Origin of the sequence: Acinetobacter sp. COS3 (assembly GCF_000475335.1) — a bacterium.
Taxonomy (GTDB): domain Bacteria; phylum Pseudomonadota; class Gammaproteobacteria; order Pseudomonadales; family Moraxellaceae; genus Acinetobacter; species Acinetobacter venetianus.
On the sequence record NZ_AXCD01000012.1, the window covers coordinates 1 to 57,671 of the forward strand.

Annotated in this window: 52 protein-coding genes and 4 tRNA genes (1 of these 56 running past the window's edge); 40 read left to right on the top strand and 16 right to left on the bottom strand. The window is 39.9% G+C overall.

Features of this window, described 5'->3' with window-relative positions:
- The first annotated feature begins 72 nt into the window (after positions 1 to 72).
- The 10 genes from IO68_RS23380 (at position 73) to IO68_RS23425 (ending at position 12,878) form a co-directional block, all read left to right on the top strand.
- A tRNA-Trp gene (locus tag IO68_RS23380) sits at positions 73 to 148 on the top strand.
- Positions 149 to 224: 76 nt separating this feature from the next.
- Positions 225 to 665 carry a preprotein translocase subunit SecE gene (secE, locus tag IO68_RS23385; RefSeq protein ID WP_004876411.1) on the top strand — a complete coding sequence of 147 codons (441 nt, stop codon included), beginning with the start codon at positions 225 to 227 and terminating at the stop codon, positions 663 to 665.
- Positions 666 to 672: 7 nt separating this feature from the next.
- Entirely contained in the window at positions 673 to 1,206 is a 534-nt protein-coding gene (gene nusG / locus IO68_RS23390; RefSeq protein ID WP_004876413.1) for a transcription termination/antitermination protein NusG, read from the top strand.
- Positions 1,207 to 1,318: 112 nt separating this feature from the next.
- Positions 1,319 to 1,747 carry a 50S ribosomal protein L11 gene (gene rplK / locus IO68_RS23395; RefSeq protein ID WP_004637639.1) on the top strand — a complete coding sequence of 143 codons (429 nt, stop codon included), beginning with the start codon at positions 1,319 to 1,321 and terminating at the stop codon, positions 1,745 to 1,747.
- 3 nt (positions 1,748 to 1,750) lie between these two features.
- Positions 1,751 to 2,446, top strand: a complete 696-nt coding sequence (rplA, locus tag IO68_RS23400; RefSeq protein ID WP_004876415.1) for a 50S ribosomal protein L1 — start codon at positions 1,751 to 1,753, stop codon at positions 2,444 to 2,446.
- Positions 2,447 to 2,691: 245 nt separating this feature from the next.
- Positions 2,692 to 3,198 carry a 50S ribosomal protein L10 gene (rplJ, locus tag IO68_RS23405; protein ID WP_004876417.1) on the top strand — a complete coding sequence of 169 codons (507 nt, stop codon included), beginning with the start codon at positions 2,692 to 2,694 and terminating at the stop codon, positions 3,196 to 3,198.
- Between the two features lie 42 nt (positions 3,199 to 3,240).
- Positions 3,241 to 3,612 (top strand): 50S ribosomal protein L7/L12, encoded by a 372-nt coding sequence (gene rplL, locus IO68_RS23410; RefSeq protein ID WP_004774018.1) that lies wholly within the window; start codon positions 3,241 to 3,243, stop codon positions 3,610 to 3,612.
- A 309-nt stretch (positions 3,613 to 3,921) separates the two neighbouring features.
- A complete protein-coding gene (rpoB, locus tag IO68_RS23415) occupies positions 3,922 to 8,010 on the top strand; it encodes a DNA-directed RNA polymerase subunit beta (protein WP_007480163.1) in 4,089 nt (1,362 codons plus the stop codon).
- A 142-nt stretch (positions 8,011 to 8,152) separates the two neighbouring features.
- Positions 8,153 to 12,346 carry a DNA-directed RNA polymerase subunit beta' gene (gene rpoC, locus IO68_RS23420; RefSeq protein WP_031234770.1) on the top strand — a complete coding sequence of 1,398 codons (4,194 nt, stop codon included), beginning with the start codon at positions 8,153 to 8,155 and terminating at the stop codon, positions 12,344 to 12,346.
- 175 nt (positions 12,347 to 12,521) lie between these two features.
- Complete coding sequence (locus tag IO68_RS23425; RefSeq protein ID WP_023013121.1) at positions 12,522 to 12,878, top strand: hypothetical protein; 357 nt, start codon at positions 12,522 to 12,524, stop codon at positions 12,876 to 12,878.
- Between the two features lie 47 nt (positions 12,879 to 12,925).
- On the opposite strand, the gene IO68_RS23430 is transcribed toward IO68_RS23425, so the two are convergent.
- Complete coding sequence (locus IO68_RS23430; RefSeq protein WP_007480159.1) at positions 12,926 to 13,432, bottom strand: DUF4442 domain-containing protein; 507 nt, start codon at positions 13,430 to 13,432, stop codon at positions 12,926 to 12,928.
- Positions 13,433 to 13,524: 92 nt separating this feature from the next.
- Between IO68_RS23430 and IO68_RS23435 the strand changes: the two genes are divergently transcribed.
- The 5 genes from IO68_RS23435 to htpG all read left to right on the top strand — a co-directional run bounded on the left by IO68_RS23435 (position 13,525) and on the right by htpG (position 19,395).
- Positions 13,525 to 14,397 (top strand): alpha/beta fold hydrolase, encoded by an 873-nt coding sequence (locus tag IO68_RS23435; protein WP_007480158.1) that lies wholly within the window; start codon positions 13,525 to 13,527, stop codon positions 14,395 to 14,397.
- Positions 14,398 to 14,473: 76 nt separating this feature from the next.
- Complete coding sequence (locus IO68_RS23440) at positions 14,474 to 15,838, top strand: Na+/H+ antiporter family protein (RefSeq protein ID WP_007480157.1); 1,365 nt, start codon at positions 14,474 to 14,476, stop codon at positions 15,836 to 15,838.
- A gap of 458 nt (positions 15,839 to 16,296) precedes the next feature.
- The gene (locus IO68_RS23445; RefSeq protein ID WP_004876427.1) at positions 16,297 to 16,881 is read left to right on the top strand and encodes an OmpW/AlkL family protein; all 585 of its coding nucleotides are present in this window, start codon (positions 16,297 to 16,299) and stop codon (positions 16,879 to 16,881) included.
- 128 nt (positions 16,882 to 17,009) lie between these two features.
- Positions 17,010 to 17,363, top strand: a complete 354-nt coding sequence (locus tag IO68_RS23450; RefSeq protein ID WP_007480156.1) for a lysozyme inhibitor LprI family protein — start codon at positions 17,010 to 17,012, stop codon at positions 17,361 to 17,363.
- A 112-nt stretch (positions 17,364 to 17,475) separates the two neighbouring features.
- Positions 17,476 to 19,395: a molecular chaperone HtpG gene (gene htpG, locus IO68_RS23455; protein WP_007480155.1), complete on the top strand. Its 1,920-nt coding sequence runs from the start codon at positions 17,476 to 17,478 to the stop codon at positions 19,393 to 19,395.
- An 82-nt stretch (positions 19,396 to 19,477) separates the two neighbouring features.
- On the opposite strand, the gene IO68_RS23460 is transcribed toward htpG, so the two are convergent.
- The 4 genes from IO68_RS23460 to IO68_RS23480 form a co-directional block, all read right to left on the bottom strand.
- Positions 19,478 to 20,608, bottom strand: a complete 1,131-nt coding sequence (locus tag IO68_RS23460; RefSeq protein WP_007480154.1) for a hypothetical protein — start codon at positions 20,606 to 20,608, stop codon at positions 19,478 to 19,480.
- A gap of 177 nt (positions 20,609 to 20,785) precedes the next feature.
- A complete protein-coding gene (locus IO68_RS23470) occupies positions 20,786 to 22,201 on the bottom strand; it encodes a hypothetical protein (RefSeq protein ID WP_007480152.1) in 1,416 nt (471 codons plus the stop codon).
- Between the two features lie 11 nt (positions 22,202 to 22,212).
- On the bottom strand, positions 22,213 to 22,398 hold the full coding sequence (locus IO68_RS23475; protein WP_004876437.1) for a hypothetical protein: 186 nt from the start codon (positions 22,396 to 22,398) through the stop codon (positions 22,213 to 22,215).
- Positions 22,399 to 22,781: 383 nt separating this feature from the next.
- Entirely contained in the window at positions 22,782 to 23,474 is a 693-nt protein-coding gene (locus tag IO68_RS23480) for a DsbA family oxidoreductase (protein ID WP_007480151.1), read from the bottom strand.
- 175 nt (positions 23,475 to 23,649) lie between these two features.
- On the opposite strand from IO68_RS23480, the gene IO68_RS23485 reads away from it, so the two are divergent.
- Positions 23,650 to 24,399: a hypothetical protein gene (locus tag IO68_RS23485; RefSeq protein ID WP_007480150.1), complete on the top strand. Its 750-nt coding sequence runs from the start codon at positions 23,650 to 23,652 to the stop codon at positions 24,397 to 24,399.
- A 53-nt stretch (positions 24,400 to 24,452) separates the two neighbouring features.
- Here IO68_RS23485 and IO68_RS23490 read toward each other — a convergent pair whose 3' ends face one another.
- The gene (locus IO68_RS23490; protein WP_007480148.1) at positions 24,453 to 25,151 is read right to left on the bottom strand and encodes a hypothetical protein; all 699 of its coding nucleotides are present in this window, start codon (positions 25,149 to 25,151) and stop codon (positions 24,453 to 24,455) included.
- Positions 25,152 to 25,462: 311 nt separating this feature from the next.
- Here IO68_RS23490 and IO68_RS23495 point away from each other — a divergent pair, with 311 nt between their 5' ends.
- Positions 25,463 to 25,981: a hypothetical protein gene (locus tag IO68_RS23495; RefSeq protein ID WP_007480146.1), complete on the top strand. Its 519-nt coding sequence runs from the start codon at positions 25,463 to 25,465 to the stop codon at positions 25,979 to 25,981.
- A gap of 62 nt (positions 25,982 to 26,043) precedes the next feature.
- Here the strand turns inward: IO68_RS23495 and fadA are convergent, their stop codons facing one another.
- Positions 26,044 to 27,216: an acetyl-CoA C-acyltransferase FadA gene (gene fadA, locus IO68_RS23500; protein WP_004876444.1), complete on the bottom strand. Its 1,173-nt coding sequence runs from the start codon at positions 27,214 to 27,216 to the stop codon at positions 26,044 to 26,046.
- A gap of 12 nt (positions 27,217 to 27,228) precedes the next feature.
- Entirely contained in the window at positions 27,229 to 29,382 is a 2,154-nt protein-coding gene (fadB, locus tag IO68_RS23505) for a fatty acid oxidation complex subunit alpha FadB (RefSeq protein WP_004876445.1), read from the bottom strand.
- 649 nt (positions 29,383 to 30,031) lie between these two features.
- Between fadB and IO68_RS23510 the strand changes: the two genes are divergently transcribed.
- The 8 genes from IO68_RS23510 (at position 30,032) to IO68_RS23545 (ending at position 38,415) form a co-directional block, all read left to right on the top strand.
- Positions 30,032 to 31,090 carry a diguanylate cyclase domain-containing protein gene (locus IO68_RS23510; RefSeq protein WP_007480143.1) on the top strand — a complete coding sequence of 353 codons (1,059 nt, stop codon included), beginning with the start codon at positions 30,032 to 30,034 and terminating at the stop codon, positions 31,088 to 31,090.
- Positions 31,091 to 31,240: 150 nt separating this feature from the next.
- Positions 31,241 to 32,158: a lipid A hydroxylase LpxO gene (lpxO, locus tag IO68_RS23515; RefSeq protein WP_004876448.1), complete on the top strand. Its 918-nt coding sequence runs from the start codon at positions 31,241 to 31,243 to the stop codon at positions 32,156 to 32,158.
- An 88-nt stretch (positions 32,159 to 32,246) separates the two neighbouring features.
- Positions 32,247 to 32,663, top strand: coding sequence for a PH domain-containing protein (locus tag IO68_RS23520; protein WP_004876449.1), 417 nt, complete (start codon positions 32,247 to 32,249; stop codon positions 32,661 to 32,663).
- Between the two features lie 108 nt (positions 32,664 to 32,771).
- A complete protein-coding gene (locus IO68_RS23525; RefSeq protein WP_007480138.1) occupies positions 32,772 to 33,635 on the top strand; it encodes a hypothetical protein in 864 nt (287 codons plus the stop codon).
- 108 nt (positions 33,636 to 33,743) lie between these two features.
- The gene (gene uvrC, locus IO68_RS23530) at positions 33,744 to 35,543 is read left to right on the top strand and encodes an excinuclease ABC subunit UvrC (RefSeq protein WP_007480137.1); all 1,800 of its coding nucleotides are present in this window, start codon (positions 33,744 to 33,746) and stop codon (positions 35,541 to 35,543) included.
- Between the two features lie 104 nt (positions 35,544 to 35,647).
- On the top strand, positions 35,648 to 36,445 hold the full coding sequence (locus tag IO68_RS23535; protein ID WP_007480136.1) for a thioesterase family protein: 798 nt from the start codon (positions 35,648 to 35,650) through the stop codon (positions 36,443 to 36,445).
- 105 nt (positions 36,446 to 36,550) lie between these two features.
- Positions 36,551 to 37,138: a CDP-diacylglycerol--glycerol-3-phosphate 3-phosphatidyltransferase gene (gene pgsA, locus IO68_RS23540; protein ID WP_004876453.1), complete on the top strand. Its 588-nt coding sequence runs from the start codon at positions 36,551 to 36,553 to the stop codon at positions 37,136 to 37,138.
- 116 nt (positions 37,139 to 37,254) lie between these two features.
- A complete protein-coding gene (locus IO68_RS23545; protein WP_031234772.1) occupies positions 37,255 to 38,415 on the top strand; it encodes a hypothetical protein in 1,161 nt (386 codons plus the stop codon).
- A gap of 201 nt (positions 38,416 to 38,616) precedes the next feature.
- On the opposite strand, the gene IO68_RS23550 is transcribed toward IO68_RS23545, so the two are convergent.
- A complete protein-coding gene (locus IO68_RS23550) occupies positions 38,617 to 39,396 on the bottom strand; it encodes an IclR family transcriptional regulator (protein WP_007480130.1) in 780 nt (259 codons plus the stop codon).
- A gap of 411 nt (positions 39,397 to 39,807) precedes the next feature.
- On the opposite strand from IO68_RS23550, the gene IO68_RS23555 reads away from it, so the two are divergent.
- The 3 genes from IO68_RS23555 (at position 39,808) to IO68_RS23565 (ending at position 43,164) form a co-directional block, all read left to right on the top strand.
- Positions 39,808 to 41,901 carry an FUSC family protein gene (locus tag IO68_RS23555; RefSeq protein ID WP_023013124.1) on the top strand — a complete coding sequence of 698 codons (2,094 nt, stop codon included), beginning with the start codon at positions 39,808 to 39,810 and terminating at the stop codon, positions 41,899 to 41,901.
- Positions 41,894 to 42,100, top strand: coding sequence for a DUF1656 domain-containing protein (locus tag IO68_RS23560; RefSeq protein ID WP_023013125.1), 207 nt, complete (start codon positions 41,894 to 41,896; stop codon positions 42,098 to 42,100). Before IO68_RS23555 ends, IO68_RS23560 begins: the two co-directional genes overlap by 8 nt.
- 62 nt (positions 42,101 to 42,162) lie before the next feature.
- Positions 42,163 to 43,164 (top strand): HlyD family secretion protein, encoded by a 1,002-nt coding sequence (locus IO68_RS23565; RefSeq protein ID WP_023013126.1) that lies wholly within the window; start codon positions 42,163 to 42,165, stop codon positions 43,162 to 43,164.
- Positions 43,165 to 43,259: 95 nt separating this feature from the next.
- Here the strand turns inward: IO68_RS23565 and ruvX are convergent, their stop codons facing one another.
- From ruvX to recN, 3 genes are all read right to left on the bottom strand, one after another.
- Positions 43,260 to 43,703, bottom strand: coding sequence for a Holliday junction resolvase RuvX (ruvX, locus tag IO68_RS23570; RefSeq protein ID WP_004876467.1), 444 nt, complete (start codon positions 43,701 to 43,703; stop codon positions 43,260 to 43,262).
- Positions 43,696 to 44,250, bottom strand: a complete 555-nt coding sequence (locus tag IO68_RS23575) for a YqgE/AlgH family protein (protein WP_004876469.1) — start codon at positions 44,248 to 44,250, stop codon at positions 43,696 to 43,698. Before IO68_RS23575 ends, ruvX begins: the two co-directional genes overlap by 8 nt.
- A gap of 114 nt (positions 44,251 to 44,364) precedes the next feature.
- Positions 44,365 to 46,026: a DNA repair protein RecN gene (recN, locus tag IO68_RS23580; RefSeq protein WP_023013127.1), complete on the bottom strand. Its 1,662-nt coding sequence runs from the start codon at positions 46,024 to 46,026 to the stop codon at positions 44,365 to 44,367.
- Between the two features lie 241 nt (positions 46,027 to 46,267).
- On the opposite strand from recN, the gene IO68_RS34135 reads away from it, so the two are divergent.
- The 4 genes from IO68_RS34135 (at position 46,268) to IO68_RS23600 (ending at position 48,861) form a co-directional block, all read left to right on the top strand.
- Entirely contained in the window at positions 46,268 to 46,567 is a 300-nt protein-coding gene (locus tag IO68_RS34135) for a hypothetical protein (protein ID WP_023013128.1), read from the top strand.
- Positions 46,568 to 46,673: 106 nt separating this feature from the next.
- Positions 46,674 to 47,000, top strand: coding sequence for a pyrimidine/purine nucleoside phosphorylase (locus IO68_RS23590; RefSeq protein WP_023013129.1), 327 nt, complete (start codon positions 46,674 to 46,676; stop codon positions 46,998 to 47,000).
- A gap of 168 nt (positions 47,001 to 47,168) precedes the next feature.
- The gene (gene rlmB, locus IO68_RS23595) at positions 47,169 to 47,918 is read left to right on the top strand and encodes a 23S rRNA (guanosine(2251)-2'-O)-methyltransferase RlmB (RefSeq protein WP_004876476.1); all 750 of its coding nucleotides are present in this window, start codon (positions 47,169 to 47,171) and stop codon (positions 47,916 to 47,918) included.
- Positions 47,919 to 47,949: 31 nt separating this feature from the next.
- Complete coding sequence (locus tag IO68_RS23600) at positions 47,950 to 48,861, top strand: DMT family transporter (protein ID WP_007480121.1); 912 nt, start codon at positions 47,950 to 47,952, stop codon at positions 48,859 to 48,861.
- On the opposite strand, the gene coaE is transcribed toward IO68_RS23600, so the two are convergent.
- From coaE to pilB, 4 genes are read right to left on the bottom strand one after another with little or no spacing between them, the layout of a single operon-like run.
- A complete protein-coding gene (coaE, locus tag IO68_RS23605) occupies positions 48,858 to 49,463 on the bottom strand; it encodes a dephospho-CoA kinase (RefSeq protein ID WP_023013130.1) in 606 nt (201 codons plus the stop codon). The two genes, IO68_RS23600 and coaE, sit on opposite strands and share 4 nt — an antisense overlap.
- A 1-nt stretch (position 49,464) precedes the next feature.
- Positions 49,465 to 50,325, bottom strand: a complete 861-nt coding sequence (locus IO68_RS34280) for a prepilin peptidase (protein WP_023013131.1) — start codon at positions 50,323 to 50,325, stop codon at positions 49,465 to 49,467.
- Positions 50,326 to 50,337: 12 nt separating this feature from the next.
- On the bottom strand, positions 50,338 to 51,567 hold the full coding sequence (locus IO68_RS23615; RefSeq protein WP_023013132.1) for a type II secretion system F family protein: 1,230 nt from the start codon (positions 51,565 to 51,567) through the stop codon (positions 50,338 to 50,340).
- 24 nt (positions 51,568 to 51,591) lie between these two features.
- Positions 51,592 to 53,313, bottom strand: a complete 1,722-nt coding sequence (gene pilB / locus IO68_RS23620) for a type IV-A pilus assembly ATPase PilB (protein WP_023013133.1) — start codon at positions 53,311 to 53,313, stop codon at positions 51,592 to 51,594.
- Between the two features lie 358 nt (positions 53,314 to 53,671).
- Between pilB and tpiA the strand changes: the two genes are divergently transcribed.
- From tpiA to infB, 8 genes are all read left to right on the top strand, one after another.
- Positions 53,672 to 54,463: a triose-phosphate isomerase gene (tpiA, locus tag IO68_RS23625; protein WP_023013134.1), complete on the top strand. Its 792-nt coding sequence runs from the start codon at positions 53,672 to 53,674 to the stop codon at positions 54,461 to 54,463.
- Between the two features lie 12 nt (positions 54,464 to 54,475).
- On the top strand, positions 54,476 to 54,805 hold the full coding sequence (gene secG / locus IO68_RS23630) for a preprotein translocase subunit SecG (RefSeq protein ID WP_023013135.1): 330 nt from the start codon (positions 54,476 to 54,478) through the stop codon (positions 54,803 to 54,805).
- A gap of 57 nt (positions 54,806 to 54,862) precedes the next feature.
- A tRNA-Leu gene (locus IO68_RS23635) sits at positions 54,863 to 54,947 on the top strand.
- 42 nt (positions 54,948 to 54,989) lie between these two features.
- A tRNA-Met gene (locus IO68_RS23640) sits at positions 54,990 to 55,066 on the top strand.
- Positions 55,067 to 55,151: 85 nt separating this feature from the next.
- A tRNA-Met gene (locus IO68_RS23645) sits at positions 55,152 to 55,228 on the top strand.
- A 198-nt stretch (positions 55,229 to 55,426) separates the two neighbouring features.
- Positions 55,427 to 55,951, top strand: coding sequence for a ribosome maturation factor RimP (gene rimP / locus IO68_RS23650; RefSeq protein ID WP_004876492.1), 525 nt, complete (start codon positions 55,427 to 55,429; stop codon positions 55,949 to 55,951).
- A gap of 37 nt (positions 55,952 to 55,988) precedes the next feature.
- The gene (gene nusA / locus IO68_RS23655) at positions 55,989 to 57,473 is read left to right on the top strand and encodes a transcription termination factor NusA (RefSeq protein ID WP_023013136.1); all 1,485 of its coding nucleotides are present in this window, start codon (positions 55,989 to 55,991) and stop codon (positions 57,471 to 57,473) included.
- Positions 57,474 to 57,483: 10 nt separating this feature from the next.
- A protein-coding gene (gene infB / locus IO68_RS23660; RefSeq protein WP_007480110.1) for a translation initiation factor IF-2 crosses the window boundary here: on the top strand, positions 57,484 to 57,671 show its start. The gene runs 2,518 nt beyond the window's last position; 188 of the gene's 2,706 nt are visible here — the first part of the coding sequence; the start codon lies at positions 57,484 to 57,486; the stop codon falls past the right edge of the window.

The window sequence follows — 57,671 nt, forward strand, 5'->3', positions numbered from 1 at the left end:
GCTAAAGTAACTGCATAAGCCCAATACTGTGTTACACTCAAATCGGAAGCTTCGGCTTTCGATTTGCATAATAGGCTAGTAGTTCAATTGGTAGAGCGTCGGTCTCCAAAACCGAATGTTGGGGGTTCGAGTCCCTCCTGGCCTGCCACTTTTTTTTTATAAAAAAGCTTAATTCTGGCTGAGTTGTCATATAATAAGTCGCGAATTCTACGACGAGTAAAAAAATGTCGAATGATAAATCGCGTGACGCATTAAGCGACGCGCCAATCCCTCAAAGAAATAATGCTGCGGAAGTTGTAAGTTCAGGTTCTCCACTTGATGCTGTTTTGTGGTTGATTGCTATAGCTTTATTCATCGGTTCAGCATTGGTAAATCAGCATTTACCAGCCTATTGGGCGCCTGCAAATGATATTTGGGTGCGCATTGGGGTAATTTTGGCTTGTATCGTCGTCGCTTTAGGTTTATTATACGCCACCCATCAAGGTAAAGGCTTTGTGCGCTTGTTGCAAGATGCACGAATTGAACTGCGTCGAGTGACTTGGCCTACAAAACAAGAGACGATCACGACATCGTGGCAGGTTCTTTTGGTTGTGGTTGTAGCATCATTAGTGTTGTGGTGCTTCGATTACGGGTTAGGTTGGTTTATTAAGTTAATTATCGGGTAAGAGCGCCATGAAACGTTGGTATATTATTCATGCCTATTCAGGTTTTGAAAAACAAGTGATGCGTTCACTTAATGAACGAATTCAACGTAGCACGGTAGCTGATAGCTTTGGTGAAGTCCTTGTTCCTACTGAAGAAGTAGTAGAAATGAAGGATGGGAAGAAGCGCAAATCTGAACGTAAATTCTTTCCAGGCTATGTATTAGTCGAAATGGAAATGAATGATGATACTTGGCACATTGTAAAAGAATGTCCAAAGGTTCTAGGTTTTATTGGTGGAACACCAGAGAAACCAGCACCAATTTCACAGCGTGAAGCAGATGCGATTCTTGCTCGTGTACGTAATACTGGTGAAGCACCTCGTCCTAAGACGATGTTTGAGCCAGGTGAAGAATTGCTCGTTATTGATGGTCCGTTCACAGACTTTAAAGGGGTCGTGGAGGAAGTACAATACGATAAGTCACGTTTAACGTTGACGATTAATGTATTTAATCGACCAACTCAAGTTGAACTCGAATTTCGTCAAGTCGAAAAAACGATTTAATTTGAATTGGTTGAAAAGCGCCCGATTTGATCGGGCATTGTTGTTCTAACACTTCGGTGTTGTTTAATTTTTTGGGGAGCCTAGCGGCGTCTGTACCCAGAGGAAATTTTCAATGGCTAAGAAGATTGACGGCTATATCAAGCTGCAAGTTCCAGCTGGTAAAGCAAATCCATCTCCACCAATTGGTCCTGCTTTAGGTCAACGTGGTGTAAACATCATGGCTTTCTGTAAAGAATTCAATGCTGCTACACAAAAACTTGAAGTTGGTTTGCCAATTCCTGTCGTGATCACTGTGTACAACGATAAGTCGTTCACTTTCATCATGAAAACTCCACCTGCATCTATTCTTCTTAAGAAAGCTGCTGGTATTCAAAAGGGTTCTTCTGTACCTAACAAAACTAAAGTTGGTAAGTTGACTCGTGCTCAATTAGAAGAAATAGCGACTACTAAAGAACCAGACTTAACTGGTGCTGATTTAGACGCTCGTGTTCGTACCATCGCTGGTTCTGCACGTTCTATGGGCTTGGAAGTGGAGCTATAAGACATGGCAAAGTTAACTAAACGTCAAAAAGCCATCGCTGCTGCTGTAGAAGCAAACAAAGTTTACACTTTGGAAGAAGCAGTACAAGTTCTTAACAGCCTTCCAGCTGCGAAGTTCAAAGAATCTTTAGACATCTCTGTAAACCTTGGTGTAGATCCACGTAAATCTGACCAAGTTGTTCGTGGTGCGACTACTTTACCTGCTGGTACTGGTAAAACTGTACGTGTTGCAGTATTTGCTCAAGGTGCTGCTGCTGAAGCTGCAAAAGAAGCTGGTGCTGACATCGTTGGTTTTGATGACCTTGCTGAAAGCATTCAAGGTGGAAATCTTGATTTCGACGTAGTGATTGCTGCTCCTGATGCAATGCGCGTTGTTGGTAAGTTAGGTACGATTCTTGGTCCACGTGGCTTAATGCCAAACCCTAAAGTGGGTACAGTAACTCCTGACGTTGCTGGTGCGGTTAAGAATGCTAAATCTGGTCAAGCACGTTACCGTGTAGACAAAGCGGGTATCATCCACGCTGCGATTGGTCAGTTAGGCTTCAGCGAAGATGCTGTTCGTCAAAACGTTGAAACTTTAATTGCAGATTTGAAACGTTTAAAACCTGCAACTTCTAAAGGTGTATACGTTAAAAAGATCACTTTGAGCTCAACTATGGGTCCTGGTCTTGCAATTGACGTAAACAACGTTTCTAAGTAATTAGAAAGAATTTTAAAGCCTCAGATTCTTTTATAAGAATCTGAGCAAACTTTGAATTGATAAATGAATATTTATCAGCGTCAAAGACCTCAGGCGAGAGATATTTTCGAATATTTTTCTTAATAAACCAGTCTGAGTAGACGTGGTGGTGTGATTTGTTCCTCCTCCACGTGTAGGTCGAAAGGCTTACGAATTGGGAGTGTACTCATATTTGAGTGCATAAATCACCGTTAGGAGGTTTTACAATGGCTCTTCTTATCGAAGACAAAAAACAGATCGTTGCAGAAGTAAACGAAGTTGCTTCTAAAGCGTTCTCTGCCGTTGTTGCTGACTACCAAGGCTTAACTGTAGAGCAATTAACAACACTTCGTGTTGAAGCTCGTAAGTTAGGTGTTACTACACGTATCGTGCGTAACACTTTGGCTAAGCGTTCATTCGAAGGTACTCAATTCGATATCTTGAATGACGACCTTGTTGGTCCAACAATTCTCGGTTTCTCTACTTCTGAAGACGACATGGGTGCAGCTGCACGCTTGTTCGAAGAATTTGCGAAAACTAACAAAGCATTTGAACTTAAAGCTGCTGCATTTGATGGCAAACTTTATAAAGGTGCAGAAGTTAGCGTTATTGCAAACCTTCCGAACCAAGAGAAAGCGCTTACTATGCTTGCCTCTGTTCTTCAAGCTCCTATTTCGAAATTGGGTCGCCTTATTACAGCACTCAAAGAGAAAAACGAGTCAGAAGCGGCTTAATCCTATTTTCACACCATTCAATATCCATTTGGAGTTATTCTCATGGCTTTAACTAACGAAGAAATCTTAAACGCAGTTGCTGAAAAAACAGTTCTTGAACTTGTTGAATTAATTTCTGCTTTCGAAGAAAAATTTAACGTATCTGCTGCTGCTGTAGCTGTTGCTGCTGCTCCAGGTGCTGGCGCTGCTGCTGCTGAAGAACAAACTGAATTCAACGTTGAGTTGACTTCTTTCGGTGCTAACAAAGTTGCTGTAATTAAAGCAGTTCGTGAAGCTACTGGTCTTGGTCTTAAAGAAGCTAAAGATATGGTTGAAGGCGCTCCTGCTGTTCTTAAAGAAGGCGTTTCTAAAGAAGAAGGCGAAGAACTTAAGAAGAAGCTTGAAGAAGCTGGTGCTACAGTTACACTTAAGTAATTCTGTAGGGAGTCGGTTTTTTGATAATCGGCTCCAAAAAATGGCTGATGGCTCTTGGGTCATCAGCCTTTTTGCGTTACAATAATCGGCTCGTTTTTTGTTAGTTTTGCTTGTAATACGTGCGTAATTAGAATAAACGACTGAATATCAAACGCTTACCAATATTTTTTTGCTTATAAAAATATTGTTAAGCGTTTTAATACCACTAAAAATTGCAGCATTTGTAAACAGTGGTGGCCATATCGGCCTGCGTAATTCCTTCCAAACCCGTTCTGCAGGCGGGTTTGGTTTACTTTCCGAGGACTCCAGATGGCATACTCATATACCGAAAAGAAACGGATCCGTAAGAATTTTGGTAAATTGCCCCAAGTAATGGATGCACCGTACTTGCTTTCGATTCAAGTCGATTCGTATCGTACATTCTTGCAAGACGGTAAAACTCCAAAAAATCGCGAAGATATCGGTCTCCAAGCCGCATTTCGTTCAGTTTTTCCTATTGAAAGTTATTCTGGCAATGCTGCTTTAGAATTTGTTGAGTATAGTCTTGGTAAGCCTGAGTTTGACGTACGTGAATGTATTTTGCGTGGTTCAACTTATGCAGCACCAATGCGCGTAAAAATTCGTTTGATCATCAAAGATCGTGAAACGAAATCAATTAAAGACGTTCGTGAACAAGAAGTTTACATGGGTGAAATGCCACTCATGACCGATAACGGTACATTCGTTATCAACGGTACAGAGCGTGTAATCGTATCTCAATTACACCGTTCACCAGGCGTATTCTTTGACCATGACAAAGGTAAAACCCACTCAAGCGGTAAAGTGTTGTATTCAGCACGTATTATTCCTTACCGTGGTTCATGGTTAGATTTTGAATTTGATGCTAAAGATTTAGTATTCGTACGTATTGACCGTCGTCGTAAATTGTTGGCGACTGTGATTTTACGTGCCTTGAATTATACCAATGAACAAATCTTGAATTTGTTTTACGAAAAAGTACCTGTATATCTAGATATGGGTAGCTATCAAATTGACCTCGTTCCAGATCGTTTACGTGGTGAAATGGCGCAATTTGATATCTTGGATAACGATGGTAAAACAATCGTAGAACAAGGCAAACGTATTAATGCACGTCACGTACGTCAAATGGAAGCTGCAAACTTAGCGAAGCTTTCTGTACCTGATGAATATTTATATGAGCGTATTACAGCTGAAGACATCACACTGAAAAACGGTGATGTGATTCCTGCAAATACGGTGCTTAGCCATGAAATCATGGTGAAGATCGCTGAAGGTGGTGTTAAGCAGTTTAACATTCTGTTTACAAATGACATCGACCGTGGTCCTTTCGTTGCGGATACATTACGTGCAGATACAACAACAGGTCGTGAAGAAGCACTTGTTGAAATCTATAAAGTAATGCGTCCAGGTGAACCACCGACGAAAGAAGCTGCTGAGAACTTATTCAATAACTTATTCTTCTCTTCTGAGCGCTATGATCTTTCTCCAGTAGGTCGTATGAAGTTTAACCGTCGTTTGGGTCGTCCTTACGAAGTGGGTACTGATCAGAAGTCACGTGAAGTTGAAGGAATTTTATCGCACGAAGATATCATTGATGTACTGCGTACATTGGTTGAAATTCGTAACGGTAAAGGTGAAGTTGATGATATCGATCACTTAGGTAACCGTCGTGTGCGTTCTGTTGGTGAAATGACAGAAAACCAATTCCGTGTTGGTTTAGTTCGTGTTGAACGTGCTGTTAAAGAACGTTTAAGCCAAGCAGAAACAGATAACTTGTCTCCGCAAGATTTAATCAACGCAAAACCAGTTGCTGCTGCAATCAAAGAATTCTTTGGTTCAAGCCAATTATCTCAGTTCATGGACCAAAACAACCCATTGTCTGAGATTACACACAAACGTCGTGTATCTGCGCTTGGTCCTGGTGGTTTGACTCGTGAACGTGCGGGCTTCGAAGTACGTGACGTACATCAAACTCACTATGGTCGTGTTTGTCCTATTGAAACGCCTGAAGGTCCAAACATTGGTTTGATCAACTCGCTTTCTGTATATGCTAAAGCAAACGACTTTGGCTTCTTGGAAACACCGTATCGTAAAGTTGTAGATGGTCGCGTAACTGACGATGTTGAATATTTATCTGCAATTGAAGAAGTGGGTACTGTCATTGCACAGGCCGATTCTGCTGTTGATAAAGATGGCAACTTGACTGAAGAAATGGTTTCTGTACGTCATCAAGGTGAATTCGTACGTATGTCGCCTGAGCGCGTAACTCATATGGACGTTTCTGCACAGCAGGTTGTTTCTGTTGCAGCATCATTGATTCCATTCCTTGAACACGATGATGCGAACCGTGCATTAATGGGTTCAAACATGCAACGTCAGGCTGTTCCAACTTTACGTGCTGACAAGCCGCTTGTTGGTACGGGTATGGAAGCAAACGTAGCACGTGATTCTGGTGTGTGTGTGATCGCCGATCGTGGTGGTGCAATTGAATATGTTGATGCATCTCGTATCGTTATTCGTGTAAACGAAGATGAAATGATCGCAGGTGAGGCGGGTGTAGATATCTATAACCTCATCAAATATACACGTTCAAACCAAAATACATGTATTAACCAAAATGTTATCGTGAAATTAGGCGACAAAGTTGCTCGTGGTGACATCTTGGCTGACGGTCCATCGACTGACATGGGTGAACTTGCACTTGGTCAAAACATGCGTGTCGCGTTCATGACATGGAATGGTTATAACTACGAAGACTCGATCTTATTATCTGAGCGTGTACTTCAAGAAGACCGTTTAACGTCGATTCACATTCAAGAATTGTCATGTGTGGCACGTGATACTAAGTTAGGTGCAGAGGAAATTACTGCCGATATTCCTAACGTAGGTGAAGCTGCACTGTCTAAATTGGATGAGTCAGGTATCGTGTATATCGGTGCTGAAGTGACTGCGGGTGATATCCTTGTTGGTAAGGTAACGCCTAAAGGCGAAACTCAATTAACACCTGAAGAAAAATTACTTCGTGCAATCTTTGGTGAAAAAGCGGCTGACGTAAAAGACTCTTCTTTACGTGTTCCGTCTGGTACTAAAGGTACGGTTATCGACGTTCAAGTCTTCACTCGTGATGGTTTGGAAAAAGATGAACGTGCACAGGCAATTGAAAAAGCTCAGCTTGATGCATACCGTAAAGACTTGAAAGAAGAATACAAAATCTTCGAAGAAGCAGCACGTGAACGTATTGTTCGTTTGTTGAAAGGTCAAGAATCTAACGGTGGCGGTTCGACTAAACGTGGCGATAAACTTTCTGAAGATGTATTGTCTGGTTTAGAGCTTGTTGATTTACTTGAAATCCAGCCAAATGATGAAGCAATTGCTGAGCGTTTAACTCAAATTCAAGTGTTCTTGAAAGAGAAGAGCTACGAGATTGATGAGAAGTTTGCTGAGAAGAAACGTAAACTTTCTACAGGTGATGAATTAACAACTGGCGTATTGAAAGTTGTTAAGGTTTACCTTGCTGTTAAACGTCGTATCCAGCCTGGTGATAAGATGGCGGGTCGTCACGGTAACAAAGGTGTTGTATCAAACATCTTGCCAGTTGAAGACATGCCGCATGATGCAAATGGTGTACCCGTTGATATCGTGTTAAACCCATTGGGTGTACCGTCACGTATGAACGTGGGTCAGATTCTTGAAACTCACTTAGGTATGGCGGCGAAAGGCCTTGGCGATAAAATCGAGAAAATGTTGAAAGAACAGCGTACAGTGTTAGAACTACGTGATTTCTTAGACAAGATTTATAACAAGGTTGGTGGCGAACAAGAAGAGCTGAATAGCTTAACTGACGCAGAAATTTTAGCACTTTCAGGTAACTTGCGTGCTGGTGTTCCATTGGCAACACCTGTATTCGATGGTGCTGAAGAAAGTCAAATTAAAGACTTACTTGAATTGGCAGACATTTCGCGTACTGGTCAAACGGTATTGTTTGATGGACGCACAGGTGAGCAGTTTGATCGTCCTGTAACTGTAGGTTACATGTACATGCTCAAATTGAACCACTTGGTTGATGACAAAATGCATGCGCGTTCAACAGGTTCTTACTCGCTTGTTACACAGCAGCCGCTTGGTGGTAAAGCACAATTCGGTGGTCAGCGTTTCGGTGAGATGGAAGTATGGGCACTTGAAGCATACGGTGCAGCATATACACTCCAAGAAATGCTTACTGTTAAGTCGGATGACGTCGAAGGTCGTACACGCATCTATAAGAACATTGTAGATGGTAACCATTATATGGATCCGGGTATGCCTGAATCGTTCAACGTATTGACCAAAGAGATCCGTTCTTTAGGTATCAACATTGAACTGAAAAATGGTGACTAAAAAATCTCCGCTAACCCCTGTTTGAGAAAGAGGGGTAAAGTCCCCCTTTATGAAGGGGGATTCGAGATTTCCAAATTTCAGTAAAAACAATATTTGTGACCCAGTCGGGTGAGCGTAGCTTCCCGACACACGGAGAAAAAAATTGAAAGACTTGCTCGATATCATGCGTAAGAAAACGGATTCAGAAGGTCATGCACCTGTTGAATTTGACCGTATCCGTATTGGTCTTGCGTCACCAGAGATGATTAAGTCATGGTCTCACGGTGAAGTTAAAAAACCTGAAACCATTAACTACCGTACTTTTAAACCTGAACGTGACGGTTTGTTCTGTGCCAAAATTTTTGGTCCAGTAAAAGATTACGAATGCTTGTGTGGTAAATACAAGCGTATGAAATATAAAGGCGTCATTTGTGAAAAATGTGGCGTTGAAGTAACAACTGCAAAAGTTCGTCGTGAACGTATGGGTCACATCGAGCTTGCTTCTCCAGTTGCACACATCTGGTTCTTGAAATCATTACCGAGCCGTATCGGTTTACTTCTTGATATGACTTTACGTGATATCGAGCGCGTATTGTATTTCGAATCTTATGTTGTAACAGATCCTGGTATGACTCCGTTTGAAAAGTATCAACTTTTAACAGACGAAGAATACTACAATGCACTTGAAGAACACGGTGATGAATTCACTGCGAAAATGGGTGCAGAAGCAGTTCAGGATTTGTTAAAAGATATTGATCTTGAAGCAGAAATTTCACGTTTACGTGAAGAAATTCCACAAACAACGTCTGAAACGAAGCTTAAGAAAGCTTCTAAGCGTTTGAAATTGATGGAAGCTTTCAAAGATTCAAACAACAAGCCTGAATGGATGGTAATGAATGTACTTCCAGTACTTCCACCAGACTTACGTCCGCTTGTACCACTTGAAGGTGGTCGTTTCGCGACTTCAGACTTGAACGATTTATATCGTCGTGTGATCAACCGTAACAACCGTTTAAAGCGTCTTCTTGACCTTGCTGCACCAGACATCATCGTACGTAACGAAAAACGTATGTTACAAGAGTCTGTTGATGCATTACTTGATAACGGTCGTCGTGGTCGTGCGATTACAGGTTCGAACAAACGTCCATTGAAATCTTTGGCAGATATGATCAAAGGTAAACAAGGTCGTTTCCGTCAAAACTTGCTCGGTAAGCGTGTTGACTATTCAGGTCGTTCGGTAATTACCGTTGGTCCTACTTTACGCCTTCACCAGTGTGGTCTTCCGAAGAAAATGGCACTTGAATTATTCAAGCCATTCATTTTCGCAAAACTACAAGCTTCTGGCCAAGCAACAACCATTAAAGCTGCGAAGAAAATGGTTGAGCGTGAAACACCTGAAGTTTGGGACGTTTTAGCACACGTTATTCGTCAACATCCAGTCATGTTGAACCGTGCACCAACACTTCACCGTCTAGGTCTTCAAGCATTTGAACCTATCTTGATCGAAGGTAAGGCAATCCGTCTTCACCCACTCGTATGTGCTGCGTTCAACGCCGACTTCGATGGTGACCAAATGGCGGTACACGTTCCATTGACATTGGAAGCACAGTTAGAAGCTCGTGCGTTGATGATGTCAACGAATAACATCTTGTCGCCTGCAAACGGTGAGCCAATTATCGTTCCTTCTCAAGACGTTGTCTTGGGCCTTTACTACATCACTCGTGATGCGGTAAATGCCAAAGGTGAAGGCATGGTATTTGCGGATACTCACGAAGTTAACCGTGCGTTAGCGACTGGTAAAGTTGCAATCCATGCACGCGTAAAAGTACGTGTACACCAAACTGTGATTGACGAAAACGGTAACCGTGAAAAGCAAACTATCATTGTTGATACAACACCTGGCCGTTGCTTGTTATGGGAAGTTGTGCCACAAGGCTTAAGCTTTGAATCGATCAACCTTGAGATGACCAAGAAAAACATCTCGAAGTTAATCAACTCTTGCTACCGTAAGCTTGGTTTGAAAGATACGGTTATCTTCGCTGACCAATTGATGTATTTGGGCTTCCGTCAAGCGACTCGCTCAGGTGTTTCTGTTGGTATGGAAGACATGCTTATTCCGCCAACTAAACATGCAATTATCGATAAAGCTGAAACAGAAGTTCGTGAAATCGAACAACAGTTTGAGCAAGGTTTCGTAACTGCGGGTGAGCGTTATAACAAAGTTGTCGATATTTGGGCGCGTACAAACGACCAAGTTGCGAAAGCGATGATGGATAACTTGTCTTATACACTTGTGAAAAACAAACAAGGTGAAGACGAGAAGCAGAAATCATTCAACTCGATTTATATGATGTCTGACTCGGGTGCCCGTGGTAGTGCGGCGCAGATCCGTCAGCTTGCTGGTATGCGTGGTTTGATGGCGAAGCCGGATGGCTCGATCATTGAGACTCCAATTAAAGCAAACTTCCGTGAAGGTTTGACGGTACTTCAGTACTTCATCTCGACACACGGTGCGCGTAAAGGTTTGGCCGATACAGCATTGAAAACTGCGAACTCTGGTTACTTGACACGTCGTCTTGTAGACGTAGCACAAGATTTAGTTATTACTGAATCTGACTGTGGTACAGCTGGCGGCTTAGTCATGACACCATTCATTCAAGGTGGTGACGTTATTGAACCATTACGCGACCGCGTATTAGGTCGTGTAACTGCTGAAGATGTACGTCGTGCATCTGATGATAAAGTGGTTCTTCCACGTGGTACGTTAATTGACGAGAAAATTGCTGCTCAGCTTGAAGAAGCGGGTGTCGATGAAGTTAAAGTACGTTCAGTTATTGCTTGTGAATCTACCTTCGGTGTATGTGCTCGTTGTTACGGTCGTGACCTTGCACGTGGTCACTTGGTGAACCCAGGTGAATCAGTTGGTGTAATGGCTGCACAATCAATTGGTGAACCAGGTACACAGTTAACAATGCGTACGTTCCACGTTGGTGGTGCTGCGAGCCGAACTTCTGCTGCAAACAGTGTTCAAGTACGTAACAAAGGTACTGTACGTTTCCACAACGTGAAAACTGTACAACATGCCAAAGGTCACCAAGTATCTGTTTCACGTTCAGGTGAAATTGGTATTGCGGATGATTTAGGTCGTGAGCGCGAGCGTTATAAGCTTCCTTACGGTGCAAGCATCTTGTTGAAAGATGGTGAAGCTGTAGAAGCTGGCGGTATCGTAGCGACTTGGGATCCACATACACATCCATTGGTAACAGAAGTTGCTGGTAAAGCGCGTTTCAGCCAGATTGCTGATGGCGTAACTGCAACATCGAAAACTGATGATGCAACGGGTATGACCACTGTTGAAATCTTGCCTGTAACAGCTCGTCCTGCTTCTGGTAAAGATTTACGTCCTGCAATCGTGTTGGATACAACAGATGGCGGCGAACAGTTCTACTTCTTACCACAAAATACAATCGTAACCGTTCGTGATGGTGAAACAATTGGTGTGGGTGACGTTATTGGTCGTGTACCACAAGAAACTTCACGTACTCGTGATATTACCGGTGGTCTTCCGCGCGTAGCTGACTTATTCGAAGCACGTAAACCGAAAGAACATGCGATCCTTGCAGAAGTATCTGGCGTTGTAAGCTTCGGTAAAGAGACCAAAGGTAAGAATCGTTTAGTGATCACGCCAGATGATGGTTCTGAGATCTACGAAGAATTGATTCCAAAATGGCGTCAAATCAACGTGTTCGAAGGTGAGCATGTGAACCGTGGTGAGACAATCTCTGATGGTCCGCAAAACCCACATGACATCTTACGTTTGAAAGGTGAAGTTGCATTAACTAACTACATCGTGAACGAAGTTCAAGACGTTTACCGTCTCCAAGGTGTAAAAATCAACGATAAGCACATTGAAGTTGTTGTACGTCAAATGTTGCGTAAAGTTGATATCACTGATGGAGGTGATACAAGCTTCATCAAAGGTGAGCAAGTGGATTACATCCGTGTTGTTCAAGAGAACCAAGCTGTCTTGGCTCAGAACAAGTTCCCTGCGAAGTTTGAACGTCAATTGATGGGTATCACGAAAGCATCGCTTTCTACTGACTCGTTCATTTCTGCTGCATCGTTCCAGGAAACAACTCGTGTGTTAACTGAAGCGGCTGTAACAGGTAAAGAAGATGATTTACGTGGCTTGAAAGAAAACGTTGTTGTGGGTCGCTTGATCCCAGCGGGTACAGGTCTTGCGTATCACTTAGAGCGTCGTCGCCAAGAAGCAGAAGCTGCTGAATTTGAACTTCACAATGACTTTAGTGAAGTAGACCAAGCATTTAGTCAAGCATTGAACTCAGACCAGTTCTAAGTTCTCGCTGATCAAAAAAGGCACCTTCGGGTGCCTTTTTTTATTGAAAGCTTAAAATGAATACGTCTTTTACAAAACACTAAACGATTCAGTAAATGTAATAACAGAATGTGATCAAACTCCACATAAAAGAAGATTATGATTTTTAATAGAACGTATAGGAGTGAATAGGCTCATGAAAAAAACAATTGGTTTAGTTTCAACTTTGATGTTGTCGGCGGTGATGTTTACAGGTTGCCAAAATATGAGTGCATCTGATCAACGAATTGGTGCAGCGGCTTTAGGTGGTGCTGTAGGCGGTGGTGTAGGTAACCATGTAGGTGGTGGTATTGGTGCGGGTGTGGGTGCAGCAGCAGGTGCGGGAGTTGGTTCAAACACACAAGGTGGTAGCCGTAATACTACGACAAGCAGCGCAATTGGTGCAGGTATCGGTTCCGTTGTCGGTAAGGCGCTTTTAGGTGGTGATTCTGGGGCTGCGATCGGTGGTGCGATTGGTGGTGGTGCTGGTGCAGCAATCCAAGAGAAGAAATAGTTTCCACTAAGATTTAAAAATGCCTACATTCACCTGTAGGCATTTTACTATGAGCTGGCTCTAGGTTTTTTACGGCGGATATATAGTATTTTTTCAACCTCAGCAATCCGAGTTCCAGACTCATCCACAATATTCAAGGTATAAGTGCGAAATACAGGTTCATGATTCTCTGCGAGTTGCTTAATTTCATTAATCTCAGCAGCACTCAGTTGAATATCTGCATAGACTGTATTTCGGCCTGGAGAAAGGAAGTTAATCGAGGCACTCTTGTCCCAGACAATATATTTATGACCCAAATGATGCATTAAAATCAGCATATAAAAGGGATCAACCATGGAGTAAAGGCTTCCTCCAAAATGAGTTCCAACAATATTACGATTCTTTCTTGTGAGTGGCATTTGGACGCGAATGTGGTAATGATCCAAATCAATTGTTTCAATCGAAATACCTGCTCCACGATAGGGCGAGTAGTGATTGAGGATAAATTTTGAAACAATCGGAATGGTTCGAATTTTTCTGAAAAAGTCTTTCATGGTCAATTTTTTTTCTTGCAACTCTATTCATACTCCATAAGTATCACTTTTATTGCACCGCTGGCAATGGTTGTTTCATGAACAGCCGATAGAAAACAAAATGGGAAAAAATTATGCAAGCACTAGTCAAAACAGTCACAACGTCAGATCAGCAAACACTGTGTGTGAAAACATGGGGAGATGAGAAAAAAACGCCTTTAGTTTTAGTGCATGGCTATCCAGATAATCAGGAAGTTTGGGAACCAATCATTGAAAAATTAGTCAATGATTATTACGTGGTGACTTATGACGTGCGTGGTGCAGGCTTATCTTCAATTCCTAAGCGTATTAAAGACTATCGTTTGCCACGCTTATCTTTAGACTTACAGGAAGTGGTTGATCAAGTGCTTCCGAATCGTAATTTCCATATGGCAGCCCATGATTGGGGTTCTTTGCAGTCATGGGAATCTGCAACTGAGCCTAAGTTAAAAGGTCGTCTATTGTCTTATACAACGATTTCAGGACCGTGCTTAGATCATGCATCATTGTATTTGCGTGAGAAATTTAAATCAGCTCCAAGCAATGTGCTGAAAATGCTGACCAAATCATGGTATATCGGTGCTTTCCATTTACCTTTGGTTGCTCCAACTGTATGGACATTTTTTAGTCCAGAAAAATGGGGCAAGATTTTAAGTGGTTTAGAGAAGAAACAAAACTTACCTTTAAATGCAAATATTGTTGCCGATGGTAAATATGGAATTAACTTATATCGAGCGAACTTTATTCCATCGCTGACTCAACCACGTCAACGTTATGCGCAGTGTCCGGTTCAGGCGATTGTATTACGTCGTGATGCCTTTGTAAGCCCAGAATACATCACTGAATCAATGCCAAAATGGGTTGAAAAATTTGAATATGTTGAGCTAGATGCAAATCACTGGGCAGTACTCAGTCAGCCTGAAAAAATTGCCGATTATATTCGCCAATTTATCGTGAAAAATGCATAAATAAAAATCAACTGACAGCAATCGCAGAATTTAAACTCTGTTAGAATGACGCCCTCGTTTCATTTAGTTCAAAGTTATGTTCGCGATTATTGCAGCGGTTGCTGTCATGTTCGGCCTTTCATTGGGGCGAGTTCCAGTTGTTTTTGCACTTGTAATTGGAGCTTTAACGGGAGGTTTGTTAGCAGGCCTAGGGGTACAAGGTACGTTAGACGCATTTAATAATGGTCTGGGCGGCGGTGCGCAAATTGCACTTGCTTATGGCGTGCTTGGTGCTTTTGCTTTGGCACTTGCTCGTTCTGGTTTACCTGATTTACTTGCTTATAAATTAGTTAAAAGTCTTAAAAATGATGCAGATATTCGTGCTCAGAAGAAGGTGAAATTTCTCATTTTTCTTACAGTTGGCGCGGCTGCGGTGGCATCGCAAAATGTCATTCCAGTACACATTGCATTTATTCCAGTTTTGATTCCACCGTTATTGATTGTTTTCAACCATCTACGTTTAGACCGTAGAGCGATTGCGTGTGTGCTAACTTTTGGCTTAGTTGCAACGTATATGTTCTTGCCTATGGGATTTGGTGCGATCTTCTTAAATGATATTTTAGCGCACAATATTAACCATTTTGGTCAAAGCTACGGTTTCCATATCAGCAACGATCAAATTCCTCGAGCAATGTTGATTCCTGTCTCTGGAATGTTCTTGGGGATGTTAACAGCGGTTTTTATTAGTTATCGTAAGCCGCGAGATTACCAAGACAAAGCATTGCATAACGTTGCTCGTAGCATCGTGGGTGAAATGACACAAGAACAACAAGCACCACAGATTGCAAAGTTCACGTTATTCATGGCTGCATTTGCGATTCTCGCTACGATTGTTGTACAGCTTTATTCAGATTCAATGATTGTCGCGGGCTTAGTTGGTGTAGCGATCTTGAGTTGTGCTGGAATCTTTAAATGGAAAGAAGCTGATGATGTGATCGTGACAGGTATGCGCATGATGGCACTGGTTGGTTTTACTATGATTGCTGCCCAAGGTTTTGCCACAGTTATTGAAGCAACCAATCAGGTTCCTGAGCTTGTGAAAGCTACAGCTGGCTGGATTGGGGATAGTAAAGCCTTAGCTGCTTTTGTCATGCTTTTGGTCGGTCTGTTGATCACACTCGGTATTGGCTCTTCATTTTCTACTGTACCGATCTTAGCCATCATGTATGTGCCATTATGTTTGCAGTTTGGTTTTAGTCCAATGGCAACGATTGCAATCATCGGAACTGCTGCTGCATTGGGTGATGCAGGCTCTCCAGCTTCAGATTCAACTCTTGGGCCAACATCGGGTTTGAATATGGATGGTCAGCATGATCATATGAGGGATAGCGTTGTACCTACCTTTTTGCATTTCAACATACCCCTGATCATTTTTGGTTGGATTGCTGCAATGGTTTTATAAAAAATTAAAACTGTATTTAGGCTCTATTTATAGGGCCTTTTTTATTGATTGAGAAATACATCACAGAAAAATATTTTTTAATAATCTGTATATCAAAATAAAAATATAGGTTGTGACATTTTTTGTCTGTTTATTGGGTTATTTGTATAATGCTGTCATTTTATTATTTTAAGATTAAATTATATTTTTAAGTAATTTTAAAATGTATTATTTAAAATAACTTTACTATTTTAGTTGGATATTTAAAGTATACAAAAAAGCTAGGTTTTATAGTAATTTAACTTTACTTAACTTGTCGGAATTATTAATTATTACATAATTTTACAAATATAAATTTATATTATTCAATATTTTATAAAAATAAATAAAATGGTCGGAATTTATGTGTATTGCATAATGTAAAAATACATGTCTATTATTATGCACAAGATCAATAATTTGTTAATGAGGTTGTTTAAATGTTAAAGAAAGCGCTCGTTATTGCTTTGCTGGGATTATCTTCAACTGCTTTTGCAGGTGGTTTTCAAGTTAAGGTCGGTGCAAGTTTAATTGATCCAACAGCGGATACTACACTTGCTCCTGGTGCAACTGTGAAAGGGGATCACGAGTTTGCATTTACGCCATCTGTTGAATATTTCTTCGGAGATACTCCTTTTTCTGCTGAGCTATTATTAGCTAATCCAATCAACCATGATGTACTTTTAAATGGTGATAAAGTTGCTAGTGTTCGTCAGTTACCACCAACAATTACAGCAAAATATAACTTCAAAAACTCAACTCGTTTTACACCTTATATTGGTGTAGGTGGTACGGCTTTTATTGCATGGCATGAGAAAGGCGTAGCCGATGATGTGAAAAATACCTACGGTTTTGCTGGTCAGCTTGGTTTCAACTTCCAGCCAGCAGATGCGAAAAATTGGGGCGTATATATGGATGTTCGTTATGCGGATATCAGTCCTGAAGTGAAGCTTGTAGATGGGACTAAATTTGATTTAGATCTTAATCCAGTCGTTTACACACTAGGTTATAGCTACAAATTCTAAGCTCAACCCAACCTTAAAAAAAACCTCACGAAACGTGAGGTTTTTTCAATTTAAATATAAAAAGAAACAAGGAATCGTCATTGCGTTTTGTATGCTGAAAAGAATGAAAAGTCATTCAGGGAAAAGTGATGCTACAAAAAGTCATTTATTCAGCCACACTCTTGGTTTCTAGTTTATTGATGTCAAATACGCATGCTGCCAGCTTTTCGTGTAAGGCTGCAAAATTAAAAGCCGAACAGAAAATCTGCTATACGCTCGTTTTAAATGATGCAGATGTTCGACTTGCGACGACCTATCAGATTGTTTTACATGCTTTACCAATGGGCGGACGTGATGCAGAAAAAGATCAGCAATTTAAATGGTTAAAGCAAAGAAATGCTTGTGGTTCGAATACTCAATGTATTCAAAGAGCTTATCAACAGCGTCAGCAACAATTAGATCAGTTGTTACAGGAACGCGTACTAAGTCATGGTCCTTTTTGATTGATTCGATTGTTAAATGTTAAAAAATAAGCAAACAAGGATTGAAAAATCGTAGAGATACACCATTCATAAATCATTCTAATTTGATAAGTCTCAAAATAAGGAGTGATTTATGAGTGAACAAGCATCACAAAATTATAGTTTCCAAGCTGAAGTTGCTCAGTTATTGCATTTAGTGACGCATTCTCTCTATTCAAACCCTGAAATTTTCTTACGTGAATTAATCTCAAATGCCTCTGATGCATGTGACAAATTACGTTTTGAAGGAATTAATCATCCTGAATATTATGAAAATGATCCTGATTTACATGTACGGGTAACGCTAGATAAAGACAATAAAACACTGACCATTTCAGATAATGGGATTGGTTTAAGCCAGCAAGAAGCGATTGATAACCTTGGGACAATTGCGAAATCAGGCACCAAAGACTTTATGTCGAAATTAACAGGTGATCAAAAAGCAGATGCGCAATTGATTGGTCAGTTTGGTGTAGGTTTTTATTCTGGTTTTATTGTTGCTGACAAAATCACTGTTGAATCTCGTCGTGCGGGTGCAGATGCGGCTGAAGGTGTACGTTGGATTAGCGGTGGGACAGGTGAGTTTGAAGTCCAAACGATTGATAAAACCACACGTGGAACAGATATCATCCTCCATTTACGCGATGATGCGCTTGAGTATCTAGAATCGTGGAAAGTGAAGCAGATCATTAATAAATATTCTGACCATATTAGCTTGCCAATTGAAATGCAAAAAGAAGTTTGGCAAGAGGAAGAGGTTGCTGAGGGTGAAGAACCTAAAGGCGGTCAAATGGTCAAGACTGACGAATGGGAAGCGATTAACTCTGCGAGTGCGTTGTGGACACGCAGTAAAAATGAAATCACTGATGAGCAATATATCGAGTTCTACAAGAATTTAAGCCATGATTTTGCTGAGCCTTTGGCGTGGGCGCATAATCGTGTTGAAGGTAGTACTGAATATACTCAATTGCTTTATATTCCAAGCCAAGCGAAACAAGATTTGTTTACTCGTGAGGCGAAAGCAGGCATTAAGCTCTATGTGAAGCGTGTCTTCATCATGGACGAAGCAGATAACCTCATTCCAAACTATTTACGCTTTGTACAGGGTGTCGTGGATAGCGCTGACTTACCGCTGAACGTGAGCCGTGAATTGCTCCAAGAGAGCCGTGATGTTAAAACGATTCGTGAAGGAAATGCACGCCGTGTTTTGACCTTGATTGATGGTTTAGCTAAATCGGAAGATGAAAAAGACCAAGAGAAATTCAAAACGTTCTATAGTGAATTTGGCTCAGTCTTAAAAGAAGGCCTAGGTGAAGACTTTGGTAATCGTGAACGTATTTTAAAATTATTACGTTATGCAACATCTACCAATGATGAGATCAGCACATCTTTTGCTGAATATAAAGCGCGCATGAAAGAAGGGCAAAAAGCAATCTATTATGTGACTGCTGATAGTCTAACTGCTGCGAAGAACTCACCACAACTTGAACTATTCAAGAAAAAAGGTATTGAAGTGCTTTTAATGGCAGACCGAGTTGATGAATGGGCAATGAATTTTGTCAATGAATTTGACGGTACGCCATTACAAAACGTGTCAAAAGGTGCGGTTGATTTGGGAGACTTACAAGATGCTGATGAGAAAAAAGCACTTGAAGAAGCTGCTGAGCAATTCAAACCTGTTGTTGATCGTTTAACGACTTCATTGAAAGATAAAACCAAAGAAGTACGTGTAACCACGCGATTAGTTGATTCACCAGCGTGTTTGGTTACGAGTGAAGGTGAGTTATCGCCACAACTAATCCGTATGCTTAAGCAAGCTGGTCAGGCTGTACCAGAAATTAAACCGACTTTGGAAATCAACCCAGAGCATCCACTGGTGAAAAAATTGGAAAGCTCTACACAGTTTGATGATCTTGCAAATGTGATTTTTGATCAAGCTGTAATTGCAGAAGGTGGTTTGCCTGAAGATCCTGCAGCTTATGTGAAGCGCATTAATAGTTTATTGATGAAATAAATGATTAAAAAAACCTCTGATCCGTCAGAGGTTTTTCTTATGGATAAATTTAAAGTTATCCACAGTTTTGTTGCTTATTTCATCAGAACAATGTTTCCAAGCGGACAAATGTACTCACATAATGATTCCGATCTTCTCGGTGATCATTGAAATAATTTAAATCGCCTTGAACAAAAAACCATTCACGCCAAAGCGGTTGTCTCCAAGAAACAAAAGGCCCCCAACTGTTTAAGCGCAGGTCATTATTGTTGTAATAACCACCTGTATAGATACCATAGTTAAATTTGTTGTTGGCAAAGAATTGGTGCTGACGAAATATTCGGTTATCCCATCGTAAGTCATCATCTTGATCATCTGCATAGGTGAGGCTGAGTTGATCTGATAAAAAGGGTTCATTCGGACGAGCATGGATGAGTTCTAAATTGGTTCTAAGATAGTTTTCGCTTTGGCTGCCATAGCGATAGATTTGCTCAGCATTAAAACGGAAATCATTTTCTAAATCCCAATTTTTTTTCGCGCGTAAGCGTAAGTAAATGTCATCCCCTGAACGTATACCGATATCTGCATCTGTTTCAAACGGAAGTTTTTTCGAAAAGTTCGACCAACGTAAGGCAATTGATCCATTGTTATCACGTGTTTGTTTTGAATCAAATTTTTTGTCTGGGTCCTGATTTGGTTGGTTGTTGGTATTGGCAATATTATTATCAAATTCATCATCTAGTGAATCATCACCGAAGACCAAGCTAAATCTTTTCTCTAATGTGGGAAGCTTAATTTTTCCTCGAATACGAGGTTTGACTTCATAGCCATCATATTCGTTCCAATAGTTATCCAACATAAAACGAATCGTTGCAGAAGCAGGTTTATCAGGATCAACATCGCCAAACCAATCATCAATTTTCACAGAAGTGCGATCTGCCCAATTGCGAATATCTCGCTGTTTTCGATCTACCCAAGTTTTCTCCTCAGTCTCAGACATTGGTGGGACATTAGGTTGATTAGATTGTTCAGGGAGTATCGTTGGGGTTGCATCAACCCATTTGGGAATATAGTTCAGAACGCTTTCAGAGCTTTTATTCTGCGTCTCTTGAGTATCATTTTGCGAATCAGGAGTGGTTTCATCAGCAGCGTAAGTCACATTAATTGACCCAAGCGAAAGTGCCAAAATGCTGTAAAAAAGATGAGCAGATACCGTTTTTTGGAAAATATTCATAATGAAAACTTTTATATTGTTCTTAGTATCAATTTTGATTATTTCATCAATAAAATCAATACCAAGACACAAAAAGCAGCAATTCATTCATTTGGGTTTACAAGAAAAATGTATTCGCCAAAAAAGAAAAGTCATCAGCAAAATTTTGATGATGACTTAGGTATTATATTAAGTAGATCATGATAGATCTGAATTTTCTAAAGCTTGATATAAATCATTGACGGAAATAGGTTGAGCAAGGCGGCTAATGACTTGACGAATTAATTGCCATGTATAGCCATCAGTACGATCAAGCAATAGGTAAGGATAAGCTTGATCTTCGGCAGATAACTTAATCCGTTCTGCACCATGGATGACACGAATCTTTTGATGCTCTTTGAGTAAAATAATAGGAGTTAAAAAGTTCGCTGCTGTTTCCTCAAAAGGAATAAACTTTTTCGTGTTAATAAATGATGCTGGAATATATGGGTATGCTTCTTCATTACGTTGCCAAACTTGTGCTCCGTTCATAATGCATTCATTAAAAAGTGTTTCATGCTGATGATAAAATTTTTTAAATGTCGTCCAAGTGGTTTGATGAATTGAGCTTGTTCTAGTATGACGTTGATCTGTATATGCTTGTAGCACTGTAATCGCATAGTCGATACTATGCGTACCAATTAGAACCACATAATGTGAAAACTGACCTTGCTCGTAAAGTTGTTCCGCAATGAAAATTTGAGCGGTTCCCCAGTGTGGTTGCTCATCATTTTCTGCTTTTAAATAGAGCCAATCAATTTTGATATTTTGATTAATTTCATCATGTAGTTCTACACGATACAAGGACGGATATAATTTAGGATCTACGCGCTCTAGGCGGCATAATAGACCATCTAAATTAAAATCTTTGAGTGCAACAGGCTTCGCTTTATTAATATTTGCAACAGAAGGTGAGTTTTGTCTAAAGCTTGGTCTAGGACGTGTTGCCGTGACTGTGCCTGAATCACTTGAAGGCGTTACAGGTTGAATTTTTTCTTGAATAATCGCTTCGAGTTGTGACTCAAAGTTTGCAGTTTCTTTACGTAATAATGAGAGTTGTTCTTGAGCAGAAAGTGTTGTCGGTATTTCGTTATGAGCTTCTAAAACAGGGATGATGGTTTTTAATTCCTCATCAGTTCGAATAAATTCGCGACTATGCTTTTTTAACCATTCAAGTGCTTCTTGAGTTGAGGTCATCCATGGACTTTTTAAGAATGATAATGACGGACGAATGACCCATATTTGCCAATGCTGTGATTGACGTAGAGCAGCCCAACCCATATCTGCCGAAGCAAATAAGGCACTTTCAACTCTTCCCATAAAATTATAGGTTCCACGATAAGTCATTGAGAAACCATAATCTTCTAAATCTTGTTTTGAAAATTCTTCTTGTTGCATAAATTCTTTAAAAGCCGTTAGTTCATCCTGAAACAGTGGATCATTGCATGACGCACAGATATCTTTGATTCGTTGTTTCGATTTTGCAATTTCAAAAAGTGAAGCTTTATTATCATTGAGGCCAACGATCAAATGTTTGAGCTCGTCAACCAATAGTGCTTTCTCTAATACGTCCATTGCCTGTTTCCTTAGAGATAGGCTTGAGCCTGTTTTAAATAATGAATCAGTACTACATTTACAGCATTTTCGAGCAATTTATATTCAGTTGTAGTCGTCAGAGTATGCTGATGCGCCAATGCTACAAGCTGTTTTATACAAATATGTTCAGGCTGAACTTGACCACTCAATAAGGCTTGTAACTCTTGCATTTCCATAACAAAAGATTGTCACTTTATGACGATTATAGAAGAAATATAGGCAAAATCTAGAGAACGTCAATTGCTAGAGAATCTCATTTGAGGATTCTAAATCGAGATGTTGATCATGTTTTATTGGTAAAATAAAAACACTTTAAAACAATGAATCGGATAATTAGATGGTACTGCAAAAATACATCTATAAATTTATAAGCAGCTTGTGATTTCGTTCACAAATCAACTAGCTAAAAGTTGAGCAATAAGCTCATGAACTTTGTTACAGGATTTTTTGGCTGAGATAGGCGGTATTTTTTTAAAGATAATTGGTTTAAATCAACAGATTAAGTTCTATAAAGAATGAGTTCTATCTAACGATAAAACTCATCTGTAGGTTTAATTATTTAAGGTTTGATTTCGCAAGAGTCATCATTACATTGTGCAGCATCGGTCTGTTCAATATTTTGATCATCTGAATCTGCTTGCTGCAAAGCTTGTAAGAAAACTTCACGAGGTTGCGCCCCCGAAAGTGCGAGCTTTTGATCAAACACAAAAAATGGCACGCCAGTAACTTTAAGTTGCTCATGTGCAATTTTTTCATCATGACGAACAAAATCAGCGAGTTCATCTGAATCTAATACATATTCAACTTCAGCATTGTCTAAACCGATACGTGAAGCAATTTCCTCAACAACTTCACGCTCTCCAATCGCAAGACCTTCGGTCATATACGCGTGGAAGAACGCTTCTTTTGCTTCGTTTCCTAGTCCCTTACTTTGTGCAAGATGAATAATACGATGTGCATTAAAGCTATTACCTGAATTGGCTTTCTGCCATTGGAAGTCGATGCCTTCTGATGCTGCCATTGCTGCAACATTACGCTCCATCTCTTCCATTTCAGCGTAGCTTCGACCGTACTTTTTAGCTAAACGCTCTGTATTTGATGTGTCATGTTTTGCGGGTGCATTTGGATCAAGTTCAAAACTATGCCAATGGATTTCCAGCTCAATACCTGCTTCCTCAGCAACATGTTCTAAGCGTTTTTTACCGATATAACAAAAAGGGCAGACCACATCTGACCAAATATCTACACGCATGATTGATCTCTTTAATTAACATTAAACAGATAATAGGGACTGTGTACACGAATTTAAAGCGGTGTGAATGTAATGCAGCGTTACGTACACTGCAATAAAAACGATATACTATCTAAGTATTGTCTTGATTAAACTTAGATAAAACATAAAAAATATAATGAAATGAGGAGGCTTTATGCGCCGTGTATTAGTTTTGATCGGTGTGGTCGTGCTGTGTATCAGTTCATTTTTTTTCTACCAACATTACCAACAGCAGCGTGTTTTAAATAATCAAAAAATGTTCGATGTGGTTATGTCTGAAAAAATGCGTGCTCTTTATATGCAAGCACAGGATTGGTCTACCCCCGTACAGCTGGATATTCATGATGATCGTCTGTCAGGTGATTACAAAAAAATGTCAGAGTTTTTGCTGACTTATTGGATGCAAAATATTGAAGCGCGAAATCAATATTTACGTGAGTTAAAAGCTGCTAATTGGGATACATTTTTGGATGTTGAGCGTTTGGATCGTGATCGTAAGCAGGACTATGCAGAAACTGAAAAAATGCTTGCTGATGTAAGAAATATTTCCAATGAATATGGAAAACAACGTCTACAACTTCAATTGAGTTCATTGCAACAGGCAAAACAGTTGTCAATTGACGATGAAATGAAAACGTCATTATTGGCAAAAATTGAAAGCAATATCAATGCAGAAAATGCTGATGATATATTCGTTATAGAACAACAAATTATTGAAAAAGCACAGGCGATGTTTGATTTATTGAAAAAGGATCAGTGGCAGAAAAAAGGTAAGATGATTCTTTTCCCAGAAACAGCGCAAGTGAAAAAGTTTAATGCTTTATATCAAGATGTTTTAAAGCTAAATGCCAAAATGAATAACATCAAGAAAAACAATACTGAAGTTTTGGACGAGGAACTTTAAGTTTTAAAAAGACAATGATTTGATATTTAAGTCATTGTCTTTTTTAATGATCATCAATCGAAAATTTTCTCTGCCGCTTGGAAAGGTAGGCTAACGACATCAATTGCAACTGCAAAAGGTAGCAGCACCAGCTTCTCAAAAGGATTTAAGCTAGATTTTGATTGGTAACTTTCTTGCTTATTTGTGTAGATTGTAACTTGATAGGCCTTGCTGAGTGCTTTGAGTGAAGTGAGGTTGTTAGCAACAGGATACACCACACCAGCCAATTTAAGATCAAAACAGAATCGCTGTGCTTGCATACGTTCATCACTAGAACTTGAGCATTCTCTCGCACCATTTTCAATGAAAAACGCTAAGTCTTTTTTGCTTAAATCTTCTTTGAGCTTTACATAAGAAAGCGGCAGTGTGCCTGAGAAATGCCCGTCATTTTTTTCAGAATAAAAACTGAGGTCTCGCGTGATTTGGATATTTTTAGGATCAAGCTTGCTGATAAGAGTGAAGAACTGTGCACCTCCCTGAGTGAGGACATAGCTATTCTTTTGACCCGCAATCACAATGCTATCTTTAGGTAAATTTGCAGATAGTTGGGCAGGGCGACCAAAGGCAACAACATTATCTTCAACTAAAGTAACTTTGGTGGTTCGATTATAAGTTTTATGATCTTTTGTGATGAGCGTTTTGGTTGCACAGCCTGATAATAGTATCCCTGTCAGTGCGATCACACTTGTTATTTTCATTGAAGTGAACAACATCTAAGACTCCTAATGATTTGAATTTTAAAATCAAAAAAATGAATATTTATAAAACAATCAAAAGACCATAATAAAAAAAATGAGTTGAAGCTAGACGTTTTATGACTAATATGCTGATTTTTACAAAGATTACACATATTTTATAAGGGCGAATAATTTGCTATTTAGTACAAAATTTTAATGATATTTACCGTTTATCAGACCCATACTGAATCTATAACGACTTTGTTGTAACCTAATTTTATAGATTTTATTTATTCATCTTGAGCTGGTTGAAGTTTGCATATGGTGAATGATTTTTGGAGTAAGCGATGAACGTTTTAAAACGATCAGCCCTCATTTTTATTTTTTCTTCTATGATGGGCGTACCTGCTGTTTATGCTGAGGATGAAGTGGCTTCACTGCCTACGATCCGTCTCATGGCTGAATCTGAGTTACGTGAAGAAGTTGGGATTGTTCCATATCAAGAAGATAAAAATGTACGACAAGCCCTTCAACATTATCTCTATAAAGTCAATTTAGATATGCAAAATCAAGAAGTGAGTGAAAGTGTTGGAGGTCTTAATTACCAGCCTCAAGCTGCTCAACCTGATTTGTCATACGTTCCAGCGATATTACAACAATATATTTTGGCGGTGGCAAACGGTTTTCAGTCATCAGATCCAACGAATGGTGTTTTTAAAATGCTAGAACCATTGAATATCAATCGGGATAATGCAATTGATTTTCAGAATGGAACAATGAAAGTTGATCTTAGCGATCTTTTGAAATTACAACAGCAAATCCGAGATGGATTAAATCCTCCACCGAGTCCATTGTTTCCGCGTTAAAAATTTTATCCTAGCTATAAAAAATCCCCGCATATAGCGGGGATTTTTTATCTCAGTGTTGATTAAACACGTTCGATAATGGTCGCGATACCTTGACCAAGACCGATACACATGGTCGCAAGACCAATTTGCGTATCTTGTTGTTCCATCACGTTCAACAATGTTGTTGTGATACGTGCACCTGAACAACCCAATGGGTGACCCAATGCAATCGCACCACCATTCAGATTGATGATGTCTTGTTTGTCATAAACGCCTAAGCCTTTCATTACAGATAAGCCTTGAGCAGCAAATGCTTCGTTTAACTCAATCGTTTGGATATCAGCCATCGTCAAACCAGCACGTTTAAGTGCTTTTTGAGTTGCTGGAACTGGACCATAACCCATGATTGCAGCATCACAACCTGCAATTGCCATTGAACGAATTACAGCACGTGGTTTTAAACCCAATGCTTGAGCACGTTCAGCAGACATCAACAACATTGCAGATGCACCGTCAGAAAGAGCAGATGAAGTTGCAGCTGTTACTGAACCACCTTTAGGATCAAACACTGGTTTCAATGCTTGGAACGCTTCAAGGTTTGCATCTGGGCGAATTACTTCGTCGATGTCGCAAAGGATTTTGAAGCCATTGGCATCATGACCTTCTACACCAACGATTTCGTTTTTGAAACGACCTTCTTGAGTTGCAGCCCACGCACGACGGTGAGATTCAACACCAAATGCATCTTGCTCTTCACGAGAGATACCGTTCATGCGACCTAACATTTCAGCCGTTAAGCCCATCATGTTAGATGCTTTTGCATAGTGTTTAGATGCTTCAGGGTTCAGGTCGATACCATGCATCATACCGACGTGACCCATATGCTCAACACCACCAATGATGAATACATCACCTTGATTCGTCGCGATTTGAGCAGCAGCCGTATGGATTGCTTGCATAGAAGAACCACAAAGACGGTTTACTGTTTGACCACCAGCAGTTTTTGGAATATCAGCCAATAAACCAATGTTACGAGCAATGTTCATACCTTGCTCTAAAGTTTGGTTTACACAGCCCCAAATTACGTCTTCAACTTCATTGGTATCAAACTGGTTACGAGCAACAAGTGCACGTACTAATTCAGCAGATAAACTGTCGGCACGTACATTGCGGAACATACCGTTACGTGATTTGCCCATGGCAGAACGAACGCCATCAACAATCACAACGTCACGTGGATTTAAAGTAGCCATTCACGTCGCTCCTTAACCGTAGAATTTTGTGTTGTTAGCAGCCATGTCACGCAACATTTGTGGCGCTTCATAAGCCTTACCTAAGTGTGCATATTTGTCGCAAAGCGCAACGTATTCAGCAACACCAGTTTGGTCGATGTAACGGCATGGACCACCACGGAATGGAGGGAAACCTACACCCATGATCATCGCCATATCTGCTTCAGAAGCAGTTGCAACAATGTTGTCTTCTAAGCAACGAACGGTTTCGTTACAGAAAGCAAGCATCATACGATCAATGATTTCTTGGTTATCAAACTCGCGTTTTTCACCAGTAACGTAAGGAGCGATGATTTCGTATGCTGTTGGATCAACAGTTTTCGCTTTCTTACCTTTCTTATCTAACACGTATTTGTAGAAACCAACGTCATTCTTTTGACCAAGACGTTTTGCTTCATACATTGCTTCGATAGAACCTTTGTAGTCAGGCTTCATACGGTCAGGGAAACCTTCTGCCATCACTTCTGCACCATGAACACCCGTGTCGATACCAACAACGTCGATCAGGTATGCAGGACCCATCGGCCAGCCAAATTTCGCCATTACATTATCAACTTGCTGGAAGTCAGCACCGTCTTTAACAAGTAGGTCGAATGCACCGAAGTAAGGGAACAATACACGGTTTACTAAGAAGCCTGGGCAGTCGTTTACAACGATTGGTGTTTTACCCATTTTCTGAGCAAGAACAACAGTTGTTGCGATTGCTTCTTCAGAAGTTTTCTCACCACGAATGACTTCAACCAATGGCATCATGTGTACTGGGTTGAAGAAGTGCATACCAACGAAGTTTTCAGGACGTTGTAATGCTTTCGCCAAACGAGTAATCGAGATTGTAGATGTGTTAGAGGCAATGATCGTGTTTTCACGAACATGTTTTTCAGTATCAGCAAGTACGATTTCTTTAACTTTTGGATTTTCAGTTACCGCTTCGATCACGATATCCACTTCTTTAAACTCATCGTAGCTCAAAGTAGGACGGATGCGAGCAAGTGTTTCACCCATTTGCGCTGGTTTCATTTTCTTGCGTTCAACTTGCTTAGTGAGCAAGCCATTCGCTTCTTTCATACCGAGTGCAAGTTGTGGGTTACCAATGTCTTTCATGATGATTGGAGTGCCTTTGCTTGCCGCTTGGTAAGCAATACCACCACCCATGATACCCGCACCTAAAACAGCTGCTTGGTTTACAGGATGAGCACCTTTCTCATATTTTTTCGCAGTTTTCTTCACAACTTGATCGTTGATGAATAAACCGATTAATGCACCAGCTTGTGGTGTGATTGCTGCTTTAGCAAAACCTTGAGCTTCTGCTTTTAATGCATCATCACGTGTTGAGCTTGCGCCTGCTTGTAAAGAATCAAGTAATAATTTTGGAGCAGGGTACTGCGCAGGATTTGCTTTAGCAAGAACCGCACCTTTCGCTGTATTGAACGCCATCATTTGTTCAAGTGGGTTCAATTTAATTGCGTCTAATTTTTCTTGACGCTTTGCTTTCCAGTTCAAACGACCAGCAAGTGCTTGTTTAACTAAGTCAACAGCAGCTTCTTGGAGTTTGTCAGCAGCAACAACTGCATCTACAGCACCATCTTTAAGCGCAGCAGCTGGTTTCTTCGGATTCGCCATTGCCATCCATTCAACGGCATTGTCGATACCGATGACACGGCTTAAACGTACGCTACCACCAAAACCAGGATAGATACCCAATTTGATTTCTGGTAAGCCAACTTGAGCTTGCTCAGACATGACACGGTAGTCACACACTAAGCACATTTCAAAGCCACCGCCAAGTGCCATGCCATTGATCGCAGCTACTTTAGGGATATCTAAATCTTCAAAACTGTTGAAGATTTCGTGTACAGGCATAAGCCAATCAATGATTGCTTGTTCACCAGCAGCGAAATTGTCGCCAAATTCAGTAATGTCAGCACCAACGATAAATGTTGATTTGCCAGAAGTAACAACTAAGCCTTTAATATCGTTATTGGCTTTAACTGCAGCAATCGCTGCTTGGAAGTCTTCAATGGTCGCACGGTTAAATTTATTAACCGACTCACCTTGTAAGTCAAAGCGGAATTCTGCAATTCCGTCCGCAAGCATTTGGACGGTAATGGCATTGCCAGCGTGGATCATGCCTGATCTCCCTTGTTGTGGAGGATTCTGAGTTGATGTCATAAAGCCTGAGTGCAATTAAGTGCACAAAATGCTTCGCTAATCTTACGATAACTATATCCAAAAAGGACATAACAAGTTGTATCAAGCCGTGACGCTAGGGTCATCTATTCTTTTTAGGCTAAGATTTATCAGAATTACTTCATTATTATTTTTTAGAATTTTTATAAAAAACAATAATTAATGTTTTATTGTCGGTGGTCATTTATGGTGTGTTGAGGCCTTGTAAATGAAAATATAGCTCAAAACGAGCCTGAGATTGTCTTGTCAGTCATTAAACTTTTAGAAACTCTGTTTATTTCATCACTTTACGATATGTTTTTTGATGTAGTTGGCTTATTTGTTGCTTATTAATGATGTGTAGCGCTCAATTTTTATTTTAAGTTTTTGATTTGTATTTTTAAGTTGTTTTTTGAGTTGGAAAATGGATTTTTAGACTGACAAAAATTGTTAGTTATATCCATTTTTAAAGGGATTGTGAAAATGCTTGTGGCCTTGGTGTGGTAACTACAAATGTTTTGAAGGCTCAATCACTTTTTAATGTCGTCTGACTTGATTTATAGATGAAGTCGAAGACACATTCAATCAGTTTGAGCAAGGGTGGATACGGATGAAACCAACAGATCAAACATTGATGAAACAGATGCATATTTCCAGTGAGGAAATAGAGTACCGAAAATCATTACTTTCATTGACCAATAAAGAGTTAATGAGTCTCGTACAGCTTGGAATTATGTTGGAACCTTTGCTCGATCAAGTGGTTATCGAGTTTTATCAGCAACAAACGTCAGTGGTTGAAATCGCGACATTAATTGGTGATGTCGATACCTTGTCCCGATTGCAGCGTGCACAACGACAATATGTCACTGAATTATTTTCAGGAAGTTACGATGCAAATTATGTCAATAATCGTTTAAGAATCGGTTTGGTTCATAAGCGAATTGGTGTTGAACCTAAATTATATTTATCAGCGATTTATCATTTAAAAACGCGTTTGATGTCTTTGGTTTATGAGCAATTGGGGGATACTGAACAATTTCATGAGGTGAGTTGTACGCTGGAAAAACTATTTATGTTTGATATTTCACTGGTGGTCGAAACTTATGTATGGAGTCTCGTCAGTGAATTAAAAACATCAAAAGAAAAAATTGAACAATATGCCAATGTTTTAGAAGATCGTGCTCAACAAATGGAGGCACTGTCTCAGACAGATGCCTTGACGGGTTTATTAAATGTAAGACACCTCAATAGCATTTTGAATGCAACGATTTGTGCAGCAGAACATGCGCTTGAACCTGTTACAGTTGTTTTTATTGATATCAATGATTTTAAAGTGATAAATGATAGTTTTGGGCATCCACGCGGAGATCAAATTCTAAAAATTGTTGCCGATGGAATACGCTTTGTTGCGCGGTTGGATGATCATTGCTTTCGGTGTGGAGGAGATGAGTTTTGTATTATTTTTCCTCGTTGTACCGAATTACAAGCGACAGAAAGTTTTGTTCCGCGATTATTGCAATATATTCAGCAAATTGAACCCACCATTACCCTGAGTATTGGCATAAAACAAACAGATCATGTTGAGGGCTATCTTGAAGCAGCAGCTTTGCTTCATGAAGCAGATGCTCGTATGTACCAAGCAAAGAAACAATTAAAGGTGAAAAGTTAAAAAGCAGATAAACTTTTGTATCATAAGATTTTGATATTTAATGATTAATATTTTTATGTATTTGCAGGGAAGAGGAATTCATCAAAAGCGTATAGAAATTATAGGCGATGGTGTTAAAATTTGGCGATTAATTTTTTTGTGCCGATTTCAATGATTAAATGGATCATATTAGCGATCTTTATCATATCAGCGCTTTATATTCAGCGTCGTGGTAAAGTGAAGCACTCGTTTTATCGTCAATTCTTTGACCATTCAACGATTTTAGCGCCGATCAATTTCTTGATGTACATGTTCTCAAAAGTGCCGAATCAGCCTTATATTGATACTCAACATTTTAAGGACTTAAAAGTTCTAGATGAAAATTGGGAAATGATTCGAGACGAAGCAAAAGCATTGTATGAAAAAGGAGGAATTAAAGCCTCAAGTACTTACGATGACTTAGGTTTCAACTCGTTCTTTAAAACAGGTTGGAAGCGTTTCTATTTGAAATGGTATGACTCGGCTCATCCATCTGCGGCTGAACTCTGCCCTAAAACAACGGCTTTATTGAAAACACTCCCAACAATTAAAGCAGCGATGTTTACTGAGCTTGCACCTGATAGCCGTTTGGTTCGTCATCGTGACCCTTATGCAGGCTCATTACGTTATCACTTGGGTTTGATTACACCCAATGATGATCGTTGCTTTATTGATGTCGATGGTGAGCGTTATTCATGGCGTGATGGTGAAAGTGTGGTCTTTGATGAGACTTATATTCATTATGCTGAAAATAAGACTGATCAAAATCGTATTATCTTTTTCGCTGATGTGGAACGTCCTTTAAAAACACGTTTGATGGAAAAATTTAATCACTGGTTTGGCAAAAGCGTGATGACCGCTGCGAGTTCTCCGAATGAAGCAGGTGATCAAACAGGTGGTCTAAACAAAGTCTTTGGTTATGTTTATCAGATTCGTATTAAAGCGAAAGCATTAAAGAAATCGAACCGTCAGCTTTATTACTTTTTGAAGTGGTTCATTATGCTGGGATTATTTTTCCTTATTTTTATAAGACCTTATGTGTTTAAATAAGTGAAAATATAAGGCGCCCTTGAAGGGCGTTTTTTATACTTTGTTTATAAAATATTTTTAATTTCTAAAATTAAGCATAGGAAAAAATATGCAAACCTTTCGTTCAAAAATAGATTGGTGGTTCTGGGGCGTGGTGATCGCAACAACAGGCCTATTATTGCAATTTTTATGGACGATGTATGTGAAAGGAACAATGCAAGAATATCCTGAACATGCTGCTGTTTACTTATTCACGATAGTTTTGCTTTGGTGGCCGATCTTCAATACACGTTATATCGTGACAGAGAATGATTTAATCATTCATTCAATGCTATTTAAATGGAAAATAAATAAGGCTGATATTATAAAAATAAGTGCATCGAATCATTTAATTTCTTCGCCTGCTTTGTCTTTAGATCGTTTACGCATTGATTATGCAAAAAATGGCAATGTGACACATATTTTGGTTTCACCTAAAGATCAAAAAGCTTTCTGTCTTGCATTAGAACACGATTTGACTAAGTAATTATCAGGCTGTTCATTTTGCTGTATCTCTAATAATTTTATATTTTTAATTATATCAAGTGGTATAATTTTGATGGTATTTAATTCATTTTAACCACGAGAAAACATAATGAAAAAACAATTATTGATTAGTTTAAGTCTTTTAAGCTTAGTTGCTTGTAGCGATGAAAATGATGATATCTATGGAACTGTTGATCCAAAGAATAAAGCCTTTTATAGTTATGATATTGCGACGGCAAACACCTCAAATAAACTCACTAAAAAATCATATCAAGTTGATAAAAATAATGATCTTTTAATTAGTTATACAGAAACACCGAAGTTACAGACTGAAGCACTGCGTAATTTTATAACCAACAATGGAATATCAACGATATTTCCACCACAGAATACAAATGCTGCTTATATTGTGGGTCGTAAAGCAACATTTAGTGATACTGTGTTGGAATATGAACCTAGTAATTTAGAGCAAAGAACAAGTTTTAAATTGACCTATCAACTAAAGAAAATTGATTTATCTGGTTTAGATGTTTCTGATTATGTGAATTACTTTTTAACTCAAGCATCAGCTTCATCTTCGATTAGTGATGCAACCTTACAAATTATTCAGGCCTTATTATTATCGACTCAAGATAAGTTCCCGTCAGGCGCAACGTGTTGGCAAAAACAAGTTCAGTTGAGTACTCAAGATTATATTGAATCTTATCCAACACAAAATCTGTCGCATGTCAGTACCAATAGTAATATTCAAAATCAAGGAATTTGGCAAAATGCCGCGTGGACAGCATTTCAACCGAATACTGAGATGAATTTAGCTGATACCCGAATTCGCCATCAATCTCGGGAGTATTGGGGTTTTTATCACAATACAAGAGAAGTAAATGCTGTATCACCAGCAAATGAACTGGCATGTGAGTTCTTTAATGAATCGGCCTTCAAGAGTGTAGATAGAGTGTTAAGTAAAGTCTTTTGATTTGACCATGTCTTGAGTGATTCAATAAATGGATTTCAACTCAATTGACTTGAAATTCATCTATTCAGACTACATCATCAAAAGCATTACTGATAATGAAAGTCTGCTGTGAACTCAAACGCTCGTGAACACATTGAAAAAATACTTGCTCATATGACCCAATTGCCCGGCGTTTATAAAATGCTAGGCAAGGATGGCGAGCTATTGTATGTTGGCAAGGCAAAAAATTTAAAAAATCGTGTTTCGAGCTATTTTGTAAAAACCATTGAGCATCCTAAAACACAAGCATTGGTTGCTCGAATTTATGATATTGAATCGCTGGTGGTTCGTTCTGAAACCGAAGCCTTATTACTTGAACAAAACCTAATTAAACTACATCGTCCGCCATATAACATTATGTTGCGGGATGATAAGTCCTATGTATATATCTTTGTCTCAGCCGATAAACCTTTTCCACGAATTGCCAGTGGACGTGGCAAGGGCAAACATCAAATTGGTAAGTTCTTTGGTCCCTATCCAAGTGCATATAGTGCAAGAGATACCTTGCTGGTTTTACAAAAGCTATTTAATGTCAGGCAGTGTGAAAATAGCTATTTCTCACAACGAAAACGACCATGTCTTCAGTATCAAATCAAACGTTGTACTGCCCCTTGTGTTGGGTTGATTAGTCCTGAAGAATACAAAGAGGATGTTGATAACTCGATCCGCTTTTTGCAAGGTGATACGAAAGAGTTAAACCAAGAGTTGATTGGGAAAATGGAGCAGGCTGCCGCAGAGCTAGAATTTGAGAAAGCCGTTTTTTATCGTGATCGTCTCGCATTATTACGCGAGGTACAGGCACAGCAAGCTGTATTTAAAATTAAAGGTGAAGCCGATATTTTAGCAATCGCTTATCAGGCTGGTGTGACTTGCGTGCAAATTATGTATGTCCGTAATGGGCGGATGTTAGGCGGTAAGAGCTATTTCCCAGATATGTTGGGTGATGATTTAGGACAGATGTTAAGCGACTTTATTGCCAATTTTTATTTTCAGGTTGCGGATGAGGTTCCGACTGAGTTGATTGTGAATGTTGAAGTGCCTGATCGAGTACAATTAGAAGAAGCCTTACAACAAACCTTTAATAAAAAAGTTCAAATTAAGCATAAAGTGCGTGAGACCCGAGCTGAGTGGCAAGAGCTGGCGCAAATGAATGTTCAGCATGCAATTAAAGGCAAACTCAGTAATCACTTAGAGTTAAATGAGCGTTTTCATCAGCTTGAGCAAGTGGTAGGAAGACCAATTGATCGAATCGAGTGTTTTGATATTAGCCATACGATGGGTGAAGCACCAATTGCTTCCTGTGTTGTATTCGATCAGGGCGGAGCACGAAAACGCGATTATCGCCAATTTGCCATTCAAGATATTACAGGTGGCGATGACTATGCAGCGATGCGTCAAGCATTAATCCGTCGTTATAAGAAGAATATGTTGCCTGACTTGCTTCTGATTGATGGCGGTAAAGGTCAGCTGCATATGGCAATGGACGTGATGCAAGAGCTTGAGTTAGATGTATTTATGATTGGAGTATCAAAAGGTGAAGGGCGGAAACCCGGCTTAGAGACGCTTCACTTTACTGATGGTACGAAGATTCAATTGTCTGAAGATCATAAAGCATTGCATTTGATTCAGCAGGTCCGAGATGAGGCGCACCGTTTTGCGATCACGAAGCACCGCGCAAAGCGGGATAAACGTCGCAGTAGTTCCGTATTAGAGGCGATTCCTGGACTGGGTCCGAAACGCCGCCGAGATTTACTCACGCATTTTGGTGGCATTCAAGGTGTATTAAAAGCATCTGAAAAAGAACTGATGTTGGTGCCAGGCTTGGGGGAAGTCATGGCTAGGACAATTTATAAAATTTTGCATGAATAATTTGACCGATTGACCAAATTATTCACTGACTGATAAGTTAATGACCATTCACAAATCAACCAAAACATTCAAAGATAGGATGTTTTGACAGTTAAGGAAAAACAATGTCATTGCTTTCTCTTTATCAACAAATTGAACAACAAGAATGGATTGATATCCCCGCGGGATGGCTACAGGGGCGTACTGTCTTTGGTGGCTTAGTTGCTGGACTATTGGTCCAAAAAGCAATTTGTGCAGTGAATGATCCTGAAAAGCAGTTATTGAGCTGTAATGTCACTTTTGTTGGGCCTGTACAGCAGGGGCAAGCGAAATTGACAGCTGAAATTCTTCGAAAAGGTAAATCTGTTACCAGCTTAGAGGTTCGTTTATGGCAGGATGATGCGGTACAAAGTATTTTAGTTGCGAGCTTTGGTCTCCGTCGAGAATCTCGTATTGTTGTCAATCATCAGCCGCAAGTTCCAGATTACCCAATGCCAGATCAGCTCGAAAAAATGGTCTATCTAGAAGGATTAATGCCTGAATGCTTACAACAGTTTGAATTGTGTTGGGCGGAAGGAAGCTATCCGATGGCAGGGAGTAAAGTTCCAGACTTTGGTGGGTGGAGTCGTTTCTCACCTCAGCAACATTCAAATCGTGAAATGTATTTGGCTGATTTATTTGCATTGATGGACGTATGGCCACCAGGCGTCTTGCCGATGTTTAAAACGCCTGCACCTGCAAGTTCTTTAACATGGCATATTACTTATCTTGATCCGATTGCGAATCAAATCCAAGATTGGTTCAAATACAAAGTCGTGACACAAGTTGCTGAGCATGGTTATTCAACTGAGTATGCCTATGTCTGGGATAGTCAAAACCGTTTAATTGCGGTGCTCCGACAGACAGTTGCTGTCTTTGCCTAGTCGACACTGCGCAGCATTTCGTATAAAGTTGCTTACAGTTGGATACAATCTCGGCACATCCTTTGTGCGACATGCATATTTGATGCGAACAACATGGCGGTGTTTATGAGTACAGGGCGAATCCTGAACATTCCGAATATTTTGACTTTGGCGCGCATTGCCCTTATTCCTGTTTTTTTGGTGATTGCTTATTGGCCACCAGCGATTGGAATTGCTGAGCATCATGGGGGAATGATGCGGCATATGGTGCTGACAGCCATTTTTGTGCTTGCAGCAGTGACAGATTGGTTTGATGGTTATCTCGCAAGAACCCTTAATCAGACATCTGCTTTTGGGCGTTTTCTAGATCCAGTTGCTGATAAGTTAATGGTCGCAGCGGCGTTGATTGTACTGGTGCAATGGCAACCCACCATTTCGATGGCATTTGCTGCAATCGTGATTATTTCTCGTGAAATTACCGTATCGGCTTTACGAGAGTGGATGGCAGAGCTTGGTGCGCGTACCAGTGTTGCAGTATCAACCGTGGGGAAATACAAAACAGCATTTCAAATGATTGCAATTAGTGTGTTTTTACTCAATTGGAAGCCATTGGAAATGTGGGCTTATGCTTTATTGTACGCCGCAGTAATTTTGACTCTGTGGTCGATGTTTATTTATATGAAAGCAGCATGGCCGTATTTGAAACAACCGTAAATGTTGTACTCGATATACTTTAATTAAAAACTTAAAATATTAATAAAATCATAGCATTCACTTGGTCTGATTTGATCATGTGAATGCTAAAAACGATGAATCAGGAAAATAAATTAATGTCATCTCTACTTTATTTATCTAATCAAGCGTTATATCAACTGCAAAATCAGCAATCACAAAGTATTGATTGTCATGCGGTGAGCCAATATAAGAAAAATTTGCAAGAAATTAAGCAACGTAAGCAATGGAAAACCACAGGTACAGGTGCGCAATTCATGGGCTTGCGTAATTATGATGATCCTGATGAGCTAGCGCATATTTTTCCTGTAGATGCGGTGTTGACGAATGAACAGCAGATAATTTATGCAGCTCGATTGCAGGACGGCTGTGCGATTTATATCAAATCATTAGCAGCCCTAGAACAGCCTGAATCTTTGGTACTGCGTAATAATGAGTTTATTGTCCATCATCTTGATTATGATACGCAGAATCAACGCTTAATTTTATCTGCAAGCAAAGGTTATGCTTTTGAACGTCATTTATGCGTTCTGGGTTTAGCTTCAAGTCGTATTCAATATATTACCGAGGGGGATTGTCAGGATGAGCATCCATGTTTTGATCCTGAAAATCCCAATGTTGTTTATTACGATAGCTGTGGTTTTGCCTATGATCATCAGGGTAATGTAAGTATTGGCCCTAAAGAAATTTGCCGTTTGGATCTCAAAACAGGGGAACTTGAAACAATCCTAAGTGACCCACGTTATGATTTTTATAAACCAAAGGTGGGCAAGAATGGGCAGTTATATTATTTAAAACGACCATATCAAGGTCAAAATTATAGTGGTAGCTCTATAAAAGATATTTTGATGGCGCCGTTTAAAATTTTACGCGCTATTTTTGGTTGGTTAGATTTTTTCACACAACGCTATACAGGTGAATCTTTAAAATCGACCTCTGGTGCCAACCCTGCTAAGGCAAGACAAAAATCTGAAGAAGAATTATTTGTCGAAGGTAACCTAATCAAAGCACAGAAGACATTACAGCAAAATCAAAATGCAGGGGAAAAGTTTGCAGGAGTGATTCCACGTAATTGGGAATTAGTTCAGCAATCTGCATCAGGTGAGCAAAAGGTTTTGAAGAAAGGGGTACTCAGTTATGCGCTTGGTGCGGATGATTCAGTGTATTACTCCAATGGTAAGTACCTAATGTCAATCAATGCGGATCAAACTGAACAGATGTTAGTTGAAGCTAAATTGATTCATAAAATCATGTGCTAAATATTAACTATGATCTTGAGGCCTTCTTTTTAGAAGGCTTTTTTATTTTTAGATGGCAAGAAAAAAGCCCATAACAACGATGAGCTTAGTTCTCTGAGGAAAGTCATGCTCTTTTGGGAGAGTATGCTGAAGAACATAATCATAATATGAGAATATGTTGATATTTACAACGGTGAAAAATGTAAATATTTTTTAATATTCTCAAATATAATTAATTTGGTTCTCTGAAAGTGTTGCAAACTTATGCTCAATTTGTGCTGCATTGTTTTGTAAGATTTCAATTAACTTCTGAATATTTAGAAAATCGAAACGGTTTTTAGAGGCCACCAACGTGAGCGCAATCGGGGCTTCTTTATTCGAGAAGCGAATAGGTACGGAAAGACCACAAACAAGAGGGTCAATCTCACCTTGTGATAAATAGAAGCCTTGCTTTTTAATTTTTCGCATTTGTTGAGTGAATTCATCTAAGTTATTGGCAAAGCCAACTTGAGCCAACTCTTGAGTGAACTGTTGGTAATAAGCTTGTATCCGTTGCTTGGTGAGGTGTGCGATCACAATCTTAGGCGAAGCACCCACATATACAGGACGTGGACAACCACGACCATAAGAGATCAGCTCAGCCTCTTTGAACGTCTCATGATGTAGGTCAATGCAGTAATCATGATTTAAATAAGTGAGTAAGCAACATAATTCTGTGCGCTCAACGATATCACGCATAAAAGGGATGCTGATTTGTACCAGCGGATCAGTACTATGCGAAATATAGTCTAAAACTGCAATCTTAGACCCTAAAGTGTAATCACCAGAAGTTCCACTAATACGCTTCAACATATCACTAGAAACAAGTTCTTTGAGATAACGATAGGCCGTTGGTTTGGATAGACCAAGCTCATCACAAATGATATCGACATTGATAATCGGACGTGACACTGAAAAGAGATCCAGTACAGTGAGAATTTTACCAAAACTCGAAATTGCCATGATGGGTTGTCTACTCCTAAAAAAACGTGAAACTCGAACTTTTATTGCTTTATAACAGAAAAGCAGAACAGCGTGTGTGGACTTTTAAAACTGATCATTTTTAATCAATAGATTTTGGTTGAAATTGAGAAAAAAGATAAATTTTATAAGGTTTATTCTAGATTAAATTTAAGAATTATCAAATAGTGATAATTTATCTTGACTATTCTGCTTTGTTTTGAAAAAATCAACAACACAATGTCTTATTTGGATAATTATTTTTAAGCAAATTGTCCAAACATTGTGTATCACTCCAAATAATTAGTTCTCTATCACGCTGATTTGAAGTCTTTCGAATCAACAAGCGTGTGTGCATTTCATTATTCTGATAAGGAAATGTGCAAGAGGCTAATTCAGCATTGAGAATAGTTCATGATCCTTAAGCAGTTGTTGGCTTTTAGACCGAGCCAGCTCGACATCATTTTTGCGTGCAAAATTTTTGTGGCAGGTATGCTGGCGCTGTTTATTTCATTTGAACTTGATTTGATTAATCCAATGTGGTCGATTGGAACGGTCATGATTATTGCAAGTCCATACTCAGGTATGGTGTCTTCAAAATGTGTTTATCGCTTAGTAGGCACAGTTGCGGGCGCGATCATTGCTTTATTATTGACACCTCATTTTATTAATACGCCGTGGTTATTCACGATCATTTTATCTTTATGGGTAGGATTTGCCTTATACGTGTCCCTATTAGACCGTACCCCTCGCAGTTATGTGTTCATGCTGGCGGGTTATTCAACGGCAATGATTGTCTATAACGCGATTACTTATATTGATACCTATAACATTTTTGATATTGCGCTTGCTCGCGTACTCGAAATTTCAGTTGGTGTCATTTCCACAGCAGTTGTTTCTGCAACACTTTTTCCTGTGCATATTGGCACGATGATTAAACAGCGTGTTAATAAAACACTGAATGATTTAGAAAGTACTTTTGAAAAGTTGATCACTGCGCAAGAGTCTTCAGAAAATTACACACAAATTTTGTCTGTGATTACTCGAGATGCATCAGATATTCATGCACTAGCAGTACATTTGAATTATGAAAAAGGTGAGCTTAAAGGCATGACCAAGCCGTTGCAGGAAATGCTGCATCAGGTTTCGTTAGTGGTTGCAAATCTGGTGGCTTTGTCTCAACGAGTCAAACAGCTTGAGCAAATGCAGTTGATGAATTTAATGCCGCATCTCAATCTGATTCGACAACATACCTTGGCCTTCCTCAAACAGGATAGAACATTAACACCAAATGACTTACTGACACTGCCAGTAGATTTTGAACATGATTTTTCTGAACTTATGAATTTAGCGACACCTGAGCAAAAAATCGTGTTGGGTGCGTTAAAAATGGATGTGCGTCATTTCATTAGCAACACTTTAGCTGTGAAATTGTTATGGCAACAGATTCAACAAGGTAAAAAAGAAATTCCTGCTGAAATCACCGCAATTACCACTAAATATCCAAGTTTGCATCGTGATCATGGTATTGCGATTCGTGGTGGGATTAGTGCAGTATTGATTACTTTTATTGTGACTGGGGCGTGGATTTTATCTGGCTGGAAGGCTGGTTTTATGATGGCGCAAATGGGCGCGATCACGGCTTGTATTTTGACAGCATTGGATAATCCTGTGCCTGTACTGCGTATTTTTATTTGGGGCAGCATTGTTTCTGCTGGTTTGGTGTTCTTATACGCTTTTGGAATATTTCCGCATATTACCCACTTTTGGCAATTGGCGTTGGTTTTATTTCCAGTGTTTCTTGTTGCAGTCAGTATGATGGCAAATCAGATGTTAATGCCTGTTGGGATGGTGCTTGGGATTAACACCATGATGGGGTTGAATCTCCACAATAAATACACGATGGATGCGGTGTCCTATTTAGATAGTTCATTCGCCATGATCCTAGGTGTGTTGGTTTCGTTAATTGTGATTGATTTGGTTCGTGCGGTTTCTCCAGATGCCAGTGCAACACGTATTTTGGCTTTACATTATCAAGCGATGCGACAAGCGCTGCACATGCCTTATGGTAGTGACTTTAAAATTCATCTACGCAGTATGTTAGATCGGGTTGGTGTACTGAATACCAAGATGGTACAGGATCCTGAAATTAAGGCTGCAATTCAAAATGCATTGATCGAAAGTAGCTCAATCGTTGATTTGGTTCGCTTACAAGAGATTAGTCAAAAGTTACCGCAACTTGTGGAGTTGCAGCATGAAGTGACCGTTTTACAAAACCAGCTTGCTGCGTATTTCCACTCACAAGAAAAGCAAATATCAAGTTGGCATTTTCCTTTGCAAATCGTACAACAAGTGAATCAACTACAGCAGCTTGCTCAGCAGATCGAAGATGATGAGCTACGTCAAAGATTACTAATTTCTTTAAATAATATTTGTAAAAGTATTGGGCATGTTTCTGCTGAAGATATGCACGCAGAAACGTCTGGTTTTGGTGTGTCTCATGGGTGAAATTAACGTTTATGGGATCTATTTCCCGATCCTACTGGTACAGGCTGTGATTGCTTATGTGCTGTTTAAGCTTCTGACGCCACTAACAGACCGTCTAGTGCAAAAAGGTTGGATCGCATTACCAAGTATTTTTAACTTATGTTTTTACTTGGGTCTCATGTTGTTGGTGCATTGGTTGTTTGTTTGGTTGTGGGTTTAAGGTCTGTTTAGACGCTGTTCCTGAAATTAATGATTTAAAAATAAGTGGTAAAGGTGATGAACATGAATGCATTTGATGTGCGAAAGATCATACGTCCAATCGTATTGCTTGTTGCTGTTGTAATCGCAGTTTATACCATCGTGCATTTATGGAATTACTACAATGCCGCGCCTTGGACACGTGATGGTCGTGTCCGTGGTGATGTGATTCAAGTCGCTTCAGATGTGAATGGTTTAGTCACAGAGGTGCTTGTTCAAGATAACCAGACGGTAAAAAAAGGTCAGGTTCTTTTCAAAATTGATGTTGCACGTCAAGGCTTGGATGTTGAGCAAGCAAAGTCTGATTTGGCCAAAGCCAAAGCAGGTTTGGCACAAGCACATGCAAATCTAGCAGGTGCTAAAGCCAGTTTGGTTAAAACGGAAGCCAATATGAAATTGGCTGAAAAGAATGCGGCTCGTTACGCTAGCTTAATGGATGGAGCAATTTCTAAACAAGAGCAAGATCAGGTGTTTGCAACACGTGATCAAGCACTGGCTGAGCGTGAGCAATTAACGGCAAGTATTGAACAGGCGAATGCGGCGATTCAACAGCAGCAAGCATTGATTGAGGTTGCCAATAGTAATTTACATTTGGCGCAGTTGAATTTACATCGTTCTGAAGTGGTTGCACCTGCTGATGGTACGTTATCGAATTTTGATTTACGTGTCGGTAATTATGTGAAAGTCGGACAAGCTGTTGCTGCTTTACTCGATCGCCATCAGCTCTATGTTGTGGGATATTTTGAAGAAACTAAACTCGATCGTATTCATGTTGGTGATGCCGCAACGATTCAACTGATGGGTGATCGTCAAAAAATCCGTGGGCATGTGCAAGGCGTTGCGACAGGGATTGAAGACCGAGAGCGTTCAGGTAGTTCAAATTTATTGGCCAATGTAAATCCGACATTTAGTTGGGTACGTTTGGCGCAACGTGTACCTGTAAAGATTGTGTTAGATGAGCAGCCGAAGAATCCATTGGCTTTTGTTTCGGGTCGTACTGCGACAGTTAGAATTATTGAAAAATAATCAATCCATTTTTTAAGATAGACTCATTTGTTCAGAAATGAGTCTATAAATAGCGGCATCGAATGCCGCTAAATGATAAAGCGTAAATTATACTTTTAAGGTGTAATCCCCGCAGGATCACGATACCAACTTTGGATGAGCAAGGCAGCAGCAAAACTATCTGCGGATAAACGTCTTGCTTGTCCTTTGTTTTGATAATACTCAAGTTCTTCTCGTGCTTCACGCGTGGTTAGACGTTCATCTACCATCCACGTTTCAATATTGGTTTGATGACGTAAACGACGTGCAAATTTTCGAGCACGCGCAGAAAGTTCTGACTCACTGTCATCCATATTTAAGGGTAGACCCACCAAAAACACATTAGGCTGCCATTCTTTGACTAGCTTGAGCAATTGATTCCAGTCAGGAATGCCATCTTTCATCACAAATAATGGAAGTGGATTGGCACTTTCAATGCTTGCTTGACCAATCGCAATCCCCATTTTTTGTGTGCCGAAATCAAACGCCATAATGGATTGAGATGATTGCATATCAGGCATGTCCAATCTCTGAAGCGAACCAAGTACGATCTACCCCGATTTTCTTATAGGCAGCGTCCCAACGATCGCCATAAGGTAAGTTGAAGATCAAATCCATATCAGAATCACAGATCAACCAATCGCCACGCGCAATCTCTTCTTCAAGCTGGTTTTTACTCCAGCTCGCATAGCCTAACGCAATTTGATAGCGTCCAACACCTTCATTATGTGCAATTGCATCTAAAATATCTTTACTAGTGGTGATACAGACATTTTCACCGACTGCAATAGAGGAATGCCAAGTCGGTTGACCTGTATGTAAGACAAAACCCGCTTCAGGGCGTAAAGGGCCGCCTTGTAAAACAGCATGAGGCTGTACGTTATCTGCATCGATCTCTAAATCATTGAGCAACTCTTTGATTTGCAGTTCAGAAGGGCGGTTGATAATAATGCCTTGAGCACCTTCTTCATCATGGCGAGCAACATAAATCACAGTATTTGCAAAAAAGTCATCTGCCATGTCTGGTGGAGCGATGAGACAACGGTGAGTTAAATATTGTTTCGTCACCTAGGCGGTTCTCCATCAAAGTGTTGTGCTGATCTATCTATATAGGTTCTTTTTATCAACATACAAGAGTTAATCGGATTTCGCCAATCATTTTCTGATATTTTGTCGCAAAGCTTAGCTTGATTGGAACTTGAGTTGGCGTAATTGTTTCGCGTGTTGCAAGGTTGTATCGTTAATTTCAACACCACCTGACATACGCGCCAATTCTAAGATCCGTTGTTCTTCACCTAACTCGATAATGGTGCTGCTGGCTGGATCTGTTTGTTGCTTTTTCACCAAGAGATGTTGATCAGACTGTGCTGCAACCTGTGCCTGATGGGTGATACAAAGTAATTGTACATGTTGAGCAAGATCAGCCAGTAAACGTCCGACGACTTCAGCTGTGCCACCACTAATACCCACGTCGATTTCATCAAAGACCAATACTTCTGCATCTGTTTTTTCAGCATTCATTACTTGCATCACTAAGGCAATACGCGACAATTCACCGCCTGATGCAACCCGTGCCAGTGGTTGTGGCGGGATGCCTTTGTTGGCTGTAAATAGCAGTTGAATGAAACTAAGACCCTCAGCATTTGCTGGTTCTAATGGCTCAAATTTAAACTCAAAATGTGCTTCAGGTAAGGCCAATGGTTTCACTTGCTCAGTGAGTTGTTTGGCAAGTGGAATGGCCGCAGCACGACGGATTTCATCTAAATGTTGAGCTTTTTGCATAAAGTCTTGATATGAAACTTCAACTTGTTCCGCTAAAGTTTCTGGATCTTCGAGTTGATGCAGTTGCTCTAGCTCTTGCTGCCAAACTTCATATTCTTGTTTAAGCAGTTCAGGCTGTGTACGATGTTTACGTGCCAAACGATGGAAGACTTCAAGCGTAGCATTTAACTGCTCCATCCGTTCAGGATCAAAGCTTTGACGATCAATAAACTGACGCAAGCTTGCGGTCGCATCCTCTATTTCACTTTGTGCATTTAATAAGGAATTATAAATATTACTCAGTTGTTCGCTACGACCTGCATGAGATTCCAGTCGACGGATGATTGAGGCAACTTCTTGCGTGATATTCTGTTCAGCTTCATCTAAAACATTTAAGCCATAACCGCAGTCTTGCATGATATGTTCATGATGGCTGAGGCGATCAAACTCTTGTTCAATTTCACGATAATCAGTTTGCACAACATCTTCTAATTCTTCGATTTGTGATTCTAAGCTTTGTATTTTTTGAATACGTGTTGCTTGAGCATTTAACGCGGCTTGGTGTTGGCGAATATTATTTTGCCATGTGCTATAAGCATCGCGAACGGCATGAGCAGGCTTAGCAAAGTTGTGATAACGGTCTAACCAATGTTTTGGGTAAGGCGGTTCTAACAGCTGCTGTTGACTATGTTGACTATAGAGTTGAACGAGTAAACGTCCAATTTCTTTAAGTTCAGCCAGACTACTTGGTCGACCATTAATCCATGCCTTGCTACGACCTGTTGCGAAAATAACTCGTCTTAGATGAATTTCACCTGAATCATCATCCAGTTCATGCTCTGTGAGCCAGTGAGCTTCAGCACTTTTAGGTTGATAACTAAATACCGCCGTGACATCGGCTTTATCTGCGCCATAACGAACGTAGTTGGTATCTGTGCGTTCGCCTAAGCATGCGGAAAGAGCATCTAACAATAATGATTTTCCTGCGCCTGTTTCACCCGTGAGAACATTAAACCCTTGTTCAATATCCAAAGCGAGATGGTCAGCAAGTGCAAAATTAATTAAAGTTAAATGGGTGAGCATAAACGCATCCAATGCACAGAATCTTTTGCTTAAAGATAGAGAAGTTTTAAATGGGCTACAAGAGTTGAATGTAGGATTTTCCTTATTTACTTGATAGATAGCTGAGTAGTGATCAGCATAATTTAAAGTTCTGGATGATTTTCTTAATTGATTTGTAGCGTAGCAACTTTTTTCTAAGTTTTAGTTGTTACGAAGGATTAAGTTTTACTTTTCCAATTTGCCCACAGTAAATGAGCCATATATGGCACAAGGTCTAGTGCTGGGACAATATTTCACTTTATTTTTCCTCTTAACTCACAGCACAGCTGTTCGTCTTGCGCCCAGACAAAGCTTTGCTTTGTTAATTTTCGCCACTCGTAGCATAGCTACTCATCTTGCGCTCAGGCAAAGCTTTGCTTTGTTAATTCTCGTCACTTGTAGCATAACTACTCGTCTTGCGCTCGGACAAAGCTTTGCTTTGTTAATTCTCGCCACTCGTAGCATAGCTACTCGTCTTGCGCTCAGGCAAAGTTTCACTTTGCTTATCTTCGCTCAGGTATGAAAATTGCTATGTTTAGCCTAGAAAATGGATTGATTAGTTGTCACGGCACAATTAAACTACGTCCAGCATAACTTAATATAAATGCGGCATTATTTGGAGAGTACGCATGAGTTCAGTACAGTTTGATCATGTAACGGTCATCAAGAAATCGAATGTGTATTTTGGTGGGGCATGTATCAGCCATACAGTACAATTTGAAGATGGTACAAAAAAGACTTTAGGTGTGATTTTACCTACTGAGCAACCTTTAACGTTTGAAACACATGTCCCAGAGCGTATGGAAATTATTTCTGGCGAATGTCGCGTAAAGATTGCAGATAGCGCCGAAAGTGAACTATTCCGCGCAGGTCAATCGTTTTATGTTCCTGGCAATAGTACTTTCCTGATTGAAGCTGATGAAGTGCTCGATTATGTTTGCCATTTAGAAGGTTAACCTATTTCCTGCTAAATCTAGTACACTAGAGTCAATAGAAATCCTGTAAAGTCATTTTGCAGGATTTTTTTATTAAATACTCTTGCGGAGCTATAATCGCTCCTCGCCTGTAAAGTCACTTTGCAGGATTTTTATTTTTTGTTGAGATGAAATTGTTAGAGGTCGTTCATGGCAAAACCTGAATATTATTATGGCGTTCATTCGGTTGAGTCATTGTTGGAATTAGAGCCTGAACGTGTTTTAACTTTATTCACTTTAAAAGGTCGTGACGATCAACGTTTACAAAAAATATTACAACTCGCAGAGCCATTTGGAATTAGTGTTCAAAAGGCGAGTCGCGATAGTTTAGAAAAACTCGCTGGTTTACCTTTTCATCAGGGGGTGGTTGCTGCAGTAAGACCGCATCCAACTTTAAATGAAAAAGACTTAGATCAGTTAATGCAACAACATACTAATCCATTGTTATTGGCATTGGATCAAGTCACAGATCCACATAATTTAGGTGCATGTATTCGTACAGCTGCGGCAATGGGTGTTCAAGCAGTTATTGTGCCTCGTGATCGATCAGCAAGTTTAACGCCAACTGCGCGTAAAGTTGCAGCTGGTGGTGCTGAGAAAGTTAAATTCATTCAGGTCACTAATCTTGCCCGTACGCTAGCGCATTTAAAAGATACAACTCACACTCGTGTCATTGGTACAATGTTGGATGAAAAGGCTTTACCGATTCAACAGTGCGATTTTAATGGCTCAATCGTGATTGTTATGGGGGCTGAAGATACGGGATTAAGACCAATTACTCAGTCCCAATGTGATCAGACGGTTTATATTCCAATGATGGGTGATTTGCAAAGCTTGAATGTCAGTGTGGCAACTGGTATGGCACTTTATGAAGCTTGTCGTCAACGCAATAGTGTATAATTCACCTAATCTTCGTTTCACCTAATTTAAAATGACTGCTCGCTCACAAGGCTATTTATTTGTTCTGATTACAATGTGTATTTGGGGCGGGTTTACAATTTTTTCTCGGTTGAATGCGCATTGGCATGTGAGTGTTTGGGATCTGGTTGCAATGCGTTTTGCGATTGCCTCGATTATTTTACTTCCCGTTCTCATTTATAAAAAAGACTTTGCTTTTCTATGGGATCCAAAGCCGATTATATTGGCTTGTATTGGTGGCTTAGCATACTGCTTCACGGTCTATACCGCTTTTCTACATGCGCCCGCTGCACATGCTGCAATTTTCCTAAATGGCTGTATCCCATTATGTACCGCCGTCGCAGCTTACTTTTTATTTAAACAACCCTTTGATAAGCATACTTGGCTAAGTCTTGTAATTATGATCAGCGCATTAGTACTGATGAGCTATCTAATGTTACATGATCAAGCTTCAGCATTAGGATGGGGGGATCTACTGCTATTCATAAGTGCAGTGTGGTGGGGCATTTTTACAGTTTTATTGAAACAGTGGAAATTGTCTGCTTGGCATTCGACAGTCGGTGTTGTGATCTGGTCGGCTATCATTTACCTACCGATCTATCTTTTGTTTATTCCTAAACATTTTCATGATGCAGCACCAGTACATTTATTAATTCAAGGGCTTTTTCACGGGGTGTTGGTTGTGATTGTTGCGACACTTACTTATGTGGCTGCTATTGAGCGCTTAGGTGCATTTAAAACAGGTAGTATCGTGACGCTAGCACCTTTTATTGCTGCATTGATTGCTGTGCCACTACTCAATGAACCATTAAATGCAGCAATTGCTTGTGGACTAGTAGGTATGGCAATAGGAGCATTGCAGCCTTGGCGATGGTTTAGAAAAGACACCTTGGCTACCCAATTAGCTCAGCAAAAGCAAGACTAAAAACAATGTTCTGCTTTCTGTAAATATTCTAAATGTAAGGGCTTCAGTTGAGTGTGTAGATGCTCGAGCAGACCATCATTCAGAATAATATCATTTGCCCGTTTTTGTTTCTCTGAGCGAGACATTTGTGCTGCAATAATTTTACGAATTTGCTCTTCACTTTGACCATCCCTCTGACTTGCACGGTCTAATTGAGTTTGTTCATCTGCATCAATAAGTAAAGTGTGCTGAACAAGTTCGTGCTGGTTCGTTTCAAAGAGTAGCGGAGAAACTAAAATAGCATATGGACTTTGTGCTTGTTGAAGTTGTTCAATAATCGATTGGCGAATAGCAGGGTGGGTGATTTGCTCTAAGGTGTGACGTGCTTCAGGGAATTGAAAGATGTGTTCACGTAATGCACGTCGATTAAGCGAGCCATCATTAGAAATTACCCAATCTCCAAAAGCTTCTTGAATCGCATCTAACGCAGACTGCCCAGGTTCAACCACTTCGCGAGCAACAATATCAGCATCAACCACGGTAATACCTTGGGACTCAAACCATTGGGTTGCAGCTGATTTACCACTACCAATGCCACCGGTGACGCCCAAAATAAAACCCATATTATCCACCTAAATATACCTTCATAATTTGATCACCCCATAAAAAGGCTATCCAACCTGCAATCGCAATATAGGGGCCAAATGCAAAAGGCTGATTTTCACCACGCATTTTCATTAAAATGATACCGATAATTGCACCAACTACTGAGGATAGTAGGATGATGAGCGGTAACATCATTGGTCCCATCCAAGCTCCTAAGGCTGCAAGTAACTTAAAGTCACCGTACCCCATTCCCTCTTTACCTGTGATAAGTTTAAACAGGTAGTAAACAATCCATAAGCACAAGAAGCCAATTAAATAGCCCCAGATTGCAGAACTTGGAGATGTGTAAATTGCAAAAGTATTAATCCCTAAACCCAAAGCTGCAAGTGGCAGAGTAAATCTGTCGGGTAGCAGTTGAGTGTCAAAATCTATAAACGTTAAGGTGATCAATACCCATGTCAATAATAGACCTAATAGCATTTGAATCGTTGCACCAAATACAACGACAACGATTAATGAGCAGACCATTGTCAGTAATTCAATAAAAGGGTATCGAATACTAATCGGATTCTGACAAGTGCCGCATTTGCCGTGCAGTATAAGCCAACTGATGACTGGAATATTTTGATACCAGTGAATACGTGAGTTACATTTTGGGCAAGTTGAAGCAGGTTTACTTAGGGTAAGTTTTTCTTCATCGATGATGGGTTGTTCAGGATGTAAAAGCATTTGACATTCTTGATGCCATTCCTGTTCCATCATCTTTGGTGTGCGGAAAATAACAACATTGAGAAAACTGCCAATGCATAAACTAAAAAGCCCAACTGCAATATAGAGCGCAGCTGGGTTCTCGATTAAATATGAAATAAATTCTTGCATCTAATAACCTTATTAACCGACAACTGAGCCCATTTGGAAAATTGGAAGATACATGGCAACGACTAGCCCCCCCACAAGAATACCCAAAATAGCCATAATTAAAGGTTCCATCATAGAAGTTAAGCCATCGACAGCATTATCAACTTCATTCTCAAAGTGCGTTGCGACTTTATCAAGCATGCTATCTAAAGCACCAGATTCTTCACCAATCGCGACCATCTGAATAGCCATTGCAGGAAAGCGATTAGAGACACGCATCGCAAATTGCAGTTGTTGACCAGTCGCAACATCTTCTCGAATCTTCATTACAGCTTCTTCGTAAATAACATTGTTAGTTGCGCCAGCTGTAGATTCGAGTGCATCAATAAGGGGTACACCTGCAGCAAAGGTGGTCGCAAGTGTACGACTATATCGTGCGATAATTGCTTTATAAACAAGGTCTCCAAAAATAGGTAGTTTTAATGCTAATTTATCTAATCCATCTCTGAATTTTTTACTACGTTTCTTTGCCTCAAGAAAAGAAGCAATAATTGCAGCGATAACAATAATGAGCACAAACCAATATTCTTGCATCCAATTGGACATACCGACGACCATTTTTGTAAAAGCAGGTAGATCTGCACCAAAAGAGCTAAACAGGTCTTGGAAAACAGGAACCACCTTAACCATTAAGATAATCGTAACAATGACTGCAACTACAATCACTGTCGCAGGATATTTCATGGCTTTTTTAATTTTCTGCTTGAGTAGTTCACTTTTTTCTTTATAAATTGCAACTCGGTCAAGCATGGTTTCTAAAGCACCAGATTGTTCACCAGACTCGACTAAAGAGCAGAATAAATTATCGAAATATTGTGGGTATTTTTTCAGCGCTCCAGCAAAAGTATTGCCACTTTCAACTTCTCCTTTTAGCCCTAATACCACTTCTCGCATAGTTGGGTTTTCAAGGCCTTCTGCTACAATTTCAAAGCCCTGAACCAGTGGTACTCCAGCTTTCATCATTGTCGCCAATTGTCGTGTAAAAACCGTGATATCTAGTGTCGACACTTTTTTCTTCATGAATCCTTCAAGAATGTTCTTGCGTTTTTCACGAATGTTTTTGATGGTAACGCCTTGCTTGCGCAAAGTGACTTTAGCTAAAGCCATATTGCGAGCAGGTAATTCCCCTTTGATCTTTACCCCTTTACGATCAACCCCTTCATAAGCAAAAGTAGGCATCATTTGCGCTTTTTTAGCTGCCATGACCATTAATCCTTGTTATTAATTTTATTCACTAGTTACTCGGTTTACTTCCTGTAAAGAAGTAATTCCTTGCATCACTTTTTTTAACCCAGAACGTCGTAAGTTGTTGAAGCCTGCTTTTTCTGAAGCTGCTGCAATTTGTAGTGCATTTCCATCTTCCATAATAATTTTAGAAATTTCAGGCGTTACTTTCATAACCTCATAAATACCAACGCGACCCTTATAACCTTCTCTACACTCTGAACAACCTACAGGTTGAAATATTTTTAATTCTGGATCGGCAAGGTCATGTTCGGTAAATCCTAATTCTAGAAGACTTTGTTTGGGAATCTCGACAGGTACTTTACACTGTTGACATAAGCGACGTGCTAGTCGCTGTGCAATAACTAGATTGACCGATGTCGCAATATTGAATGATGGAACCCCCATGTTGCGTAAACGTGTCAAAGTTTCAGGCGCACTATTTGTGTGTAATGTAGACATCACCATATGACCTGTTTGCGCTGCTTTAATTGCAATTTCAGCAGTTTCAAGATCTCGAATCTCACCGACCATAATGACATCAGGGTCTTGGCGTAAGAAGGCTTTTAGCGCAGCAGAAAAGGTTAAACCTGTTTTGGGATTGACGTTAACCTGATTAATACCTTCTAAGTTAATCTCAACTGGATCTTCTGCGGTTGAAATATTGGTATCTTCTGTATTTAGGATGTTTAAACCAGTATATAAAGAGACTGTTTTACCAGATCCTGTAGGACCAGTGATGAGAAGCATTCCTTGAGGCTTTTCTAAAGCATCCATAAATAAAGCTTTTTGTTCATCTTCATAGCCCAGTGCTTCAATACCTAACATCGCGCTCGATGGGTCAAGAATACGCAGAACGAGTTTTTCACCGAATAAGGTTGGAAGAGAGTTAACACGGAAGTCAATCGCTTTAGTCTTAGATAGTTTAAGTTTAATACGACCATCTTGTGGCATTCGTTTCTCAGAAATATCCATTTGTGACATTACTTTCAAACGTGAAGCTAATCGATTCGCCATTTGTAATGGTGGGTTAGTAATTTGCCTGAGCACACCATCAACACGATAACGTACACGATACATTTTTTCATACGGTTCAAAGTGTAAATCGGATGCACCCATACGAATTGCATCAATTAATAATTTATTGATGTATTTAACAATGGGTGATTCATCACTTTGGGCGACGTTATCGTCATCTTCATCTTGAGATGTACTACTCTCAACATCAATACCTTCTAAGTCAAAATCTTCACCATCACCAAAATCAAAGCTACCTGTGTCACCAAATTGTTGTTCAATCAGTTTTTCTAATTTGTTATGTTCAACGATAATCGGTTCAATATTAAGTTTAGTATTGAAGCGAATTGCATCTAAGGCATCAATATTCGTGGGATTGCTGGTTGCTACATATAAGATTTGACCACGCTGTACCAAAGGTACAATTCGATGTCTTTGGATTAGTTTTTGATCTGTGATTTCGCGAGGAAGTATTGCTGTATCGTAAACAGCTAAATCAAATAGTGGCTCACCAAACTCGAGTGAAATGCTTTCCGCAATTATTAGAGGTGATATCCGTTGGTGCTCAATCAGATGAGCAACAATATCTTGTTTAGCCTTTTTTGCAGCATCAATTGCGGTTTGCATATTTGCTGCTGTCAAATGACCATCATCGACTAAACGTCGAATAAACCCCGAAAATTTTGGAGACGTATGTAATCCTGACATCTGTCCGCCTTATGACAATATGGTTATAATAGCTATATAACAAAATTATACTTTTGTTACGCAAAAATACTACTAGTGAAAGTGTTGTTTTTGACTTGGTTCACGCTGAAAACCTTGAACTAATCGATTCTTTTGAGAATTAATTTTTATAATAAAAGCAATCAGAAAAAAATTAAAAAAGTTGCGCTTAGAAAATTTAATCTTTTTTTTATATAGCTATCCTATTTCTTTTGTCATTTCGTAGCTTACAATTTTTTTTCGTTGCTTTAACTTTACATATTATAAAAAAACTGAATTTTCTAAAAATACGTGTAAAATATGCAGCATTTTTTAGAAATTAACAGTAGGTGGGCGAAGTATGTCGAATTCGACGATTACCCCTTGGGTTGTTGGTAATTGGAAATTAAATCCAATGCGTGCTGACGCTCTCCAATTAATAGAAGAATTTAAAACTTTGCTGCAACAGCAGTCGATTTCTCCTGAGCATTGTCATATTGGTGTGGCGCCAACGGCAATCGCGTTGACTGAGGTAAAAGCTCAGTTAGATGATGCGAACCGAAAAATTTATACCGTTGCTCAAGACGTCTCTAGAATAGCTGGAACAGGTGCTTATACTGGTGAAGTGAGTGCTGAGCTGTTAAAAGATAGCCAAATTGAATTCGTTTTAATTGGCCATTCAGAGCGCCGTGAGTTATTTGGTGACAATGTCGAAATTCTAAAGATAAAGTTACAAAACGCTTTAAAAGCAGATTTAACTGTGATTTATTGTGTGGGTGAAAGTCTTGAGCAGCGTGAGCAAGGTCAGGCTGAACAAGTTGTTTTACAGCAGATTTGTGATATTGCATCCGTGGTTCAATCAGAGCAATGGCAGAATATTGTGATTGCTTACGAGCCGATTTGGGCAATTGGTACGGGTAAAACAGCCTCTCCAGCAGATGCACAAGCAATGCATTCGAAAATTCGAGAAGGCCTAAAACAAATTACGGCATTCGGAGCGGATATGGCGATCCTTTATGGGGGTAGCGTAAAAGCTGAAAATGCAGTTGAATTAGCAGCCTGCCCAGATATTAATGGTGCTTTGGTTGGTGGTGCATCATTGAATGCAGGATCTTTTTACCAAATCGCAAAAGCATTTGCTCAAAGCAAATAACGAGGAATAGAGATGTATAGTTTTATACTCGTTGTACATATCATTTTAGCAATCTTGATTATTGCTTTGGTTCTAGTACAACAAGGTAAAGGTGCAGAAGCAGGGGCATCATTTGGCGGCGGCGGCGCGGCGACAGTTTTTGGTGCTTCAGGCGCTGGCAACTTTTTAACGCGTTTAACTGCAATTTTTACCGCTTTATTTTTTGCTACAAGTTTAACTTTAGCTGTATTTGCAAAAAAACAAACGACAGATGCGTATAGTCTAAAATCTGTACAAAACACAACAGAAGCACCAGCTACATCGTCTGAAACTTCATCAAATGCACCTAAAACGACTGAATAAGTTGAATTAAGACTTTCCTTTTTAGTTTTAAAGGAATAGAATGCGTCCCACAAAGCTGCGGTGGTGGTGGAATTGGTAGACACGCTACCTTGAGGTGGTAGTGCTTTCGGGCGTGGGGGTTCAAGTCCCCCCTTCCGCACCAAACTTAATAACCAGTAAGTTTGGTGTATGCAGTGATTGTTGATGCGGGATGGAGCAGTCTGGTAGCTCGTCGGGCTCATAACCCGAAGGTCGTTGGTTCAAATCCAGCTCCCGCTACCATTTGATTAAGGTGCAACTTAATCAAGCAAATATGAAAACTTAGATTGACTTTTTTTCATATTTGTATATAATTTTTGCACGTTGATGCGGGATGGAGCAGTCTGGTAGCTCGTCGGGCTCATAACCCGAAGGTCGTTGGTTCAAATCCAGCTCCCGCTACCAAGTTTCTAAAAAGAGGCTCACAATAAGGTGGGCCTTTTTGCACAGTGGGCTATGCTTTTCTGTGCAGTATAGGGGCGATTATCGCCCTTTTTTATTGGTTGTTTAACTATCGTGTAGTGTTCGACATCAATTGGTCAAATAGTCGTGCTTCACTATACGGTTAAGATTGATTGGCTCGTAGAAGAGCGACGAGAGTAAATGAAATTATCAAATAAATCTCAAGCATTGCATGATCTTATCGCACCCGCTGTTGCGGCTTGTGGTGTAGATCTGTGGGGGATCGAATTCCTGCCACAAGGTAAACGTTCTTTACTGCGCATTTATATTGATAAAGCCGTTGATGAGAGCGCTGAACCTGTTATTAATGAAGATGGTGAAGTTGAACAAGGGCGTGGTATTGGCGTTCAAGATTGTGTTCTAGTAACGCAACAAGTCGGTGCAATGTTGGATGTTCATGATCCTATTTCTGGTGAATATGCATTAGAAGTATCATCGCCAGGCTGGGATCGTCCATTTTTCCAATTAGATCAATTGCCTGCATACATTGGGCAACAAGTAGCTTTACGATTAATTGCTGCTGTCGAAAATCGTCGAAAATTCCAAGCAAAATTACTTTCCGTAGACTTAGAAAATGAAATCATCCAAGTTGAAGTGGAAGGTAAGCATGTGCTTGAAATTGATAGTAATAATATTGATAAAGCAAATTTAATCTATCAAGACTAATATTAACTTAATTTTATAAGAAATCGGTAGGTGACTTATGGGCCGCGAAATTCTTACCGTTGCAGAAACGGTTAGTAATGAAAAAGGTGTTAGTCGTGAAGCGATCTTCGAAGCGTTAGAACAAGCCCTTGTTGCCGCGACGAAGAAAAAGTTTTACGAAGGTACACACTCTGAAGAAGCTCAACTGCGTGTTGAGATTGATCGTAAAACAGGTGATTACCGTACTTTCCGTCAATGGACTGTGGTTGCTGATGAAGATCACGAAATGCCAGCATGCCAAGATGCGATCTCTGATGTAGACCCATCACAATGGTCAATCGGCGATGTACGTGAGTTAGAAGTTGAGTCGATTGAGTTCGGTCGTATCGCTGCTCAAATCGCAAAACAAGTGATTGTACAAAAGATTCGTGAAGCTGAGCGTGCATTGGTTGCCGATGCTTATGAGTCTAAAGTTGGTGAGCTAATTTACGGTGAAGTGAAAAAGCAAACTAAAGATGGTTTCATCATTGATCTTGGTGATAATGCTGAAGCTTATTTGGCGCGTGAAGAAACGATTCACAAAGAAATGTTACGTCCGAAACAGCGTATCAATGCAATTTTATATAACGTAAACCGTGAAGGTCGTGGTGCACAATTATTATTGTCTCGTGCTCGTCCTGAAATGTTAATCGCTTTAATGAAGAAAGAAATTCCAGAAATTTCTGAAGAAATCATTGAAATTAAAGCGGCAGCTCGTCAACCGGGTGTTCGTGCTAAAATTGCAGTGAAAACTAATGATCATCGCATTGACCCTGTTGGTGCTTGTATTGGTATGCGTGGTACGCGTATTCAAGCAGTGCAACAAGAGTTAAATGGTGAGCGCATTGATGTTGTGGTGTGGTCTGATGACCCAGCACAGTATATCGCAAGTGCATTAGAGCCAGCTGATGTATCTGGAATTGTACTTGATGAAGATGCACGTAGTGCGGATATCATCTTTGCGACCAATGATCAGCTAGCGCGTGCAATTGGTTCGCAAGGTCAAAATGTTCGTTTAGCATCAGAATTAACGGGTTATAAACTCGACATGATGTTAGAAGAAGAGTATCGTGCTCGTCAGCAAAACGAAGCACAGCAATATTTAGATATGTTTATGACACGTCTTGATATTGAAGAAGATTTAGCAATGGCTTTGGTTGAAATGGGCTTCACTTCATTGGAAGAGATTGCTTACGTACCAGCTGAAACATTTGACGAAATTGAGCTTGAAGCAGATTTGGTTGAATTGCTACAAAGCCGTGCAAAAGAAGCTGCTTTAACAGATGCGTTGAAACAGCAAGAAAATATTCAAGAGCCAAGTGCAGAACTTCTCGGTATGGAAGGTATGACAACTGAGATTGCGTATGCATTGGCGGCGCGTGGTGTAATTACTGTTGATGATTTGGCTGATCAAGCAACTGATGATATCTCTGATATCGAAGGCTTAGATAATGACAAAGCTGGACAATTAATTATGAAAGCACGTGAATCATGGTTTAACTAGGAGATAATAGATGACGGACAAGTCGATTCAAGAGTTAGCACTCAGTGTAGAACGTCCTGTAGAGAAACTCCTAGAGCAGGTTCGTGATGCAGGTCTACCACAGCGTAAAGCAGATGACATTATTACCACTGAACAGCAAGATACTTTGATCAATCACTTGAAAAAAGTTCATGGTCAAGAAAGTGGTAACACAGGAAA

Bases quoted from the DNA above. Each gene is read 5' to 3' on its own strand.
- secE (WP_004876411.1), top strand. From the start codon at position 225: ATGTCGAATGATAAATCGCGTGACGCATTAAGCGACGCGCCAATCCCT.
- nusG (WP_004876413.1), top strand. From the start codon at position 673: ATGAAACGTTGGTATATTATTCATGCCTATTCAGGTTTTGAAAAACAA.
- rplK (WP_004637639.1), top strand. From the start codon at position 1,319: ATGGCTAAGAAGATTGACGGCTATATCAAGCTGCAAGTTCCAGCTGGT.
- rplA (WP_004876415.1), top strand. From the start codon at position 1,751: ATGGCAAAGTTAACTAAACGTCAAAAAGCCATCGCTGCTGCTGTAGAA.
- rplJ (WP_004876417.1), top strand. From the start codon at position 2,692: ATGGCTCTTCTTATCGAAGACAAAAAACAGATCGTTGCAGAAGTAAAC.
- rplL (WP_004774018.1), top strand. From the start codon at position 3,241: ATGGCTTTAACTAACGAAGAAATCTTAAACGCAGTTGCTGAAAAAACA.
- rpoB (WP_007480163.1), top strand. From the start codon at position 3,922: ATGGCATACTCATATACCGAAAAGAAACGGATCCGTAAGAATTTTGGT.
- IO68_RS23425 (WP_023013121.1), top strand. From the start codon at position 12,522: ATGAAAAAAACAATTGGTTTAGTTTCAACTTTGATGTTGTCGGCGGTG.
- IO68_RS23435 (WP_007480158.1), top strand. From the start codon at position 13,525: ATGCAAGCACTAGTCAAAACAGTCACAACGTCAGATCAGCAAACACTG.
- IO68_RS23440 (WP_007480157.1), top strand. From the start codon at position 14,474: ATGTTCGCGATTATTGCAGCGGTTGCTGTCATGTTCGGCCTTTCATTG.
- IO68_RS23445 (WP_004876427.1), top strand. From the start codon at position 16,297: ATGTTAAAGAAAGCGCTCGTTATTGCTTTGCTGGGATTATCTTCAACT.
- IO68_RS23450 (WP_007480156.1), top strand. From the start codon at position 17,010: ATGCTACAAAAAGTCATTTATTCAGCCACACTCTTGGTTTCTAGTTTA.
- htpG (WP_007480155.1), top strand. From the start codon at position 17,476: ATGAGTGAACAAGCATCACAAAATTATAGTTTCCAAGCTGAAGTTGCT.
- IO68_RS23460 (WP_007480154.1), bottom strand. From the start codon at position 20,608: ATGAATATTTTCCAAAAAACGGTATCTGCTCATCTTTTTTACAGCATT.
- IO68_RS23470 (WP_007480152.1), bottom strand. From the start codon at position 22,201: ATGGACGTATTAGAGAAAGCACTATTGGTTGACGAGCTCAAACATTTG.
- IO68_RS23475 (WP_004876437.1), bottom strand. From the start codon at position 22,398: ATGGAAATGCAAGAGTTACAAGCCTTATTGAGTGGTCAAGTTCAGCCT.
- IO68_RS23480 (WP_007480151.1), bottom strand. From the start codon at position 23,474: ATGCGTGTAGATATTTGGTCAGATGTGGTCTGCCCTTTTTGTTATATC.
- IO68_RS23485 (WP_007480150.1), top strand. From the start codon at position 23,650: ATGCGCCGTGTATTAGTTTTGATCGGTGTGGTCGTGCTGTGTATCAGT.
- IO68_RS23490 (WP_007480148.1), bottom strand. From the start codon at position 25,151: ATGTTGTTCACTTCAATGAAAATAACAAGTGTGATCGCACTGACAGGG.
- IO68_RS23495 (WP_007480146.1), top strand. From the start codon at position 25,463: ATGAACGTTTTAAAACGATCAGCCCTCATTTTTATTTTTTCTTCTATG.
- fadA (WP_004876444.1), bottom strand. From the start codon at position 27,216: ATGGCTACTTTAAATCCACGTGACGTTGTGATTGTTGATGGCGTTCGT.
- fadB (WP_004876445.1), bottom strand. From the start codon at position 29,382: ATGATCCACGCTGGCAATGCCATTACCGTCCAAATGCTTGCGGACGGA.
- IO68_RS23510 (WP_007480143.1), top strand. From the start codon at position 30,032: ATGAAACCAACAGATCAAACATTGATGAAACAGATGCATATTTCCAGT.
- lpxO (WP_004876448.1), top strand. From the start codon at position 31,241: ATGATTAAATGGATCATATTAGCGATCTTTATCATATCAGCGCTTTAT.
- IO68_RS23520 (WP_004876449.1), top strand. From the start codon at position 32,247: ATGCAAACCTTTCGTTCAAAAATAGATTGGTGGTTCTGGGGCGTGGTG.
- IO68_RS23525 (WP_007480138.1), top strand. From the start codon at position 32,772: ATGAAAAAACAATTATTGATTAGTTTAAGTCTTTTAAGCTTAGTTGCT.
- IO68_RS23535 (WP_007480136.1), top strand. From the start codon at position 35,648: ATGTCATTGCTTTCTCTTTATCAACAAATTGAACAACAAGAATGGATT.
- pgsA (WP_004876453.1), top strand. From the start codon at position 36,551: ATGAGTACAGGGCGAATCCTGAACATTCCGAATATTTTGACTTTGGCG.
- IO68_RS23545 (WP_031234772.1), top strand. From the start codon at position 37,255: ATGTCATCTCTACTTTATTTATCTAATCAAGCGTTATATCAACTGCAA.
- IO68_RS23550 (WP_007480130.1), bottom strand. From the start codon at position 39,396: ATGGCAATTTCGAGTTTTGGTAAAATTCTCACTGTACTGGATCTCTTT.
- IO68_RS23555 (WP_023013124.1), top strand. From the start codon at position 39,808: ATGATCCTTAAGCAGTTGTTGGCTTTTAGACCGAGCCAGCTCGACATC.
- IO68_RS23560 (WP_023013125.1), top strand. From the start codon at position 41,894: ATGGGTGAAATTAACGTTTATGGGATCTATTTCCCGATCCTACTGGTA.
- IO68_RS23565 (WP_023013126.1), top strand. From the start codon at position 42,163: ATGAATGCATTTGATGTGCGAAAGATCATACGTCCAATCGTATTGCTT.
- ruvX (WP_004876467.1), bottom strand. From the start codon at position 43,703: ATGCCTGATATGCAATCATCTCAATCCATTATGGCGTTTGATTTCGGC.
- recN (WP_023013127.1), bottom strand. From the start codon at position 46,026: ATGCTCACCCATTTAACTTTAATTAATTTTGCACTTGCTGACCATCTC.
- IO68_RS34135 (WP_023013128.1), top strand. From the start codon at position 46,268: ATGGCACAAGGTCTAGTGCTGGGACAATATTTCACTTTATTTTTCCTC.
- IO68_RS23590 (WP_023013129.1), top strand. From the start codon at position 46,674: ATGAGTTCAGTACAGTTTGATCATGTAACGGTCATCAAGAAATCGAAT.
- rlmB (WP_004876476.1), top strand. From the start codon at position 47,169: ATGGCAAAACCTGAATATTATTATGGCGTTCATTCGGTTGAGTCATTG.
- IO68_RS23600 (WP_007480121.1), top strand. From the start codon at position 47,950: ATGACTGCTCGCTCACAAGGCTATTTATTTGTTCTGATTACAATGTGT.
- coaE (WP_023013130.1), bottom strand. From the start codon at position 49,463: ATGGGTTTTATTTTGGGCGTCACCGGTGGCATTGGTAGTGGTAAATCA.
- IO68_RS34280 (WP_023013131.1), bottom strand. From the start codon at position 50,325: ATGCAAGAATTTATTTCATATTTAATCGAGAACCCAGCTGCGCTCTAT.
- IO68_RS23615 (WP_023013132.1), bottom strand. From the start codon at position 51,567: ATGGCAGCTAAAAAAGCGCAAATGATGCCTACTTTTGCTTATGAAGGG.
- pilB (WP_023013133.1), bottom strand. From the start codon at position 53,313: ATGTCAGGATTACATACGTCTCCAAAATTTTCGGGGTTTATTCGACGT.
- tpiA (WP_023013134.1), top strand. From the start codon at position 53,672: ATGTCGAATTCGACGATTACCCCTTGGGTTGTTGGTAATTGGAAATTA.
- secG (WP_023013135.1), top strand. From the start codon at position 54,476: ATGTATAGTTTTATACTCGTTGTACATATCATTTTAGCAATCTTGATT.
- rimP (WP_004876492.1), top strand. From the start codon at position 55,427: ATGAAATTATCAAATAAATCTCAAGCATTGCATGATCTTATCGCACCC.
- nusA (WP_023013136.1), top strand. From the start codon at position 55,989: ATGGGCCGCGAAATTCTTACCGTTGCAGAAACGGTTAGTAATGAAAAA.